Source organism: Paenibacillus sp. SSG-1 (assembly GCF_002224835.1).
Taxonomy (GTDB): domain Bacteria; phylum Bacillota; class Bacilli; order Paenibacillales; family Paenibacillaceae; genus Paenibacillus_AQ; species Paenibacillus_AQ favisporus.
Genome location: NZ_MBRK01000001.1, coordinates 4,124,212 through 4,181,882, shown reverse-complemented (window position 1 = coordinate 4,181,882; position 57,671 = coordinate 4,124,212). Strand labels below are relative to the sequence as shown.

The following is a 57,671-nucleotide window of genomic DNA, read 5'->3' as shown; positions in this document are numbered from 1 at the left end:
AACTGGGACAAGTATAAAGCCCAGGTGAAGAAAATGGGCGGAGACCGCATCGTGGAAATCTATCAGGCAGCCTACGACCGTTGGGACGGTCAGGAATCCAAGTAGATCAGCCAGTGAACTATGCAACGCATAAAAAAGAAAGGTCGCCGATATGGCGGCCTTTCTTTGATAAATGGGGACTGATCTATATTGCACCTGCATCCCTTGCCGAATAGAACGACGGGTAAATTGGTCGATAGTGTAATTCATCTCTTATACGCGTTGTATCGACGACCATGTCCCATGGATCAAAATCCTGCTGCAGCGCTTCGCACGATATATCGCTATGATAAAGCTGAAGCAGCTCCGAAACCGAGATCGGGGCATCGTCGCCAACATTGTAGATTCGGCCATCGATACCTGGTGTGGAAGCTGCGAGCATCAGGGCTTGACTTACATCCGCATGGTGCGCCATAGAGAATCGTTTGGCTGGATTCCAATTACGCAATATCGGCAGAAATTCTGCGATATGGGGATCGCCATCACCATAGACAAATGGAAGCCGTAGAATTCGTACGCCTAATCCCTGTTCGTGATGAAGCCGCAGCAGTGCCGCTTCGGCTTCAACTTTGGATTGAGGATAAGGAAAGGCAGGCCTAGGCTCGTCATCTTCACGGTTGGGTCTCGAATGCTGCCCGGAACCGTACACATGATTGGTGCTGGAAAAAACAAACCTTGGCACTTCCGCCATGAGTGCAGCGCGAGCTAGAGCTATGCTGCCATCGATGTTTGAAATTCTGGTGGTATGTTCGTCTACACCACGGAACTGTGCTGCCAAATGAACCACTGCATCCGTGCCCCGGAGAGCATCAGCATAACTGTCCGGCTGCAAAAGATCGCCTTCTACAACGTCAGCCCCTTGCCGCTGAAGCCAATCCGCCTTGGCAGCGTCCCTAACCAGCAATTTAACGTGATGACCGCGCTGTAACATACGTGGAACAAAACGGCTTCCTACTTTACCTGTGGCTCCTGTTACGAAAAGGTTCATTTTCATATCCTCCTAAGTTTTTTAAACGGTATATCGGCAGTATAATAGAATGAGCCAGCAGCTACCTTCCTGCGTTTATCGTACGATTGAAAGTGTCAGGATAAGGAGGAGTTAATCATGGAAGGGACTTCTTCCGGAATGTCATTAGGTGAATTTTTGCGTTCGCGGCGAGAACGTCTTACACCAGAAGATGTTGGGTTAATATCCTACGGAAGACGACGCACCTCGGGCCTTCGAAGGGAAGAAGTTGCCCAGCTTGCCCATATTGGAACGTCGTGGTATACCTCATTGGAACAAGGCAGAAGTGTCAATCCATCAGAGGAAGTACTTCATAACATCGCCAAAGCGCTGCGTTTAACGGAGGATGAACGCCACCATCTCCATCTTCTTGCAAGACCGGTGCAACAGGAAAAGGTAGAAGACCAGCAATTAAATATTGGTTTGGAACGGGTAATAACGGCTCTTGAACCTAATCCGGCATTCGTAATCGGGAGATGCTGGGATTTATTGCTGTGGAACAAAGCAGCTGAGATCGTTTTTCGAATCCCGCCGCTTTTAAATCATATGCAGCTGAGACCCAATTGGATGAGACATCTCTTAATGGATGCCAAGCTCGGATCGGACATACAGGACTGGGAATCCAGAGTACAGGTCTTGATTGCACACTTTCGTGCAGATTACGCGCATTTTCCTAATGATACGAGGTTTAAAGAGCTTATTGAGGAATTTATGCAGAACAGCCCATTGTTTCGCGAGCTCTGGCCGCTGCATGACGTTCGGGCCGTAACGGATCGCCACAAACAAAGGTACGACCCTCGAATCGGAGAGATGGAGTTTGAACATGTGACCTTGCAATCGTCAGCCAATCCGGACGTGAAGATTATGATTTATACAGCTTCAGCGGATACGGCTGCGCGTCTGCAACGTATAATGAGCAATCTGGAGAATGGATAAGTCTATTGGCGTTTTATTCCCAACATGGCGTACCTGTAAATAAAAAACCTTCCCCATTTACATACCTGCCAAATTCGCGAGAAGCACACTTTTTCGCATGCGTCGGCAATCCCTGCTTCGATTCAGGCATACCAAGAGCGTTCCTCATCCCGATTAGCCCTAGCGAAATAAATAATGCTTCGATTTGGGCCACATACTCATTGGGCAGCGGAAAGTGCTTTCCGTACCAATCGATGTACTGCTGTCTGGCAGTGGGATGAATAAAGGTACAAGTGATGGCCAGGTCAGTGAGAAAAGGACCGATTCCGCACGCTCCAAAGTCAATGGGATGGGCAGCCCTGTCTGCAAACACGATATTGGGAGGAACGATATCGCCGTGCAATACACCCCAAGTCAACTTGTTTTTAGGGAGTGTGTCCAGCAAAGCCATCGCTTTTTCCCCGGCGGTTTCAAGAATCTGAACATCATGTGCCTCTAATAACCCTTCCCGCACCTGCTGCTTGAGCAGATCCAGCGCATGCTGTATGCGTTCACGATGAACCGTTGGCCGGATAAAAGACGAAGGGGGCTGCCACATACTGGCATGCTGATGCAAAGCTGCCGTCATTTCAGCGGTGGACTTCAATTCCTGATCGCTGGTAAAGTATTGTTTTTGCTCGCCTTCCACCCAACTGAGCATCGTGCAACTAATATCGTCCACTTGTGTAACATAAGAACCCAGCCGATTGCGTTTTGGCACAGGGAGGGTGAGATGGGTATCACGGTTAAGCGCATCCAGCCATACCAGCTCAGATTCCAGCACATCCCGGCGCGTCCACATGGTTTCAAGCGTACTGATTTTAGATTTGTGAACACGCAGGCTGTACACCAGCCCACGATGATCTTCAATTTTGAAAACCGCGGCGCCGCTTTGTGCTACGGGAGACACGGATACAGCATTTATATCGTACTGGGCAAGCGCATGCTGCGCGATGATTGCAAGATCCATTCGATTCACACCTTCTAAAGGAAATAGCCTCTAACACCGGAAAATTGATAGGATACTGCGCTCTGGAGCTGAACTACAGCTTAACGACAGGAATCCAAACCTCCATTTCGTACAGGTTGTTACCGCGATCGTAAGTCATTTCAAATTCGGGACCGTTTGCAGCTTCGTAATGAGCGCTTGGAAACCACTCGCCCCAGATCCGCCTCCACAATCCATGAATGTCATTCTGTCCACTCGGATTGATTCCGGTTGAAAAAATCGCATAAGACTGAGGGGGAATTTGCAGCTTTTCAAATCCTTCAGGCAAGCCGCTTTGGGGTAAAAAGTAACCGATCATGTACGAAAGTTGTTCTCCTTGCTTGTTGTATAAAACCGCATGGAGCTGGCCGTGTTCGCCTAAACCTGCGGCAGCGCGGATTCGTTTGACGGTTCCATCGGAAATACACTTTTGCCAAAACGCGGGTATTTCGATAAACGGATTCTCGCCGTCGGCATGGATCACAGTCGAAACACCGAACATTTCAAAGGCAGGTTTTCCTTCCATTCTGTAGTTCATCTCGACATCTCCGCGAATCGAAATGTGAAAGGATACCCGAGGATAAGCCTTAAGGGACACACCGTTGTCGCGCGCAGCCTTCGGCATGACTCCGTGCATTTTTTTGAACGCCCTGGAAAACGCCTCGGGTGATTCGTAACCATACTTCAGTGCAATATCGATCACCTTTACACCTCCGGATTGCAGTTCAAAAGCGGCAAGGGTAAGCCGTCTGCGCCGAATATACTCGGACAGCGAAACGTTTGTGATGAACGAAAACATGCGTTGAAAATGGTAAGCCGAGCAGCAGGCCGTTCCGGCCACTTGGTCATAGTCGATCTCTTCCGACAGATGCGTTTCGATGTATTCCAACGCATGATTCATGCGTTTCGGCCAATCCATACAGATCATCCCTTCAACATTAATTATATGGAGTAACGAAAATAAAGCCTTGCATTCCATGCACAGAAATATCAGGTATTCCGCCTTGCTTTACCCCATACGCTGCACTTCCTAAAAGAAAAAACGAACAGCTGAACAAATCAGCTGTTCGTTGTCAGTCCTGGAGCATTTCGCCGAGCAACACGCCGTCCGGATGGTTCAGCTTGCGGAATTGTCCCGGCGTGTAGCCGGTTTCCTTTTTAAACTTGCGGATAAAATTCGGGGTGTCGGCATACCCGACCCGGCCGATGATTTCCTTGAGCGGTTCCTGGGTCGTCACGAGCAGCCGCTTGACCTCCTCCATCCTTTTCTGCCAGATGTATTGGGTAAAGTTCAGCCCTACATTGTCCTTAAACGTCCGGCTGAAATGCGAAGGAGAAATTTCAAACAGATCCGCAAGGCTCTCCAGGCTCAGGCTGTGATCCATAAAGTGCTGGTCAATATAGCCGAGCATCTGGTCCTTGAGCGAGCTCTCCTTATGCTTCGTCTCCTGCTGCACCTGCGTGCAAATATGGGAGGCCAGCTTCCTGAGCTGCCCCTCGAATTCATCCAGGGACTGAAAGGCGCTGCTGGTCGGAATCTCCTGCGTAATATGGTGAATGCCAAGCTCCGATGCGGTCTTGAGCATCGTATTGAGAATGTCAAAGCAGATGCAGCGGGAGAGCAGCGGTGACGGGCTGCCCTCTTTCAGGCTCGTCATCGCTTCGCCGATCATATGGGCAGAGACGTCATGGTTTCCCTGTTTCAAGCTTTGGGACAGCTTCAGCAGCACGTTTTTCGGAATCCAGAAGGTTTCCTCGCTCGCAGGCGCCAGTTTTTCAAAAAACGTAATACCGCCCTTCTCCGACGGAGTATGGAATTCCAGCGCCGAGCAGGCTTCGATAAACGACTGATTAAGCTGCCCCGCCTGTGAATATCCGGTGCCGACCCCCATGATGGGGTTAAGGTCGAACGCCTCCAGGATATTGCTGCGGACGGCATCGACGATCCGGCTCATATGGATGAAGCTCTCCATCGCCGGGTGCGGGTCAAAGCAGACGATGAGGGCCATCTGGTCCCGGCGCGGGAGCTCCACGCTGTTAGCGGATGCCCGGAGCCCGGGGATGTCCACTTCGGCTAGGAGGGAAGCGAGCGTCTGCCAATCCTGGTAATCCTGGGAAGGGTCAGCAAGCACGCCTCGTTCCATGGCGATGACAAAAAACTGCGAACGGTCAAACCGGATATTAAAGGCTTCCAGCAGATCCGGCTCGAGCTCCCGGTCTTCTCCCTGCTGGAGCAGTCTCAGCAGAAGATGGTTCCGTGCGTACGGTTCCTGCAGATCGGCACGGGAGCTGTATTCCTGCAGCGCGGAGCGGATATGCTCCAGTTCATTGCCCGGAAGGAGCGCATCTCCCGTTCCCCGGTCGTTTCTGGACTTGGAATTGGCGAAATCGACCAGGGCTGAAATCGGGTGATATTGTCTGCGGGCCAGAAGCAGGGCGATGCCGATGCCTGCCAGCACCACGATGCTGAACAGCATAATGATAAAGCTGCGGATGTGCAGCACGCTGCTGAAAAACTGATCGCTTGGCATCAGCGTCACATAGGTCCAGCCGTTCATGTCCGATTTGGTGGACACGACGGAATGCGCTTTTCCGCCCAGCTCCACGCTGTGAATGCCCGGATCGAGGGAAAACAGATGTCCCGTGTCCAGGCCGTTGATCGTTTCACCGTGATTGTTGGCGGCCAGCACCTGTCCGTGATTGTCAAAAATGTACGCCAGCCCCTTGTAGCTGCCAAGAATGGAATCGATCAGACCCGTGAGCTCCGACTCATCGATCAAATACATGACCGTTGCGTGGGGATTCGGGCTGTTCGGCGTAATCGGCACCAGGTAGGCAAGCAGCGATTGCTGCCTGTAAGTGCCCCGGATCACCCGGTCCGACGGACGCATGGTGGGAAAGGACACGTCGTTCAAATCGCCCATAAGGCTGTCTTTGGACCAATTCTGGAATATGTACTTCTCGCTGAACACGTCCAGGCTGCTAAGTCCCTGCGAGGAGTAAATCCGGTCGTCATGATGAAAATATAAAAATACATCTCCAATGATGGAGCTGGTTGACTTATATTGATCCAGAGCGTCGATCGCCTCCCGGGAATAGAACGGATCATGGACCCGGTAAGAGATCAGGCGGTCGTCGTAGGCGATCCTTGAGGCGATGTCGCCGAGCTCCTTCATCCGGCCGTCGACGATGCTTTCCGCCTGCGTCAGCTGGTTCAGATGGCTTTGTTCGATTTCCTCCCGGAGGTTGCCCGCGGCGCTTTGATAGATGAAGACGGTTACAAAAACGAGAGGAAGCAGCAAAATAAACAGATAAGACCATATATATTTTAAAAACAGCTTCGATTTCAAGTACCTTCTGAGGTTACGCTTCAAACTTTCCGCCTCCCTTTGGTTTAATCATAACAAAAAATTCCCTATCGGACATGGAATAATTCCGGCTGGCGGGTTTTTTGGCGGGAAAAGCGGGGCTTGTCCGCCAGGCTGGATACGTTGACTCGATGGATTTTTTTATATATAATATGGTTCAATGTTTCAACCATGAAAAACTGCAAATGAAGCGATGATAAGGGGTATTAGTTCCAGGGATGTCATACAGAGAGCCGGCGGTGGGTGCAAGCCGGTTGACGATTTGGGATGAACTCGCCTTTGAGCTATGATGTGAAGCGCGTGCGAAAGCGCGTCAAGGATCATCGATTCACCCGCGTTAAGGGTGCAAAGGGAGCGGGGATAAAGCATGTCCTCCGCTAACTAGGGTGGTACCACGGGAATCAAACCTCTCGTCCCTAGCGATGATACGCTATGGATGAGAGGTTTTTTTGTTGCAAACATGAAAGACGAGCGCCGTGCCGTCCCGGAATAACGGGCGGGCAGCGGGCGTATTTTAGGAGGCAAATGAGCATGAGTAACCAAGAGCAGGTTCAAGGCCAGGGCTACCAGCACAAGGTGATTGAACCGAAATGGCAGAAGTATTGGGATGAGCATCACACATTCAAGACGACAGAGGATCCTGAAAAGCCGAAATTTTACGCGCTGGATATGTTTCCTTACCCGTCCGGAGCCGGACTTCATGTCGGCCACCCGGAAGGGTACACGGCGACGGACATCGTCTCCCGCTTCAAACGGATGAAGGGCTATAACGTGCTGCATCCGATGGGTTGGGACGCATTCGGCCTGCCGGCGGAGCAGCATGCGATGGATAAGGGCGAGCACCCTCGTGAAATCACGATCAAGAACATTAACACGTTCCGGCGTCAGATCAAGTCGCTCGGCTTCTCTTATGACTGGGACCGCGAGATCAGCACGACCGATCCGGAATATTATAAATGGACGCAGTGGATTTTCATCCAGCTGTACAAACGCGGCCTCGCCTATGTTGCCGAAGTGCCCGTGAACTGGTGTGAAGCCCTCGGGACCGTACTGGCCAACGAGGAAGTCATCGACGGGAAGAGCGAGCGCGGCGGCCATCCGGTCGTCCGCAAGCCGATGCGCCAATGGATTCTGAAGATTACCGAGTATGCCGACCGGCTGCTGGAAGATCTGGATGACCTGGATTGGAGCGAAAGCCTGAAGGATATGCAGCGCAACTGGATCGGAAGATCGAAGGGCGCTGAAGTGCAGTTCGAAATCGAAGGGCATGACGCCAAGCTGACGGTATTTACGACCCGTCCCGACACGCTGTTTGGCGCTACTTATTGCGTGCTCGCTCCGGAACAGGAGCTGGTAGAGCGCATTACGACGCCTGAACAGAAGGATGCGGTGAAGGCCTACCAGGAGCAGGCAGCCCGCAAGAGCGATCTGGAGCGCACCGATTTGGCTAAAGACAAAACCGGTGTGTTTACCGGAGCCTATGCCGTCAATCCGGTGAGCGGCGAGAAGCTGCCGATCTGGATTGCGGATTACGTGCTGGCAGGTTACGGAACCGGAGCCATTATGGCGGTGCCGGGGCATGATTCCCGCGACTGGGAATTCGCCAAGAAATTCGGCCTGAACATCGTGGAAGTGGTCAAAGGCGGAAACGTGCAGGAGGAAGCTTATACCGGGGACGGAGAGCATGTGAACTCAGGCCCGCTGAACGGACTGCACACCGAAGAAGCCATCGCTGCAATGATCGCGTGGCTTGAGGAGAACGGCAAAGGCCAGGGCAAGGTAACCTACCGCCTGCGTGACTGGCTGTTCAGCCGCCAGCGCTATTGGGGCGAGCCGATTCCGATTCTGCATCTGGAGGACGGCACGATGAAGACCGTTCCGGAGGACCAGCTTCCGCTGCTGCTGCCGGATGTGGATCAAATCAAGCCGTCGGGTACAGGGGAGTCGCCGCTGGCCAACGTCACCGACTGGGTGGAGACGATCGATCCCGAGACGGGCATGAAAGCCCGCCGCGAGACCAATACGATGCCGCAATGGGCCGGCAGCTGCTGGTATTACCTGCGCTACATCGATCCGCATAATGCGGATGAGCTGTGCTCGACGGAGAAGCAGGAGGCATGGCTGCCTGTCGATCTGTACATCGGCGGAGCCGAGCATGCGGTGCTTCACCTGCTGTATGCCCGTTTCTGGCATAAATTCCTGTACGACCTCGGTGTCGTCACGACCAAAGAACCGTTCCAGAAGCTGATCAACCAAGGCATGATTCTGGGAACGAACAATGAGAAAATGAGCAAATCGCGCGGCAACGTCATTAATCCGGACGAAATCGTCGAGCAGTTCGGTGCCGACACGCTGCGCGTGTACGAAATGTTTATGGGGCCTCTTGAAGCGACCAAGCCTTGGAACGAGAACGGCGTGGAAGGCGCGCACCGCTTCCTCTCCCGCGTGTGGCGCCTGATCGTCAGCGAGGACGGCAGCCTCAGCAGCAAAATTACGGACGGCGATGGCAGCGATGAATTCAAGCGGACATGGCATAAAACGATTAAGAAAGTGACCGACGACCTGGAGAATCTGCGCTTCAACACCGCGATCAGCCAGCTGATGATTTTTATCAACGAAGCCTACAAAGCGGATGCGCTGCCGCGTCTGGCGATCGAGAACTTCGTGCAGATGCTGTCGCCGCTCGCTCCGCACATCGCGGAAGAGCTTTGGGAGCGTCTGGGCCATCAGGAGAGCATCACTTACGTACCGTGGCCGTCCTATGACGAATCCTGGACTGTGGAATCGGAAGTCGAAATCGTCATTCAGGTCAATGGCAAAATCGTTCAGCGGGCGATGATCGCCAAAGATATGAGCCAGGAAGCCATGCAGGAACACGCCATGTCGCTGCAGAACGTGCAGCAGGCCATTGACGGGAAAACCGTACGTAAGGTCATTGCGGTACCCGGCAAGCTTGTGAACATCGTCGCGAACTAATCGGCACCGGGGCCGCCGAACTGGGCGTCACACTTTTCCAGATCTTCTTTGTATTTGCCGTGGGTTGTGGCGATCAGACGGTGAAAGACGCCGGTTAAGCTGCTGTCCAGCAGGGCAAGCGCCTCGGCGGTAATGCCGCCGGGAACGGTTACCCGCTTCTGCAGCTCAAGGGGCGTAAAGCCTCCCTGCGTCAGCAGTTTACCCGTACCGAGCAGCATTTCCCCGGCGATCCACGTCAGTTCGCCGCGGTCCATGCCGGTCGTTTCTACGGCGGCGTTGATCCACTGATCCAGAAAAAAGCTTAAAAAGGCAGGCCCGCAGCTGGATAAATCCGATGTGATCCTGACAAAGGATTCATCGATGAGGATGGGCTTGCTGATGGGAGACAGGAGATGCTCGATGAGCTGCCTGTCTTCCTCTTTTATCCGGCTGCCATACATACATAGACAGACGCCGCTTTGAACGCGGTGGGCCACGCTCGGAATGATCTTGGCCACCTTACAGCACAAAGCCGACTCCAGGTGATGGATCTGCACCGGACTCGTGATGGATACCACCATTTGATCGGGCCGAAGCGTGCTTCCGATTTCATCCAGAATTGCTTTAAATTGAAGCGGCTTCACGCACAAAAAGATCAGATCGCTGTTGTGCGCAGTTTCCGCGTTGCTGGTGCATACATGCAGTCCGGGGTGTCGCTGCTGGAGCCGGATAACCTTCTCGGTGGTACGGTTGCTGGCATAGACCTGGTTTGGAGCGAGCGAACCCGAATCAATCAGGGCCTCAAGCAGCAGGCTGCCCATGCTGCCGGTTCCGATAAATCCTACCTTCATATAGGTTCCCTCCTTTCGTGCTTCGCAGTAACGACATGATCGTTCCCATTAGTGTATGCGCTATAACTTGGCCACCATGACGGCTAATTCAGCATTATAGAGTTATAAATTTTCAGTGTATGTTATTCTGTACTTCATCTATGGACCGACAGCGAGTCATTTCAAGTCATTTCATAGAATTGGGGTGTCATGTTGTGAAAAGAATATCGGCAGTCGTCAGCATCGTTTGTGCCGTGCTGGGAAGCGGGGCCATTCTGCTGTCAGGAGTTCATACAAGCAGCGGGATGGAGCAGTGGCAGCCGCTCAACGGCAGGGTTGAAAGCGTGCTGAACGAAAAAGCGGGCGGTTCGGCAGGCGATTTGCCTAAAGGCGCCGCGGCAGCGGATGACAAACAAAAGCAGGAGCAAGGTTCTAAGCAGGACGCCAACCCGGCTGTCAAACAGGACGCCGTACCCTCGGGATCCGCGCAGGCGAATGAAAGCCGAAATACGGCAGATAAAGCGCAGAGTTCGGGGGATGAAGCGGCGGCGGGCCAAGCGGCAAACGGAAGCACCCATTCTGATGCTGGACTTGCGGCGAATGCGGCTTCAGGGCCGGCAGGAACTTCGTCCGAGCAGCCACCGGCTGGAGGCTCGGTTGACGCGGTGTCCGGTTCGCAGACAGATGCCGGAGCGCAGGGCAAAAAGGTCAACGTCAATACCGCAGGACTAACGGAGTTGACCGATCTTCCGGGGATCGGTGAGGCCAAGGCCAGAGCCATTCTGGAATACCGCAATCAGCACGGACCGTTCAAATCGCTTGCGGATTTGGACAAGGTCAAAGGCATCGGACCCAAAATGCTGGAAAAAATGAAGCCGTACATACAGCTGTAGGTTATCCGTTAGGCGCTAAATGCGTTGTCTCCCATGCAGGTATATCGGTAAACGTTTTTCTTGTGATACAATATGTACACATTCTACGGAAATCAGGTGATGGATTCATGACGGTTGATACCCGAAAAGACTGGGACACTTACTTTATGGATATAGCATACATGGTATCGACGCGTTCCCGCTGTTCCCGGCGCCATGTCGGAGCCGTGCTCGTTCAGGGGAAGAAGCTGCTGGGCACCGCGTATAACGGAGCGCCGATGGGCGTGCCGGACTGCTCGGAAGCGGGTTGCATGATCGCTGAGGAGTACGAGCTTGTGGACGTGGACGGAAAGCAGGAAATGGTGAAAAAGCAGCGCTGCGTCCGGACGATTCATGCCGAGCAAAACCTGCTGCTGTTCACCGACCGTATCGACCGGGAAGGCAGCTCCGTCTATGTTACGGACGAGCCCTGCTGGACCTGCGCCAACATGCTGGCGAACAGCGGCGTGACCGAGATCGTGTATCACCGCCCGTATCCTAAGGATACGGAGAAGGTGACGGAAATGATGCGGCAGAAGGGCATTACCTTCCGCCGGCTGCCCGTCTATGAGCCGCCACGGGAAACGGTGATGACGGTGGCGGATTAAACATTGGCGGTAAGACTGAAGATACGGTTACACAGGAATATTCGGAAATATGGAATAAATCATCAATAGGGGAAGGACCTCTGTCCGCAGCGTTGCTGCCGGCAGGGGTCCTTTTTTGGTTTTTGTAAAAGAAGGCGCAGGCGAAGCGTGCATAAGAAACCGTCGGAAGCCTATATGTAAAGAAGGGAAGTGTGTGATATGAAACAAAGACCGCTAATCGTATTTACGGTAAGCTGGATCGCCGGCAGCAGCGCAGCGTATGCCTGCTCGGGTTCAAGGCTGCTTCTTCTGATCGCAGGCGCATCGCTGCTGCTGGCAGCGCTTGGTATGTACCGAAGAGATTTCCTACGGACTGTGATCATCATCTGGTGTGCCTTGGCGGCGTCGGGAGCGTATTGGGAGCTGCAGGAAGCCGCAAATGTATCCAAGCTTCCCGAAGCCCTTCAGGCGGCTGATGCTGCCCAAATGGACGGAGCCAGTGTCCGAATGACAGGCATGATCGCCTCCGCCGTCGAAGTCGACGGGGACCGAGCCGATTTTGTGATGAGCGTACGGCAAGCGGTACCCATCGACGGGACCGCAGCCAGCGGTAAACCCAACTCACGGGATGCCGGAACGAGTACGGGCAGCGAGCGTACGGTGTCCGAAAAGGTCATGGTGCAGGTCAAGCTAAAAAGCCAGCAGGAGCAGGAAGCAGCCCGACAATGGCAGCGAGGGGACCGGGTCCGGATTTCCGGCAGCCTCGTGCAGCCGCAGAGCGCACGGAACTTCGGCGGCTTCGATTACCGTCAGTACCTGGTGACCCAGAAAATTCACTGGTTGTTTAAAGCGGCTGGTGCCTCCAATGTTCAGGCTTCAGCTCCGTCCGGCTTTGGCATGACCGTTCTTCTGCGCTGGAACGATCAGGCGAGGAACGGCCTGAGCGGAATGATCGACCGGATTTTCCAGGAACCCCATGCCGGTTATATGAAGGGGCTGATCATCGGGCTTCAAGACGACCTGGATCCCGAAACCTACGCAGAATTCTCCCAACTGGGCCTGACCCATATTTTGGCGATCTCGGGTATGCACGTCGCCGTGTACGTGGGCTGTTTGCTCTATATCTTTTCCATGCTGCGCCTCTCCCGTGAAAAATCGCTGCTGCTTGTCATGCTGCTCGTGCCCCTGTACGTTCTTCTGTCCGGTGTCAGTCCGTCCGTCGTGCGGGCGGGGATTATGAGTATGATCGGGCTGTATGCAGCCAGAAAGGGGATGCTGAAGGACGGATTGAACATCCTCAGCGCGGCGGCGCTGCTCATGCTGCTCTGGAATCCATATTATCTGCTGAGCGTAAGCTTCCAGTTGTCATTTCTCGTGACGGCAGGCCTGATGGTCTATGTTCCCTTGATACATCCGCAGCTGTCCTTTCTGCCGTCCAAAATCGCCGGTGCGGTCGGCGTTACCCTCATTGCCCAACTCGTGTCTTTTCCGCTGACGATCTATTACTTCAATCAGTTCTCTTTACTATCGTTTGCGGCCAATTTTGTGCTCGTTCCCTTCATTACCTTTCTCGTTCTCCCTGTGGGGACGGCAGCGCTGCTCATCGGCTCGCTATGGCTGCCCGGGGGCAAGATGCTGGCGGCGGCAGCCGAGTGGCTGGATGATCTGTCTTTCTGGCTGGTGAAATGGATGAACGGGTATCCGCAATTCGTGACGATCTGGAAGTCACCTTCGCCAGTTTGGATCGCTTCCTATTTTATAGCGCTGTATGGGCTGCTCTATTTCGGAAAAGGGTGGTCGCTGAGCCGGCGGCAGATGGCAGTAGAGCCGGACGCGACCGTGCCGCTGGGTGTGCCCCCTGCAGCCCGCCGCCCGGAAGCGGCTTTGCCGTCCCGGACGAAAACCCGGCTTGCCGCCGGAGCGCTTGGGGGACTATGCATACTCATCGTTCTTCTGTACGCGGGATACCAGCCGGAGCACTTCCGCGGGGCTGGAGCGGTTCAGGTGCTGGACGTGGGGCAGGGTGACAGCATTTTGATCACGACTCCGCAAGGAAAGCACCTTCTGGTCGACGGGGGCGGAACCGTCAGCTTCCGCAAGGCGGAGGACGGGTGGAAGGAGCGGAAGCAGCCGTTTGAGGTCGGCGCCAAGGTTCTCGTTCCATTATTAAAGAAGCGGGGAATCCATAGGCTGGACGCGGTCATCGTAACGCACGGGGACCAGGATCACGCCGGAGGCATGCAGGCGGTGCTGGAACAGATTCCGGTCGGGGCGTTTTTATTCAATGGGACGATGGCCGGTACGGCTGCCTTTGATCGGCTGATGGCTGCCGCCGTAGACAAGGATATTCCGATTTATGCCATTCACCAAGGAATGAACTATGACCCGGACGGCCGGACGCAGCTTGTTTTTCTCGGCCCGGTCCTGTCGCAGACCGATCAGGAGGCGCTGCCGGTCGTCAAGGACCAGAACCACGACTCGGTCGTGTTCTTGCTCGAAATGAACGGGGGACGCTTCCTGTTCACCGGAGATATGGACAAGGCGTCCGAGGAGCAGCTTCTTGAGACACTGGGCTCTGGCCGGTTTGGTGAGGCGGTGGCGGATAATGGGCAAGCCGTCGATGAGCCGGCGCTGCAAACCGCAGGCGAGCTGCTGGATGCACCCGTGGATGTGATCAAAATCGCGCACCACGGCAGCAAGACAGCCAGTTCGGCGGAATGGCTGAGCCGGTGGAAGCCCGCAGCAGCCGTTATTTCGGCCGGCGTGAACAATCTGTACGGGCATCCGCATGCCGATGTGCTGCAGCGGATTTCCGAGGAAGGAGCGGCCGTTTACAGGACCGATCTGCAGGGGGAAATCCAATTTTCGGTAAAATCCGGGAAAATCCGTGTCAGAACCAAGCTGATAACAAAATCGTAATGATTTGTCTATGAAAAACGCTTAGAATGATGAAGTTGGCCGCAGAATCTTCAGGTGACTCCGCCTCTGGAATTTGGTATTCTTAATTGTGGTTTTCATCAGCAGAGATGAAGTAAAACGGTGGTGTCACCCTTGACGTACATACCTTCCGGATTTTTACGGGAAGCAGATTTAACAAAACGATTACGGGTGGATCGAAACAGAAGAAAAAACCGCTTTCGGTTGAAGGTTATATCCGGTTTTATTAGGAATGGCAAGCACTCCCGGGGCCTGCCTTTTCAGCAACTTTAAAAATGTGGTTACAAATTGCAACAATTTGCTGGTCTTACACGTCTGTAAGATTGCAGGGAGAGGGGGATCCTTTGTGGTAGAGCAGGGACTCATCAGAGCCGCTCAATCGGGCGATCGCGACGCTCTAATCACCCTATTAAGAGAAATTGAACAACATGTTTACAGGACAGCTTTTTATATTCTGAATAATGAGCAGGATGCGCTCGACGCTTCCCAGGAAGCATTGATTCGGATTTATACCAAAATCGATTCCTATGAAGAGAAGGCACAGTTTAAAACGTGGATACAGCGGATCGTCACGAACATCTGTATCGACAAGTTCCGGCGGACGAAGCCTACAGTTTCGATCGACGAACATGAGCTCGTTTTTCAGGACAAACAGAATGTTGAGAAAGAGGTTTTATCCTCTTATTTGGCCCAGGACATCCAGGAGGCCATCAATCAACTGCCGGATCATCACCGGACTGTGATCGTCCTTAGATATTTGCAGGATTTCTCCTACAATGAAATCGCTGACTGTCTCAACCTGCCGCTGAATACGGTGAAATCCTATTTATTCAGGGCCAGACAGCAGCTGCAGAACATGCTCCAAGAGCATCAGAAAGGTGGTGTATCAGGATGAAGTGTCCAGAGGTGGTGGAGTGGATGCACCGTTACTTGGATTACGACTTGGACGAAGAGGAAACCGTCAAGCTCTATGAACATTTGAAGACATGTCCTGAGTGTGCGGATACCTTTCGGCTGCTGAAATCGTTGTCCAGAGACCTCGAAGATTTGCCAAAAGTAACGCCTAAGTTCAGTCTCGTCGATGCCATCATGCCTCAGCTGGATGCGATCGATCAGGCGCGCCACGAGAAGAGCGCATCGCTCGAAGAAATGCCGGCACCTGCCGAAATGGTACCTGTTCCGTCCCGTCCGGCCCGCAAGGGCAAGTTCTGGAATACGGTAGCTGGACGTACAGCGCTCGGAGGCGCTGCGGCTGTAGTCATTCTTGGGGTGGCGGTGCTGAATTATAATCCGAAGCAACTATCTACGGCGGAAGAGCCGCCTGTTAATACGGCAGCCTCCAAGGAGGCAAGCGGCATGGACGCGGCGGCGACCTCAGGCGCAGAACAATCCAAGAGCAATGTTGTCGAACAAAATACGGGTTCTTCCGAGCCCGCACAGGATCCTTCAGAAGAGAAAACGCCGGCATCATCGGATCCTTCGCAGCTCAGCGAGAGCCAAGACGCCGGCAGCGACGCAGCGTCTAGCGACAAGGCCACCGGCCAGGAGGCCCAGACCTATGCGCAGCAGCAGGACTCGTCCAACACTCCGGCCCAGGATCCGGAGACCAGCCGGAAAGCGGACACCGGCAGCCAGGACAATGCCGGCAAAGCCGGGTCCACCGAGTCGGCTGACAATAGCACCGGCAACCAGGAAGGGGATGGAGGCCAGGCGACGCTTAGCGCTCCAACCGACACGGAGAGCCCGCCTCCGAAAGGGGATGGGGTTCAGAAGGATATCGTTCCTCCGAATGGAGACGGTGGTCAAGCGGCCGATAGCACCGCCCCTGAGGTTAACGGATCTCAAGAAGGCGACACGTCGGGACAAATGGGCATTATGGCCATCAAACCTAAGGAAGATTCGAACAAGTTCTATTCTCCTGACGGTCAGTATGCGGCCTCTGTCGAAAACAAAAAGCTGGTCATCTACAGCGTAACTTCGGACGGAAGCTCCAAGCAGGTAAGTTCCCTTGATCTGCCGGGAACGTGGGTATCGGGCGTGTGGTCTGCCGACAGCACCGTGTTTACGTACCAGACCACGGATGCCAGCGGCTCGACGGTAAGCCAGACGTATCAGGTGGGCAAACAGGACGGCTCCACACCGTAAGCCGTCTGATGACAAAGCATAAAAAAATGTGCTGCTCATGATGCACACATGATAGAGATATGGAATAGGTTATATTACGCAGGATCCAAAACGTCGTATGACCACCGGCGGTTAAGTTTCTAGAGCTTTTCACGCCGGTGTTTATAATAGATGTGCTGGAACAAAGGGACCTTATGCGAACAGCAGGGGTCCTTTTGTTGTTGCGCGTTCACCGTAATTCGGCCTGCCGGGGGGAGGCCTGTTTTTCTTCCCCGCCGTTTTTGGTAAAATGGATGTATCGCTTTTTTGGCCGGATGGACAGGGTATCGGAATGATGTACCTTGCGGAACGGGATTAGCAGATATCAATGGGCATGGATAGAGAAGGGGGAGCAACAATGGATGTAAAGGCGGCGGTGAAAGCGATCAGACAGGGTGATGTATCGCCGGTCTACCTCCTGTACGGAACTGAGAAATACCAGATGAATGAATTTACCTCACTGATGGAGGACCAGCTGCTGCAGAAGGAGGAGCGGGATTTTGCGATCGTGCACTATGATCTGGCCGACACCGCGATTCAGGAAGTCGTGGAAGAGGCCGAGATGATTCCTTTTATGGTGCAGCGAAAGCTTATTTTCGTTCGGGATGCAGCCGTATTTACCGCAGGGAAGGACTCAGGCAAAGTCGAACACCGCATGGAATCGCTGCTCGAATACATAGGTAATCCGGCGGAATACAGCGTGCTGATCTTCCTGGTGAACAACGAGAAGCTGGACGAGCGCAAAAAGGTCGTTAAGGCCGTTAAAAGCGCCGGCACGGTGCTTTCCTTTATGCCGATGGGCAGCGACGAGCTGCTGCGGTGGATCGAGAAGAAGGCCAAGCAGCGCGAATGCAGCTTCGCCCCGGGGGCGGCGGAGATGCTGGTCCGCAACGCGGGCACACAGCTGCAGACGCTTGCAGCCGAAGTGGACAAGCTGTGCCTGTATGCCGGCAGCGGCGGCACCGTGACGACGGACATCGTGGACCGGCTGGTGGCGCGGAGCACGGAGCAGAACGTATTTGCCCTCGTTGAGGAGATCGCCAATCTGCGGCTGGATCAGGCGCTGGGCATCTTCTATGAGCTGCTGAAGCAGAAGGAGGAGCCGATCAAAATCGCCGCGCTGATCGCCCGCCAATTCCGCATTATTTTGCAGGTGAAGGACCTCGGCGGCCAAAGCTTTTCGCAGCAGCAAATTGCTTCCCAGCTGGGGCTGCATCCTTATGCGGTCAAGATTGCCGGGGAGCAGGCGCGCAAGTTTCAGCCGAACCAGCTGAAGGCGATCCTCAGCAGGCTCGGAGATCTCGATTACCAGATGAAGACCGGGGCTATTGATAAAGTGCTCGGCCTGGAGCTGTTCCTGCTCAGACTGGCGGGGTAGCGGAACAATTGAATCGATGTGAAGGAGGCACCGTTTTTGCGCTTTGGAGCGTAAGGGCGGTGTTTTTTATTCTATCATTGATTCCATCAGGTCAGAGGGCAAGGAGGCATGTTGCTGTGCCTTAACCGGGGTGCGAGGCTATTTCTCTAATTCAGATTGTCCTCCGGCAAGTGTGCAGCATATTCTACCTTATGATTGTTCCAGACCAAAAACTATATAGAAATGGTGGAGTTCGCATGCGCTGGTTAGAAGTGAAGCAGAGAGGCCCGCTCGACGGGAGCGTGATCATTCCAGGGTCCAAGAATAGTTCCCTCGCCCTCATCGCCGCTGCCGTTCTTGGAGACACACCGACAATACTGGAGGGCATACCGGATATTAACGATATCCGCGCCATTGGAGAAATTGGTAGCCGCATCGGCTTGCAGGTGAGCAAAAATGATGACGGCCATTTTGTTGTGGATTCAACCCGGATTCATTCATCCGTCCTCGATCAGGCGCTGACGTCTTCGTTCCGCGCTTCCTATTATCTGATCGGGGGGCTTCTTAGTAAGTACAAGCGGGTGACGCTCGGTTATCCGGGGGGTGATAATTTCGTGGAGCGGCCCATTGACCAGCATATGAAAATATTCAAGGCGTTCGGGGCGGACGTGACCCTGGAAGAGAAACAGTACACGGTATCGGCGGAAAAGCTCACGGGCACCGACTTTTGCTTCGATCTGCTGACATCCGGCGCAACGATCAATGCGGTGCTGCTCGCTTCGCTGGCGGCCGGAATCACCCATCTGCACAACTGCGCGACGGATCCGGAAGTGGTGGACGTCTGCCAGCTGCTGAACCGGATGGGAGCCGACATCACCGGAGCCGGTACGGACACGATCCGTATACGCGGCGTAAAGTCTCTGACAGGATGCCGGTATCGGGTGATCCCCGATCGTCTCATTGCGGGGGCGTTTATGATGACGGTGGGCATTACGGGCGGCACGCTGACCCTGAAGCAGGTCATTCCCGAGCATGTGCGGTCCATCATGGCCAAGCTGAGCGAAATCGGCATTGAATTTGAAAGCGGAGACGATTACATTATCGCCAGCAGCCAGGGGAATATCAAACCGACGCGGGTACGGACGGGCATGTATCCCGTGTTCAACTCCGACATGCAGCAGCCGATTACGAGCCTGCTCCTGAAGGCGCCGGGCTACAGTGCCGTTAGGGAAAAGGTGTACCCGTACCGTTTCAGTCATGTTGCCCAATTAAACCGGCTTGGCGCCGATATCCAGGCGAAGAACGGCTATGCCATCATTAAAGGCGGCAGACCGCTGCACGGCGGCTACGCCCATGCGACCGATGTCCGGGCGGGAACCTGCCTGATCATGGCCGGCCTGCAGTCGGAGCAGGCAACGCGAATCACGGGCATCGAGCATATTGAGCGCGGCTATGAAGACGCGGTGCATTTGTTCGGCCAGGCGGGGATCGGGCTGGTGATCCACGAAGGCGAACCCGCTCCGGACGGCACGGAATATACGACAACGGCGTGAGCGCCGGCCGGCTGCTTAGGGCTGTTTTAGCTTACGTGTTCTTGACGGCAAACAGCCCCCAAACCGGAAGAACGGCAGAGGGGGCTATTTCGATTAGTTTTATGACTCGGATCAATCTTATGCGAGACACAAAACGGTTCTAGCCGTCAATCGCTTTAGTCGAGGCCTGCTGAGCGGACAAGCTCCCGAAACGCTGGGACCAGTAGGCGAGGCCCATCGTCAGCAGCAGGAATAACCCTGTAATGAGGAACACGGTATGAATGCTGAACACGCCGCTGATCGCGCCGCCCGCAAGCGGTCCCAGCATGCCGCCGAGCTGGTTCGCGGTCTGGTTGAGGCTGAAGGCCCTTCCGCGGAAATCGCTCGGCGTAGACCGGACGACAAGCCCGTTCAGCGCCGGGAATACGGCGCAGAAGAAGCAGCCGTACAGGAAGCGGACGACCGAGAACGCCCAAATGTTATGAAACGGGATCTGAAGCAGCGAACCTATGCCCCCGGCGAACAAGCCGATCATCAGTATTTTCTGGAACCCGACCTTGTCGGCCAGCTTGCCCCAGCGCGGGGCGAAGATGATGCTGGCGATTCCGACGAGCGAGAAGATGAAGCCCGCCAGGATGGACGCATCCGATGCCGAGTGGCCGATCTCCACAATATAGAGGGAGAGCACCGGCTCGATGGTCATGACCGAGAACTGTGTCACCATGGTGAGCACCAGGACAATCATCAGCATTTTGTTGACAGCTGCCTGCTTCAGCGTGTTTAACACCGAAAGTTTGCCTTTGCTCGGGACGAATTTTTCCTCTTTGACATAAAAGATAACGAGCAGCGTGGCCAGAAAACACAGCACGCCCGCACTGCCGAAGGCCAGCCGGTTGTCGAACACCTTGGAGAGCACGCCGCCGAGGAGGGGCCCCATGATGCTTCCCGTAGCCGTGGCCGTGGACATGGTGGACAGCGCGTAGCCCACCCTTTTCTCCGGGGTGTTGGTACCGACTATTGCAATGGCTCCCGGAATAAATCCGGAGAGAAGCCCCTGCAAAATACGCAGGATGAGCAGCTGCACCGGATGCGTGACAAACGCCGTCAGCAAATAAATGATGCACAGCACAAAACCTGCGCGGATGATCATCGGCTTGCGGCCGTATTTGTCGCCGACGGATCCCCAGAACGGAGATGAAAGCGCTCCCGCAAAAAACGCTGCGCTGAACAGCAGACCGGACCACATCTCAATGTTTTTGGTGACACCGATTTCAATCAGAAACAAGGGAAGAAAGGGTACCACCATCGAGAAGCTTGAGGACACGATCAGCGAGCCGAACCATAAAACCCATAGATTTTTCTTCCAGCTTTCCATAGACGTCATCTCCTGTTAAACCTAGTATACAGCACATGGGTTGTCCACTTGCTTCATGAGGCTGCTTCGAACATGGCTGTCCGTGCTATATAAAAGAGCAAAAGGCGCGCCGCTATGGCGTTGTCAGCTCTGTACGCGTTTCGAAAGAAAATTTAAAAGTCCTGATCAGCTTGGGAGCTGCTCAGGACTTTTCCATTTCATCGTATGGATAGCGCTCCCTTAGGCTTGTGCACTGAGAGCGTTAAGTTTTTTCGCCAGGCGGGACTTCTTGCGGCTGGCTGCGTTCTTGTGGATCAGGCCTTTAGTTACGGCTTTGTCCAGTTTTTGGGATGCAGCTTGAACAGCAGCTTTAGCAGCTTCGACTTCATTATTCGTCAGCGCAGAATCGGCAGCCTTCACAGCTGTACGAAGCGCGGATTTTTGGGAAGCATTAAGCGCACGGCGTTTGTCGCTTGTTTTCACGCGTTTAACGGCGGATTTAATGTTTGGCATTGCATTCACCTCCTGTAAGGCATTCGAATAGCTCGAAATGATTCACAACTTAAAATAGTTTAGCATGGGGTACTCTAAAAAGCAATACTATCATCGCGTTCCAAAGGTTTGGATTTTAAGAGGCACATGGATCGAGCGTCGTATGAACGGTGTCCGGTGTAAAAAGGTTGTGCATAAACTGGCCGCCGCTCCCGCAAACTATCCATAACAAGCCAAAGGAGGCAGATGTATATGGAGTTGGATTTGCAGCGCTATTCCGTGCGGACCGACCTGGCGGTCGACGCCAGGGAAATGGCGGGCCATGCCGGACCGATCCCGGGGGTCGATGAAGAGATTACGGAGAAGGACGGCATCAAGATTACCCGCCTTAACGTGCTGAATGAGGCCGGTTCCCAGGCCATCGGCCGCGTCAAAGGGCATTATATTACCTTGGAGGTTCCCGGACTCCGCAACGGGGACACGAAGCTGCAGGAGCAGGTAGCTGAGGCCTTCGCGCGCGAGTTTGAGGATTTCCTGGCGCTGATCGGGATTCAGAAGAAACAGACGGTTCTGATCGTCGGGCTTGGCAACTGGAATGTGACGCCCGATTCGCTGGGACCGCTTGTGGTGGAGAACGTTCTCGTCACCCGGCAGTATTTTCAGCTGATGCCGGATCAGGTGGCCCCGGGATACCGGGAAATCAGCGCCATCGCCCCGGGGGTGCTTGGACTGACGGGGATCGAGTCCAGTGAGATCGTGCAGGGGATCGTGGAACGGACGAAGCCGGACCTGATCATCGCGATCGACGCGCTGGCATCCAAATCGCTGGAGCGCGTCAACACGACGATCCAGATCGCCGACATCGGCATCCATCCCGGCTCTGGCATCGGCAACAAGCGCCGCGGCCTCACCAAGGAAGTGCTTGGCGTTCCGGTCGTTGCCATCGGCGTGCCGACCGTATGCTACGCTTCGACGATTGTGAACAATGTCATGGAAATGATGAAGAATCATTTCGGCCAGGAGACGAACCAGACCCGGCAAATTATGGGGATGCTGGACGATATCAACGAGCAGGAGCGCCTCGCTCTGGTCAAGGAAGTGCTCGAACCGCTCGGCCACGATCTGATCGTCACGCCGAAAGAGATTGACGAATTTATCGAAGATATCGCCAATATTGTCGCGAGCGGTTTGAACGCCGCCCTGCATGACGCGGTAGACCCCGGAAACACGGGAGCCTACACGCACTAGGAGGTGCAGCTCCTCCTCTCTCTCTTCTATCATAAATGAGGAAGCCCGAATCTATCGGGCTTTCTTTTTTTGGTTCTATCGAATCTCTCCGGCTCATAGAGTTGAAGTATAAGAGATTTCAGGAGGACAACAGAATGAAGAGGAATGGTTTTCAGCTTTGGAATATCGGCAAATGGAGAGCCAGACTGCTGTATTTTCTGTCTATGGGACGTACCTTTGTGCTGCTGGTGGTCGGATCGCTGCTGTTTTTCTTACTTCTGGGATTGGGAGGGATGGCCGAGCAGAAAATCAACGATTCTCCGGTTTCTTCTATGAAAGGATTCGCCGGCTCCGTATCAAGCAATTTCTTCATTGATATGTTAGGCATGGAACTGCCCCACCTGAATAAAGAAAAAGGGAACTCGACTTTCTCCGGGGAAAACATGACGACATTCGTATTCCAGATGCTGACCAGCGTCAACCCTAAGGATCCGAAAAGCCTGCTGGCCCGGGAAATGCCGGGCATGGGGGCGAACGATCCGGTGCTGCTGAGGCATTCGGCAGGGAATGACAACGTCGTTCCTCCCGAAGATTATAATCCGCCTGCGGAAACGGCGGGACAAACGGATACGGCCGGACAAAGCGATAACGCTTCAGCCGATCCCCAGAAGAACGGTGCGGGTCAAGCCGGAACCGATCCCGGAAAGATCACCGACTCCGGCCAGGGCACAGACAAGCAGCAGGATGCGCCGTCCGGTCAGGTACCGGACGCCGGCGGCAAGAAAGGTGCCGGAGAAGGAACGCCTTCCAAGGACAATGGAGGTACGGGACAATCTTCGGCGGTGAACTCCAAGAACAAATCGATCCTGATCTATCACTCTCATCCGAGAGAAGCGTACAACCCGCTGCTGGGTAAAACCAGCGACAACCCCAGCTCTACGTCTCCGTCGCAAAACGTTATGCTGGTCGGAAGCTATGTGGCGAAGAAGCTGGAGCAGCTCGGCATCGGCACCGCCCATTCGGAGCAGGATTACATGACGACGGTGGCCGACTATAACTATAACTTTTCCTATAAATATTCCCGCGAGACGGTGAAGGCTGCGATGAGCCAGAACAGCGGCATGAAATACCTGATCGATATTCACCGGGATTCTCAAGGGCACAGCCGGACGACGAAAGACATTAACGGCAAAAGCTACGCACAGGTCTTCTTCATCATCGGGCACGGCAACAAAAACTGGCGCAAAAACGAAGCCTTCGCCAATTCCATCCATGAACGGCTGGAAAAAGCCTATCCCGGATTGTCCCGCGGCATTTGGGGGAAAGATTCCTCCATGGGCAACGGGGAATATAACCAGTCGCTGTCGGAGAACAGCATTTTGATCGAGGTCGGCGGGATCGACAGCACCGATGCGGAGCTGAAGCGGACGTCGGAAGTATTGGCACAGACGATCGCGGACGTCTATTACGCGGATCAAAAGGCGGAAAAGGCCAGCACCGATCAAACGGTTCCCGCCAAGAAAGATAATAAAAGCTGAGAAAGCAGTGAGCCAAGGGAGGTATGATCATGTCAAAATGGGCTAAAAAAGTGTGCGTGCTTGGAATTTGGGCAGGCATCGGCGTACTGGTCGGCATGCAGCTGGCCAGTCCGGATGCTCCGGCGCCCGCGCCGCAGGCGCAGACGGCGGCTGCCGCCGTGCAGGCCGGGCCGCAGCAGGGAGCTTCTACGCAGCAGCGGCAACAGCCGTCCCAGCCGCGCCAAAGCTCGAGCCGGTTCAAGGCGGCGGACGAGCAGCCGCAGCAGGAACAGGTCGAAGTCCAGGACTGGCATGAGAAGACCCCCGAGCAGCTGCTGGTGGACCAGGGCGGCACGCCGACGGTCGACGTGCTGGCGGATAAGACGGCAGGCCTGCTGCAGGAACTGTCCCAAAAGGGAATCCGCCTCGTCGTCTCCCTCTTCAGCAACGTGACGGAATAATGCGGCAGGTGGGATTGCTGGCCTTTCCTCCAACTGTTATAATGAATTGATTACACATCAGGCTGTTTTTGGGGGTAAGGCATGACAGACGTACAAGCAAGGCAAAAGAACATTCGAAATTTCTCCATTATCGCCCATATAGACCATGGCAAGTCGACGCTTGCGGACCGTATTCTTGAATATACGGGCGCCCTCACCTCGCGCGAGATGCAGGATCAGGTGCTGGACCAGATGGATCTCGAACGCGAGCGCGGGATTACCATCAAGCTTCAGGCCGTTCACCTGACTTATCGCGCCGATGACGGCGAGGAATATTTGCTGAACCTGATTGATACTCCCGGACACGTCGACTTTACGTATGAAGTTTCCCGAAGCCTGGCCGCCTGCGAAGGCGCGCTGCTGGTGGTGGACGCCGCCCAGGGAATCGAAGCGCAGACGCTGGCCAACGTCTATTTGGCACTGGATAACAACCTGGAGATTCTTCCGGTCATTAACAAAATCGACCTGCCGAGCGCCGATCCGGACCGCGTGAAGCAGGAAATTGAAGATGTTATCGGTCTGGACGCAAGCGATGCCGTTCTCGCCTCGGCGAAGGCCGGCATCGGTATCAAGGAAATTTTGGAGCAGATCGTCCAGCAGGTACCGCCGCCAAACGGTGATCCGGATCAGCCGCTGAAGGCGCTCATTTTTGACTCGCATTATGATCCTTACAAAGGCGTTATCGTGTATGTGCGCGTCATTGACGGCAGCATCAAAGCGGGCTCGAAAATCAAGATGATGGCTACGAACAAGACGTTCGAGGTCATCGAAGTCGGCGCGTTTAAACCGCGGATGACGATCGTGGACGAGCTTAGGGTCGGCGATGTCGGCTTTATCGTAGCGGGCATTAAGCATGTGGGTGATACCCGGGTCGGCGATACGGTCACTGATGCCAAAAATCCGACACCCGAGGCGCTGCCCGGCTACCGCAAAATCAACCCGATGGTATACTGCGGTTTGTACCCGATCGAGACGTCCGATTACAATGACCTGCGCGAGGCGCTGGAGAAGCTGCAGCTGAACGACGCTTCGCTGAGCTTCGAGCCGGAGACGTCGAGCGCGCTCGGCTTCGGCTTCCGCTGCGGCTTCCTCGGGCTGCTTCATATGGAGATTATCCAGGAGCGGATCGAACGCGAATTTAACATCCCGCTCATTACGACGGCGCCGAGCGTTATTTACCGCATTACGCTGACGAACGGCGACACGATCGAAATCGACAACCCGTCCAACTATCCGGAAATCGGGAAAATCGAATACGTCGAGGAGCCGTACGTCAAGGCGGCGATCATCGTGCCTAACGATTATGTGGGCACCATCATGGAGCTGTGCCAGAGCAAACGCGGCGAATTCGTCAATATGGAATACCTGGATACGACCCGGGTTACGATCACGTACGAAATCCCGCTGTCCGAAATCGTGTACGACTTCTTCGATCAGCTGAAGTCCGGCACGAAGGGCTATGCTTCCTTTGATTACGAGCTGTCCGGCTACCGCCGCTCCAACCTCGTGAAGATGGACATCCTGCTGAACGGGGAGCAGGTCGACGCACTCTCCTTCATCGTGCACCGCGACCGCGCATACCACCGCGGACGCGGCATCTGCGAGAAGCTGCGCGAGCTCATTCCGCGGCAAATGTTCGAGGTGCCGATCCAGGCTTCGGTCGGGACGAAGGTCGTCGCCCGCGAGACGGTCAAGGCGATGCGCAAGAACGTCCTCGCCAAGTGTTACGGCGGCGATATTTCGCGGAAGCGGAAGCTTCTCGAGAAGCAGAAGGAAGGCAAGAAGCGCATGAAGCAGGTCGGCAGCGTCGAAGTGCCGCAGGAAGCCTTTATGGCTGTCCTGAAAATCGACGACAACTAGTCAGTTTTTACCAAGCTTATAGAGTACATTGGACCATTCCACGGGAGAGCCGCTGCGGCTTTCCCTTTCTAAATATAAGGAGGGAATTTGCGATGGCGATGTTGAATCCGCAAGGGACGCCAAGAGTTAAGTATCAGGGGAACCGTAAACCCCAAGCGGTTTATCTGCACATTCCCTTTTGCACGAATAAATGCTTTTACTGCGATTTCAATTCCTATGTGCTGAAGAACCAGCCGGTGATGGAATATTTGCAGGGGCTGGAGCGGGAAATGGAACGAACCGTCAAAGAGGTTCCTCCCGGTAAAATAACGAGCATTTTCGTCGGCGGGGGAACCCCGACCGTGCTGAAGCCGGACGAAATGGAGTATTTCCTGAAGACGGTCAAGACGTATTTTCCGGACTGGTCGGAAGATATTGAATTTTCGATGGAGGCCAACCCGGGGACAACCGACCTCGAGAAGCTGGCTGTGATGAGAGCGGGCGGCGTTAACCGCGTAAGCTTTGGCGTACAGGCGTTTCAGAACGAGCTGCTGAGCGGCATCGGGCGTATCCATGATACGGATGATGTGTACCAGAGCCTGGAGAACGCGCGCAAAGCCGGCTTTGACAACATGTCGATCGACCTGATGTTCGGCCTGCCGAACCAGACGGTGGACATGCTTGCAGAGAGCGTGAGCAAGGCGCTTGCGCTGAATCTGCCGCACTATTCGATCTACAGCCTGAAGGTTGAGGAGAACACGCTTTTCCATACGATGTACCAGAAGAATCAACTGCCGCTGCCCAATGAGGACGACGAGCTGAAGATGTATTTGCTGCTGATGGAGAAAATGAAGGAAGCGGGTTACGAGCAGTACGAAATCAGCAACTTTGCAAAGCCCGGATTCCACAGCCGCCACAATATGGCCTATTGGCTGAACGAAGATTATTATGGCCTCGGCGCGGGTGCCCACGGGTATGTCGGCGGCATGCGGCATATGAATATCAAAGGGGTTAATCCGTATACGGAAGCGACCAAAGAGGGACTGCCGAGAATGGAGAGCTTTGAGGTTCCCCGGGAAGAGGCGATGGAGGATTTCCTCATGGTCGGCCTGCGTGTCTTGAAGGGAGTGTCCCGGACGCATTTCGAAGAGCAGTTCGGCGTATCGATGGAAGACATGTTTGCCAAACCGCTGCATAAAATGCTGAATGCGGGGCTGCTCGAGGAGACGGGCGACGGGTACCGCCTCAGCGAACGGGGAATCCTGTTCGGCAACGACGTTTTCGGCGAATTTATAGGCTCGCTCACCGTAAAATAACCGCTTGAACTTCTATGCGTGTTGTTGTATATTTATTCATATCATTGACAGCACGTGTGAGGGGGAATGGCGATGCCGGCGGTAGTTATTTGCCGTAAAGCGGTGCCAGAGGACGTAGAACCGCTTTTCGAAATGATCGATGGTTATGCACAGAAGGGGATCATGCTGCCGCGCTCTCGCAAAGTGCTTGAGAAGCAGCTGGACCAGTTTGTCGTGGCCGAGGCGGACGGGAAAGTGATCGGCTGCGGCTCGCTCTGCCAGCTGGGCGCAGACCTGGTGGAGATCCGCTCCCTGGGAATTGCGGAAGGGCACAAGGGGATGGGAATCGGCTCCAAACTGGTGAGCAAGCTCACGGAAGAGGCGAGAAGACAAGGCATTCCCAAAATTATGGCCCTGACGTACGAAGTATCGTTTTTTCTGAAAAACGGATTTTCGGTTGTGGAAAAAGAGATTTTTCCCGAGAAGGTTTGGACCGATTGCGTGAACTGCGCCAAGCAGCATGCATGCGATGAAATAGCTGTTCTTAAGATGCTGAACTGACTTGACAATGCTCATGTCAGTTTGGTATTTTTGTATTAACGGTTAGCACTCATCTCTTTAGAGTGCTAACGATGCTCGAAATAAAGGTCACCAAGGGGGGAATGGTATGCTTACCGAACGTCAAAGAATGATACTGAATGCCATTGTGGACGACTATATTCGCTCCGCTGAACCCGTAGGCTCCCGCAGCATTTCGAAACGAGGCGATGTCGGCTACAGTCCGGCGACAATCCGCAACGAAATGGCTGATCTGGAAGAGCTGGGCTTTTTGGAACAGCCCCATACTTCGGCCGGCCGCATTCCATCTCATAAAGGTTACCGGTATTATGTCGATCATCTGGATCCGGCCTATTCGGCGCCTCCGGGGGAAATCCGGCTGCTCCGCAAGTTTTTTGCCGAGAAGCTCAGCGCGATGGAGCAGGTGATCCAGCATGCAGCCATGATACTATCCCATATGACGAATTACACTTCCATCCTGCTTGGACCGGAAGTTTTTCATACTTCACTGCGGCATTTTCAGCTGCTTCCGCTTAACGAGGAAACCGCCGTCGCGATTATCGTGACGAGCACGGGACAGGTGGAGAACAAGACGGTTCAGCTTCCGCCGGATGTGCCGGTCTCCGAGATCGAGAAAGTCGTCAACCTGCTGAACAGCAAGCTGATGAATGTACCTATATATAAGCTGAAGACAAGATTATATACAGAACTCGGCCAGGAGATGGAGCGCCATATTTCCAACTATGAAGAAATCATGAAGGTGCTGGACAACATATTCCTGGACGGTGAGGCCGACCATCAGCGGCTGTATTTGAGCGGAACGACCAACATGCTGACCCAGCCGGAGTTCAAGGATGTCGATAAAGTGAAGACGATCCTGGACCTGCTCGAAGAGACGCCGACGCTTACGAAGATGATGGCGCCCCAGGATGGGGGCGGCATTCAGGTACGGATCGGCACGGAGAACGACCATGAGGCGTTTGCCAACTGCAGCCTGATCACGGCGACTTACTCGCTTGAAGGGGAAGCGCTCGGCACCATCGGCATTTTGGGCCCGACGCGGATGGAATACGCAAGGGTCATGAGCATTTTGAACATATTGTCCAAGGATCTGACGGCCATGCTGTCACACTGGTATAAATAAGGGGGAGAGGACGGATGAGTCAAGGCCAGCAGCCGGTTCGCGAGGGTGAAGAACGCTACGCAGCCCTGCTTAACAACAGCAATGCGGTCCGTGCCATCACCTCTGCGGTGGAAGGGACGCTCGGCCCCAAGGGGCTGGACGTCATGCTGGTCGGCTCCCGCGGGGAAGTCATTATTACCAATGACGGCGTGACGATCCTCGACAAAATGGACGTAACGCATCCCGCCGCCAGATTGCTGATCCAGGTGGCCCGCAGCCAGCAGAAGCAGGTCGGCGACGGAACGACGACGGCAACGGTGCTCGCGGGAGCGCTGGTGCAGGAAGGCGTTGCGCAAATCGTCAGAGGTGTCCCTGCTTCCAAAGTGGTCGCCGGGATGCAGCAGGGCATTCGCATGGCGGTGGAAGCGCTGCGGCGCCGGACCCGGGTTATTGAAGGGCTGGACGATCCGCTGCTTGCCAAGGCGGCTTATGTTGCCGGACGCGAGCGCGAGGATATCGTCCGCCTTGTCATGGAAGCCGCTTCGAAGGTGGGGACCCGGAAGCTGAGGGAACCTGGCTATTTGCTAGCCGATGCGGTTACCGCCCACGAGAAAGGCGATAATGAAGTATATGAAGGCATTCTTTTGAAGCAGAAGCCGCTTCATTCGCATGATAGACCCGTGCTGAAGAGCACGAAGATTCTCGTCCTGCACGACGCGCTCGAGCCGGAGACGCTGGATGAAGAGGTTTTGACGACGGAAGCCGGCTTTGCCCGGTACATGGAGCTGCGCGACCGCTTCAGCAGCGAGCTTCACGTGCTGGCCGACCTCGGGGTGGGGCTTGTTCTGCTGGAACGGGGAATCCATCCCGATGCCGAGCAGTTCTGCATGGACCACGGCATCATGGTGGTGCCGCGCGTGAGCCGCAGCGACCTGCTGCGCGTCAGCGAGATGACAGGGGCGGTGCCCATGCGGCGCACCGCCTTACATAAGGAGCGCGATTCGCTTGCCAAGCTTCTGGGGAATTCCCCCTATGTGGCTTATGACGAAAGGCTGGAACGCGTGCGGGTCAGCAGCGGGGGGCAGGAGCGCGAGCCGTTTGTCACGCTGATCGTCGGGGCGAGCACCGCGGAAGTCGTCGGGGAATCCGCCCGGATTGCCGCGGATGCGGCCTCGGCTGTACAAGCCGCCGTTTCCGGCGGGGTGCTTCCGGGCGGAGGTACGGCCGAGCTGGCCGTCTCCTACGAGCTGGAGCATCAGCGGGAGGCGGTGAAGGGCATGGAAGCCTTCGGCATTGCCGCCGTGGCAGCGGCACTGCGCAAGCCCATGGCACAGATTTTGCTGAACGCCGGCTACAACCCGCTGGAGAAGATGGAAGAGGCGCGTGCCGCCCAGCTTGCGGAAGACTCCGACTCCATGGGCATCGACTGCGATACCGGGCTCGTCATTCGCTATGAGGAGCGGGGGATCGTCGATCCGGCCCTGGTGAAGATTCATGGGCTGGAGGCCGCGGGTGAGGTGGCGGCTGCCGTGCTCCGCATTCATAATGTCATCAAAATGAGAGGCTATGGCGGTCAGGATGAAGAATGAGTTCTTCGGGACCGCATGAACCGATGAACAAAAGCATGATCAGTTTACCAAGGAGGTGAAGACATCTTGAACGAAAACCAACCATTTCAAGACAGTGAAAACGAATTGAACCAACAAACAAATGAAGAAGTGAATGAACATACAGCCGAGGCTGAGGCTAGCCAAGCTGGTGAGACAGCTTCGGAGGATGCTTCTGAAGGGACGGCTGCGGAGAATGAAGCATTGGACGCTGCTGCTCTGAAGAGCGAAGTGGAGCGTCTGCAGGGGCTGGCTGACGACTATCAGCAGCGTGCCATCCGTACGCAGGCCGACTTCGACAATTTCCGCAAACGGACCCAGAAGGAAAAAGAGGACCTGGCCAAGTATGCATCCACTAAACTCGTGACCGAGCTGCTGCCTGTCGTGGATAATTTCGAACGGGCTCTCGCCGCTGCCGGCGAAGGCAGCGAAATAGAGTCCTTTACGAAAGGCGTAAGCATGATTTTCCGCCAATTGGAAGGCGTGCTTCAAGCGGAAGGGCTGCAGGCTATGGTTACCGTCGGCGAGCCGTTTAATCCGGAATATCATCAAGCCATCATGCAGGTGGAAAACGATGAATACGAGGAAGGCATCGTCGTTGAGGAAGTGCAAAAAGGCTATATGCTGAAAGACAAAGTGCTTCGTCCAGCCATGGTTAAAGTCAGCATGTAAATCCCTGCTGTTTAACATATAAGTATTGATCCACCATTTCTTATATCCCAGAGGAGGAAACCATACATGAGTAAAGTTATCGGTATTGACCTTGGTACGACTAACTCCTGCGTAGCCGTCATGGAAGGCGGCGAGGCTGTCGTTATCCCGAATCCGGAAGGCGCGCGTACGACCCCTTCGGTTGTCGGCTTCAAGAAAGACGGCGAGCGCATCGTCGGCGAAACGGCAAAGCGCCAGTCCATTACGAACCCTGACCGTACAATTATTTCGATCAAACGCCACATGGGTACAAACCATAAGGAAACGATTGACGGCAAAGAGTTTACGCCTCAAGAAATTTCCGCAATGATTCTGCAAAAGCTGAAATCCGATGCCGAGGCTTATTTGGGCCAACCGGTAACCCAAGCGGTTATTACGGTTCCGGCATACTTTAATGACAGCCAGCGCCAAGCGACCAAGGACGCCGGTAAAATCGCCGGTCTGGAAGTGCTGCGGATCGTCAACGAGCCGACAGCTGCGGCTCTCGCTTACGGTCTGGAAAAAGCGGAAGATCAAACGATCCTCGTATACGACCTTGGCGGCGGTACGTTTGACGTTTCGATCCTGGAGCTGGGCGACGGCTTCTTCGAAGTTAAAGCGACGAGCGGGGACAACCACCTCGGCGGCGACGACTTCGACCAAGTGATCATCGATTACCTCGTAAGCGAATTTAAGAAAGACCAAGGCATCGACCTGAGCAAGGACAAAGCGGCAGTTCAACGTCTGAAAGACGCGGCGGAAAAAGCGAAAAAGGAATTGTCCGGCGTTCTGACGACGACGATTTCCCTGCCGTTTATTACGGTGGCGGACGGCGTACCTCAGCACTTGGAGGTTAACCTGACCCGTGCCAAGTTTGAAGAGCTGTCTGCCGACTTGGTGGAACGTACTCTTGGACCAACCCGTCAAGCGCTCAGCGATGCGGGCATGAGCTCCAGTGACATCGACAAGATCGTCCTTGTCGGCGGTTCCACGCGGATTCCGGCCGTACAGGAAGCGATCAAGCGTCTGACCGGCAAAGAGCCTCATAAAGGCGTTAACCCGGACGAAGTGGTGGCCCTCGGTGCTGCGGTGCAAGCCGGCGTGCTGACAGGCGACGTGAAAGACGTCGTGCTTCTCGACGTCACTCCGCTCTCCCTCGGTATCGAAACCGCAGGCGGCGTATTTACGAAAATGATCGAGCGCAACACGACGATCCCAACCAGCAAATCGCAAATTTTCTCGACGTATGCGGATAACCAGCCAAGCGTTGAAATCCACGTACTGCAGGGCGAACGCCAAATGGCGGCGGGCAACAAAACGCTCGGACGCTTTATCCTGGGCGACATTCCGCCAGCACCTCGCGGCGTACCGCAAATCGAAGTTACATTCGACATCGACGCCAACGGTATCGTGAACGTATCGGCTACCGATAAAGGAACGAACAAAACGCAGAAGATTACGATTACGTCTTCGAGCGGTCTCAGCGACGACGAAGTGGAACGCATGATGAAGGACGCCGAGGCGCATGCCGAGGAAGACCGTCAGCGTAAAGAACTGATCGAAGCGAAGAACAACGCCGACCAGCTCGTGTACTCCACAGAAAAGACAATTAAGGACCTTGGCGACAAAGTCGACGCTTCCGAAGTCGAAAAAGCCAATGCTGCGAAGGACAAAGTCAAAGCGGCCATCGACTCCGACGACCTGGAGCAGATCAAATCCGCTACCGAAGAGCTGACCGAAATCGTGCAGCAGCTGTCCGTGAAGCTGTATGAGCAGGCTGCTCAAGCACAGCAGGCTCAAGGCGGCGAAGGCAATGCCGACGGCGCAGCAGGCTCCGCGAAGAAGGACAATGTCGTTGACGCGGACTACGAGGTTGTTGACGAGGACAAAAATCAAGGTTAACCTATAGAAAGTTATGTTCAGGAATAGGGAAGTCAAAGCCGGGGCATCCCGCTGCTTTGGCTTTCCTTTTGTCCATGAACCGGAGCATGACTGAAATATTGGGGGTGGAAGAGTGGCTGAAAAGCGTGACTATTATGAAGTCCTGGGCGTCGGCAAGGACGCTTCGGATGATGATATCAAAAAAGCTTACCGGAAGCTGGCCAGGCAGTATCACCCGGACGTGAACAAGGCGGATGACGCCGAGGCCAAGTTCAAAGAGGTCAAGGAAGCCTATGATGTGCTCAGTGATGGGCAGAAGCGTGCGACCTACGACCAGTACGGCCATATCGATCCGAACCAGGGCATGGGCGGAGGATTCTCCGGTGCGGACTTCGGCGGCATCGGCGATATTTTCGACATGTTCTTCGGGGGCGGAGGACGCCGTGACCCGAACGCGCCGCAGCGGGGGAACGACCTGCAGTATACGATGACGATCGAGTTCAAGGAAGCGGTATTCGGCAAGGAATCGGATATTACCATTCCTAGAACCGAAAACTGTGACACTTGCCACGGCTCTGGAGCCAAACCGGGAACGAAACCGCAAACCTGTTCCGTCTGCCACGGCAGCGGGCAGCAGGAAGTCGTCCAGAACACGCCGTTCGGACGGATGGTCAACCGTCGTACCTGCTCCAACTGTAACGGTACGGGTCAAATCATCAAGGACAAATGTACGACCTGCCACGGCAGCGGCAAAGTGAAAAAGCAGCGCAAAATTCACGTGCGCATTCCTGCGGGCGTGGACGACGGCGCCCAGCTGCGCATGACCGGCGAAGGGGAAGGCGGTCTGCGGGGCGGCCCGTCGGGCGACTTGTACATCGTCATCCGCGTGAAGCCTCACGACTTCTTCGAGCGTGAAGGCGACGATATTTACTGCGAGGTTCCGCTCACGTTTGCCCAGGCGGCGCTTGGCGACGAGATCGAGATCCCGACGCTGACCGAGAAGGTCAAGCTGAAAATTCCGGCCGGTACACAAACGGGTACGTTCTTCCGGCTCAAAGGCAAAGGCGTTCCGCGTTTGCGCGGCATCGGACAGGGCGACCAGCACGTGAAGGTCGTCGTCGTTACGCCTAGCAAGCTCAGCGACGAGCAGAAGGACCTGCTGCGCCAGTTTGCCTCCCTGGACGGCGAGCAGACGCATGAGCAGGAGCAGTCTTTTTTTGACCGCATGAAAAAAGCGTTCCGCGGGGAGTAACCGCGCAATGCAGTATATAGGTAATTCGTCTTCCGACAACCTTCAGGAAGATGGACCGTATTTAGAAAGTCCGGCCGTGGCGGCCGGGCTTTTTTTGCATGCAAACCCATAGACGTTTCCAGTTCCCGGCCCGGTTGTTTCCTGCGCATAAAAGGGACCGCGCTTGCACAGCCTAAAACCGCACGTGAGAAGCCGTAAACGCTTAATCCATATAAAAAGCAGGTGAAGCAAGTGTCTGAAAAGAGCATTCTGGCCTATTTTAAAAGTCCGGAAGAAGCCGAGGGCGTAGCAAAAAAGCTGCGTGCCCTGCGGGTGGTGGACCTGTCCATCGACCGCTTCAGCCGGTTTCCGGGGGCTTCGATGTACAGCACCGGCCCATTTACGGGTGGGATGCCCAGCCTGACGTCTGTGACCTATGGCACAACATACAGCGATAAGGATGTCTCCATTCTGGCTGCAGCCGATCCGTCCGCAAGCGGGATGAGCGACGGCGGACAGGGAGGGCCAACCGGCCGGGATATCATTCTGAGCGTTGTGGTCGAGGAAGAGTCGTTCGAGAAGGCAAGGAGAATCGTCGAGGAAGCCGGCGGCTTCGTCTAGGCGTGAAAGTGGGACCGTAACATTTTCTGAAAGTGAATAGTTCGTTCAAGGAAAGGATGGGAGCTTGATGGCTAGCCGCGATAAAAAAGGCAAAATCATGACCAAGACGGAAAAAATCAAGGAACTGATGTCGATGAAAAACGAGGATGTCGAGTTCTCAGGCGTTCTGGCCGATGCGGACGATGTGGAAGCGCTCCGCCGCAGCGAGGAGGCTGACGAGCGTCAGCTCCGCAAAATGGATACCGGCTGGACGGATGAAGATTAAGAATGCCTAAAACCGTGGGGAAGCGCGATGCGGACCTGCGGTTTTTTTGTTAGCGGGGAGCCCTAAATTTTGTACTCGGCCGCCGATGTATAGTACAATGGTACTTATGCATAGGTCGAGGAGGAATTTAACGAATTATGTTATGGCATGAATTTACAATACATACCACGGAAGAAGCCGTGGAAATGATTTCAAATTTTTTGCATGAGGCCGGCGCCGGCGGTGTATCCATCGAAGAGTCGGGAACCCTGAACAAGAAACGGGATACGTCGTTCGGGCAATGGTACGAGATGCCTCTCAACGATATTCCGGAAGGACAGGCGGAAATCAAAGGGTATTTTTCGGAGGAGTCCCCTGTGGAGCAGATCATTGCCGAGGTTAAGGAACGGATCGGGCAGCTGCATGAGTACGGAATCGACACGGGAGAGCTGCGTTATGAGCTCAAGACAGTGAATGAGGACGACTGGGCTACCGCCTGGAAAGCTTACTTTAAACCGCTGAAGGTATCGGAGCGGCTGACGATCAAGCCGACCTGGGAGGACTACACGCCGGCGAACGAGGCGGAGAAAATCATCGAGCTCGATCCCGGAATGGCGTTCGGCACAGGAACCCATCCGACGACGGCGCTCTGCCTGCGCACGCTGGAGAAGGTCATCCGGGGCGGGGAGGAAGTCATCGACGTCGGAACGGGCTCCGGCATTTTGGCCATTGGGGCCGTCCTGCTCGGCGCGAAGCATGTGCTTGCACTGGACCTGGATCCGGTGGCGGTGTCGAGCGCCAAGGAAAACAGCCAATTAAACGGCATGCTGGATCATCAGATTACGGTCAAGGAAAGCGATCTGCTGTCCCTGTTAAGCGGTGACCAGCGCGAAGATCTGGGCGTTACCCTGCCGGTCCAAGTGATCGTCGCCAACATTTTGGCCGAAATCATTCTGCTCTTTATCGACGACGTGTACCGTGCACTCGAGCCGGGAGGCGTCTACATCGCCTCAGGCATTTACAAAAATAAGGAAGACGTCGTTCAGCAGGCGCTGAAGGACTCCGGGTTTGAGATCGAGGACGTTTGCCGTGACGAAGACTGGGTAGCCTTTGTCGCGAGAAAGAGGTCGTAATGGATTTTCTGAACAATATTCTCAGGTTTCCGCTGGAAGAGCTTCCGTTCGTCCTGATCGTGCTGGTGATTGCCTTTACGGTGCATGAATTTTCGCATGCGTATTTTGCCTATAAATTTGGAGATCCTACAGCCAAACTGCTGGGCAGGGTAACGCTGAATCCGGCGGTTCACTTCGATTTTCTCGGCGTCCTGCTGCTGGTGATCGCAGGGTTTGGCTGGGCCAGACCGGTCCCGGTCAACCGCGACAACTTCAAAAACCCCCGCCTCATGGGCGTGGTCGTGTCGGCGGCGGGGCCGCTGAGCAACTTCGTTCTGGGTATCATCGGGGCATTCATTTACGCCCTCCTGATCGCCACGGGGGTGCTGGACGGGATTACGAACGAAAGGCTGCTGTTCGCGATCACGACGTTTTTGCGCTATTTCTGCTTCATGAACTTTTTCCTGTTCTTATTCAACCTTATCCCGCTTCCGCCGCTGGACGGATACCGCATCGTCGAAGATATCGTTCCGCCGCGGGTACGGATGAAGCTGCAGCAGTTTGAGCAGTGGTCCATCTTTATTTTCCTGCTGATTCTGTTCATTCCGGTGCTGCAGATGTATACAATCAGTCCGCTGTATATGTGGGCTAACAGCATCAACTACCAGTTCGTGTTCTCCTTCCTGAAATTGTTCGGCGTGTCGATATAATCGGAGCGGGAACGCGAACGTTCGAGGCCGTATTCGCTTGTTGAATAGGGTCTGGTCATGCGAACCTAAAAGTTGTATGATGAAGTTTGTGATTTTGGAAATAGGATGTTGATAAAGGTGCAGAGATATTTTGTATCACAGGAGCAGTTTAAAGGCGATACCGTCGAGATTACCGGTGAGGATGCACGGCATATCGCCAAGGTTATGCGCAGCAAAGAAGGGGACACCTTTATCGTCAGCGATGGACGCGAGCGGGAAGCGCTGGTGGAAATCCGGTCGATCGACCAGGGGGTTGTCACCACCGCTGTCGTCGAGATGCTGGCGATGACCCAGGAGCCGCGGGTTAAAGTCACTATTGCCCAGAGCCTCCCTAAAGGAGACAAGATGGAGACGGTGATCCAGAAATGCACCGAGATCGGTGCGGCGGCATTTGTTCCTTTTTTGTCGGAGCGAACCATCGTGCAGTACGATGCCAAGAAGGAAGAGAAGCGCATCGTCCGCTGGAGTAAAATCGCCAAAGAGGCGGCTGAACAGAGCCACCGCAACCGGGTGCCCGAGGTCGGTTATCCGATCCATTGGAAAAACCTGCTGGCTTCGTTTTCGGCGTATGATGCGGTATATTTCTGCTATGAGAAAGAACACGGTCTTCAGCTGCGGGATGCAGTGAAGCCTTGGATAGAGAAGACCGGCGCTGCCGCAGGCCTGCAGGTGCTTCTGATCGTGGGGCCGGAAGGCGGCTTCAGCGAAGAGGAGTGCCGGGCGGCGGAGGAAGCCGGCGCGGTCAGCATCGGCCTGGGACGGAGAATCCTGCGCTGCGAGACGGCGGGTATGGTTGCCCTGGCCTGCATACTTTATGAATCCGGAGAAATGGGGGGAGCTTGAACATGCCATCCGTTGCATTTTATACGTTGGGCTGTAAAGTGAATTTTTACGATACAGAGGCCATTTGGCAGCTGTTTAAAAATGAAGGCTACGAGCAGGTGGATTTCGAACAAAACGCAGACGTTTATTTAATTAATACCTGTACCGTAACCAATACAGGCGATAAGAAGAGCCGGCAGATCATCCGCCGCGCCGTGCGCCAAAATCCGGAAGCGATCGTCGCCGTGACGGGCTGTTATGCGCAGACCTCACCGGCCGAAATTTTGGACATTCCCGGGGTTGACCTCGTCATCGGGAACCAGGATCGGGATAAAATCATTCCGTACGTGAATCAAATCCGCCAGTCCCGCGAGCCGATCAATGCGGTACGCAACATTATGAAGACGCGCGTATTTGAAGAAATGGACGTTCCTGATTTTGCTGACAGAACCCGGGCGTTTCTGAAAATCCAGGACGGCTGCAACAACTTCTGCACGTTCTGCATCATTCCATGGTCGCGGGGGCTTTCACGCAGCCGGGATCCGAAGAGCATCGTGACTCAGGCGCATCAGCTGGTGGAAGCGGGATACAAGGAAATCGTCCTGACCGGCATCCATACCGGCGGCTACGGCGACGACCTGGACAGTTACCGCCTGTCGGACCTGCTGTGGGATCTCGACAAGGTGGACGGGCTGGAACGCGTACGCATCAGCTCCATCGAGGCTAGCCAAATCGACGAGCGGATGCTCGACGTGCTGAACCGTTCCTCGAAAATGTGCCGCCACCTGCACATTCCGCTGCAAGCGGGGGATGACACGGTGCTCAAGCGGATGCGCCGCAAGTATACGACAGAAGAGTTTTACAACAAAATGCAGCTGATCCGCCAGGCGATGCCGGATGTCGGCATTACGACGGACGTTATCGTCGGGTTCCCGGGCGAAACGGACGAAATGTACCGGAACGGCTATGAGCTGATGAAGGCGATCGGGTTCTCGGAAATGCACGTCTTCCCGTATTCCCAGCGGAACGGCACGCCGGCCGCGCGGATGACCGACCAGGTGAGCGAAGAAGTGAAGCATGCGCGGGTGCGCGAATTAATCGCGCTGTCCGAGCAGATGCAGCTGGCGTATGCCCAAAAATTCGTCGGCCAGGTGCTGGACGTCATTCCGGAAGGCACTTCCAAAGGAACCCATGGTCCGGGCAAAATGCATGGCTTCAGCGATAACTATCTGCAGCTGATCTTTGACGGTCCGGAAGACCTGCAAGGCAAGCTGTGCCGAGTTAAGCTGACCAAAGCCGGCGTTCACGAGTGCGAAGGCCAGCTGGTGCGTGTGCTGGACGAAAGACCGGGACAAGCGGTTTAATTTGTATATAGCAAGGTCCCTATGCATTGCGGGATCTTGGGCGAATGGCAAGGATTTCATTTCCGGCAGCACCGGAGGTGAAATCCTTGTTTGTACTAGGGCATGAGGAGGAGGAGCGGGTGATGAGGAAGGAAATATCGGCAGGAGGTGTCGTGTTCCGCCGCATCGGCGGCCAGCTGGAGATTCAGCTGATTCTGGACCGCTACGGCAAAATTTCGATGGCCAAAGGCAAAATGGAGCCGGGCGAAACCGTTGAGCAGACCGCGCTGCGCGAAATCGAGGAAGAGACGGGCATTATCGGCAGTATCATTTCCCCCGTGGACATCATTAAATATATGTACAACCATCCGATTCATGGCCAGGTTCAAAAAGAAGTTCATTATTACCTGGTGGAGGCGGTCGGCGGATCGCATCGGCCTCAGGTGGAGGAGATCAGCGGTGTGGCCTGGTATGAGCCGCTGGAGGCATGGCTCCGGCAGGATCAGAACGGGTATGATAATAATGACCGGATCGTGCGGAAAGGGCTGTCCCTGCTCGGCATCGAGGTTTAAGACTTATCTTAGGTCGGCCTGAGGAACTGTCCTCCTACCAAGCGCTTAAAGGTGAGCTGTACACTCAGGCGTGTGCGGCTTTTTTCCAGATCGGCAGGTAGCATAGAGGCAGAGCGGCCAGGGAGCTGATCACATTAAACAGCGTCTGCGCGTGGGCGATTTGCGCGCCTTCACTGCCGGTGATGGCCGCTACAGCCCAGTGCAGCTGCGGAATCAAGGGCATGAAGACGAGGGCTCCGCCGACGTTCAGAACCACATGGGTCCAGGCGACGAATCGGCCAGAGGCAGAGCTGCCGATGGAGGCGAGAACCGCGGTCACGCAGGTGCCGACGTTCGCGCCGAGCACGATGGCGATGCCGACGTCGACCGGCAGCGTTCCCGAGGAGGCCAGCGCGATCGCCAGGCCGATGACGGCGGCGCTGCTGTGCATCAGGGCGGTTAGTACCGCGCCGGCGGCAATGCCCCACCATACGCTGTCGGCTGCGCGGTCCAGGAACCAGCTGAACAGACCGGACTGCTCCAGGGCCGGACCAATCTTCTGCATGACGCGGATGCCCAGCATGACCAGGGCAAAGCCGGCGATCGCCAGCGACAGAAACTGGACGGGCATCATCAGGTGCTGAATGCGGCGGATTCCCGGCGGGGAGCTCTCGCTGAAAATGACGGCGGCCGCCCACACGACCAGGGAGACGGTCAAGAGCGGCAGGGCGATCCGTCCGATCTGCAGGCCGATCAGCTCGGTGGTCAGGCAGGTGCCGATGTTGCTGCCGAGTATAATGCCGAGGGTGCGTTCGTACGTCAGCAGCCCGGCGTTGACCAGGCCCATCGTAATGACGGTGACGGCCGTGCTGCTCTGCAAGACGGCCGTGATGCCGGTGCTGAAGAGGAGCCCCTTCAGCGGCGAAGCGGTAGCCTTTTGCAGGAAGGCGGACAGGAGGGGCCCTGCCCATTTGCCGAGGGCCGCCTCCATCACCTTCATGCCGGCCATAAAAATAACAAACCCGTACACGACGGGAAACACAACAGTTTGAAACACGCGGCAAGTCCTCCTTGGGGTTGTTTATGGAGTCAACCATAGTTACGTATATGTCCAGCCCTGGACAACCATGACTCCAAGAGGGGCTTCAGCCGGGGACTTGCCGGAATCCATATATCATTTTTGAAACGTTGAAGGAGTGAATCGATTGGCATCCGTCGTATTGGAGCGCAGCCGGAAGAAGCGGCTGGAACAGGGGCATCCCTGGATTTACAACAATGAAATTGCCTCGGTGGAGGGCAGCCCGGAGCCGGGCGACCTCGTGAATGTGGTCAATCATCAAGGGCGGTACCTGGCCACAGGCTATTACAATCCGGCCTCGCAAATTACGGTCCGGGTCATCTCGTACCATCCCGTCGAGACGATGGATCGTGCCTTCTTTGCCGAACGCTTCCGCGGCTGCCTTGAGCACCGTGAGCGATTTCTGAAAGGAGACAATGCTTACCGCCTCGTGTATGGGGAAGCGGATTTTCTTCCCGGGCTGATCGTGGACCGCTTCGGCGATGTGCTGGTCGTACAGCTGCTGACGCTGGGCATGGACGTGCATCGTACGGACATCGTCGACGCGCTGGTCGAGGTGCTGAACCCGCAGGGAATCTATGAACGCAGCGACGTTCCCGTGCGCGAGCTGGAAGGGCTTGAGCAGACCAAGGGACCGCTGTACGGGGAATGCCCGCGCCACGTGACCGTGACGGAGAACGGTCTGTTCGTGAAGGTCGACATTGAAGAAGGCCAGAAAACGGGCTATTTCTTCGACCAGCGGGAAAACCGGGCTTCGATCGCTCCGCTGATGACCGGCTGGGGAGGCCGCAGCGGGATTACGCTGCAGGAAGTAGAACAGGACGGAGAGCGCGTCAGCCTTCCGGTGAACAAAAGCGGCAAAGTCGTTACCTTCCCTTATTGGGACGGGGCCACAGTGCTGGAATGCTTTTCGCATACGGGCAGCTTCACGCTGAATGCCTGCAAGTACGGAGCCAAGAAGGTCACCTGCCTCGATATTTCCCAGCACGCGATTGAGAGCGCCAGGGAAAACGTCGTGCTGAACGGCTTTGAGGACCGGGTGGAATTTGTTGTCGCCGACGCCTTCCAATATTTGCGTGATCAGGTCAAAGGAGTGGAGGAACGGCGGCAGCGGGCCGCAGGGAACGAGGAGAAGGTCGATACCTCGAAGAAAATGACCGCAGGGGGCGGCCGGACGTGGGACGTCGTTATTTTGGACCCACCGGCATTTGCCAAGACGAAAAGCGCCGTGAAGGGCGCCTGCCGCGGCTATAAGGATATCAACCTGCACGGCATGAAGCTGGTGAACGAGGGAGGATACCTCGTCACGGCCAGCTGCTCGTACCATATGCGCCCGGACCTGTTCCTGGCCACGATCCAGGAAGCGGCGGCCGATGCCGGCAAAATTTTGCGCCTGATCGAATGGCGTGCGGCCGGCAAGGACCACCCGCAAATTCTCGGCGTCGATGAAGGCCATTACCTCAAGTTTGCTGTATTTGAAGTTCGCAGCAGGGCTTAACTTTGATCTTGAAAAACCAAACCTTTCCGTGATGGACGGAAAGGTTTTTTTGTTTTCGCAGCGGCAAGCTCGTCTGAAAGAGAAGCAAGCGTAACCTTCGGGGGATTGTTAGCGTCTAGGAAGTAAGACGTTCCAAAAAAAGGGATTCAGCATACGACGGGGTGACGCAATGAAAAAAGCAATCATCGCATTAACCTTACTGATGATGTTAACAATAACAGCCTCAGGCTGCACCTCACCAGCTGCCAACCATTCGGAAGGGTGCTGTACAAACCCGGTTAGCCAAACGGCGCCGGGGCAATATCGGGACGCTGCAGGCTTTTCGAATTTAGAACAGAAAGCCATCGGTCCGATCGGGGTGCGGGAGCCGTTCTATGGCGTGCGCCTTCTGAACCGGGACGGAACGACCGTTCAGGAGTGGCCGCTAGATTCCTTAACATCGTATCAACCCGTTTGGGACGATGAGGAGGAACATGGGCCCGGGATGCTGGTGTACAGCTTGAATGGCAGGCTGCCTTCGATTTTGCAGCAGAACGGTTCGATAAGCGTGCTATCCCAGCCGAAATGGGCGCCGCCTCAGGTGGAGTTTACGAACGATTTTGGGCTGAATGTTCAATATGCGGACCGGCTTGTCCAGAACGAGATCTATGCCGTCAACGGCCATTTGAAGCTGTACCGGGTAAATACCCGATCCGGAGTGTCCCTGGAGCTGTACGAGTCCGCCCGCCCGATCTACGGTATAGCCGCATCACCTGACAACGATCGTGTGGCGCTGCTGGTTGCTTCGGACGACACGTTTGGCCCGGATGCCGACTTGATTGTGCTGGACCGGGACGGGAACAAGCTGCTCCACCGGCCGAGAGTGAGCTATTTGTCACACAGCGACGGATTCCTGTTTATTTATCCTTTAGCCTGGAACGATAACGAGACCGTTACGGTCCCTGTTGACGGATCAAGGAGGGCCGAACCCGTGGCGTTCTACATATCCGTCTGAACCGGGAGGGGGCGTCCTACGAAACCGATCCTAAGCTGCCGGCCGCGGCCAGGCGAATATTAGCACAGCACGCAAGGGTTGCAAAGGAAACGGACATCACCAGCTTTACCGCCGCATCCGGGAATCCCTCCGGTTTGTATGCGGTCCAACTGGCCAATCGTGACGTATGGATTGTCGATATTCTGAAAGGGAAGGCGCTCGAAGCCGGCGTCGGCTATCCGCTGAGCTGGACGAGGGAGAACCGGCTGTGGCTGGCGGCCAACCGCTCGGAGCTGCCGGTCTATTACAGCGGTATGTAATATGCCATGCGAGGCAAAATGATGATGCATTCGATGATCCGCGTATCATTTATCCAAACCCCGAACGCCAAAATGTTAAAAATCCCTTCTCGCCGGATGCGAAAAGGGATTTTTGAATTTTTTACCCAGGCTAGTGTGCTTTTTCAATTCCAGGGCTAGCGCTATTGCTTTGTCCGGGTTACCATCATTCCTGCTCATAGCGATGGACCAGCTTGTCCCGGTGGGAAGCAAAAATGTCCTCCAGTCCGATGTCGTATTTGTTCGCGATCACAATCAGATTCCCCAGCACGTCGCCAAGTTCTTCCACAAGCTCCTGCTTATGCTCGTCATACGTACCCACGGCCTCATCCGGCCGGTCCCGGCCGATTTCAAGCGCCCGAATCGCCCGGGCTACTTCGCCGGTCTCCTCCGCCAAAAAGCCGATCCGGATAAAGATATCGAGCTCCGACCAGCCTCGCTGTTCGTAATACTCCTTGACCCACTGCTGAAATGCGTTCACATCCACAGTTTCCGCCTCCTCCTGCAATTCGTGTTCTAGTGATAGGCATTTCTATAAGTATAAGGGATGGAGGCAAGAGGTTGGTGAGTTATTCAAAGGCTGGATTGAGGGCAAAAACCATTATTTACATTTTGGTACACATTAAATAGACTGAAAAATCATTGAAAGGAAGGGAAGTCCGAACAGGCTGCTAGGAGATCACGTGGAACGGCCGGTAATTTCAGGGTTGGACGCCATGATGGTTTCCGCCGCGCGCCATACCTCCGGCAAAAAGTCGATGACCGCAGCGGCACGCGTGCTGAAGTCCTGGACGGTGTGAAAGCCGAGATCGGCCAGAAATGCTTCCAGACCGGGGGCAAGCTCCTTTTGCACTTTCGGATCGCTGTCTGCGGCGAGAATTTTGTGGCAGCGCGCGAAGGTGGCGCCCATCCAAAACACCGCCTCGCGGTGGAGTCCTTGTTCAATTAACGTTATGCTCCCGTCGATGGCGATCGGGCGGGAAACCGGGGAAATATCGCTGCTGAAGAAAAAGGGCGTTTTGGCGACCGCAGCCGCGGTGTCGAAGGTCCGCTCGAGCGACCTGACATGCTGCATCGCCCGCTCCGGCTCCAAATCGGCACAGCCGAGATGGCGAAGCAGCTCGAGGTACAGCGAGCTTAGGCTATAATCTTTCAATACGCCGCGGACGGCTGCATAACGGAGCCGCACCGTCGGGTTTTTCAGGGCGGCGAGCAGCAGCACATGCGTGGTGATGCCCGTAGGGAAGAGCCAGGATGTGAACAAGTCATGCAGGGGCAGGGACAAGTCGAGGCCGAGCAGAGAACGCTTGATTTGCTGCAGGACGTTTTCGCACCGCTGCCGCACCCAGACCTCATCGGCAAAATGCCGGGATACTTCTGAATACAGGCGATGCAAATGGCCATGGGGATCGGAGATGATCGTATTCACCCGGAACGGGCCTGCCAGATGGTGTGAGACGAGCACCTTTTGCACCGAGGACAGCTCGGATAGGGAGATGTAAGAGCCTTCGATCAGGGTATTCCGATATATGAACTTACCCGGTTTTAACGGCGGCTCCGCCAGTTCGGACACGACCATCACGTCGATATCGGAGCTTGGAGACATCGGGGCATCTTCCGGCATTCCGATCGTGGAACCCGTAAAATAAGCGCCCATAAATCCTTTTTCCTTTGAGGCTTGGTGCATCACCCAGTCCGCTGCAGCGGCTCTTGCTGAACCGACCGTTCCGGGCTGATTTTCAGACGAGCTTGAAAAATCCTTGATATCCACCGTATTTCCTCCCTTTGCCTTAAAGTGGGAACGTCCTCATTATAGAATGTCAGGTGAAAAATGGTAGACTGTTTGTTTTTGGAAATATGAGCTATAATAGCAATATAAGGAGCCGAAAGGCTCCTTTTTTCGTTGGATTCCGGCATACGGCCCGCAGAAGGACAAGGGGTTGACATGAAACCAAAAGGTTTCGTATAATTCATGTGAAACCAAATGGTTTCGCATTCGAATGTAAACCGGGTTGATTGACTGCATATGGAGGTACTTATACATGGAAAACTCAACAAACAATGCTTTGCCTGATATTCGCCACACCGGCGTATTCCAGGCTCCGATCCAGAAAGTGTGGGAGGCGGTGGCGACTCCCGAAGGGCTGTCCGCCTGGTTCATGCCCAATGACATGCAGCCCGTCGTAGGCCACGAATTTCACATTAATGCCGGTCCGTACGGCATGTCGCCGTGCAAGGTGACCGAAGTGGATCCGCCGCACCGGCTGGCGTTCCGCTGGGGCAAGGACTGGACGCTTGCTTTCGAGCTGAAGGAGCTGGACGGCAAAACGGAAGTGACGCTCATCCACTCCGGCTGGAGCGCGGACCAAGTGACCGAGTTCAACCAGCCGCACACGATTGTGCGCGAGACGATGGACCAAGGCTGGGCCGGACTCCACCAGAAGCTGGGCAGATACGTCGAGGCGTAAGCATGACGGCGACTGCGTCCAAGCACGACGTGTTTCAGGCCGTGGCCGATCCTACCCGGCGCCAGCTGCTGAAGCTGCTGTCCGTTCAGGAGATGCCCGTAACGGTTCTCAGCAGCCATTTTCCGATGAGCCGGACGGCGGTTTCCAAGCATCTGCGGATTCTGTCGGAGGCAGGGCTGGTGAAGGAAAGGAAGGTCGGCCGCGAGACGAGGTACCGGCTGGACCCGGGGCCTTTGCAGGAGCTCAAGGATTGGTACTCCTATTTTGAACGCTTCTGGGAGAACAAGATGGCAGCCCTGCAGCACTTCGTGGAGTCGGATGGTTCCGAACGCTTCCCTGCTCCGCTGACCCTTGTGGATAAGGAGAAGGAACAAGATTAGCCGGTGATTCAATCGCTCTATACTGAACCATGATCCCTGCATGATGGCCGGGAGGCTGGAAACTAGCATTCGTAAAAATCAAGCGAAACAAGAGACAGCGGTACAAGAGGATCACATCCTTCTGTACCGCTGTTTGGCATGCCGGGAAACGGCGTCCTTTCGGGTTGAGCGTATCGGATAATTGCAAAAAACGGCAAGTGCCTCCTTTTTACAGTTCCGCAAACATACGTTCTTTTCAAAAAAGGTTGTGTTATACTTATATTTAATAGTTTTCGAGGTTTACATACGAAGGAGGCAACACCATGTCGGTTCATTTTCTGATCGGACGATCCGGTAGCGGCAAGACGACGGCGATCCTAAGCGAGATTACGTCCCGGCTGCAAACAGAGCCTAAGGGCAGCCCGCTGATCCTGCTCGTTCCCGAGCAGGGCTCATTCCAGGCGGAGCACAGCCTGGTATCGTCGGGCGCTGTCAAAGGCAGCGTCCGTGCGCAGGTTCTCAGCTTCCGGCGCCTGGCGTACCGGGTGATGCAGGAGACCGGCGGGTCGGCGAGAGTCGGCATCAGCGAAGAAGGCAAAAAAATGCTGCTGTACAAAATCATTCAGCGCCGCAAAGAGGAGCTGAAGCTGTTCGGTGCCTCCGGTGACCAGCTGGGTTTCATAGGCAAGCTGAACGAGCTGTATACCGAGCTCAAGCGGTACTGCGTAGATTCCGCCGTGCTGGAAGAGCATTTGACCCAGCTGACGGAGCAGAAGGCGGCCGCGCCGATCCTGCGCTATAAGCTGGAGGATTTATGGACGGTGTACCGCGACTTTGAACAGGAAATATCACCGCTTTATATAGATGATGAAGATACGCTCGTCACTTTGGCTGAAGGGATTCGCAGCTCGTCGTATGTCAAAGGTGCGGACGTATGGATCGACGGCTTCCACGGGATGACTCCGCAGGAATACGGGGTTGTTCGCGAGCTGATGGCCCATGCGTCATCGGTCACCATTGCGCTCACGCTGGACAAGCCGTACCACGGCAGCATGCAGCCGCATGAGCTGGACCTGTTTCACCCGACCGCCACGACTTACATCAAGCTGAGAGGAATGGCCGATGAGCTGGGCATCGAAACGAACGATTCGATACTGCCGGCATCGGACCTGCCCAAATTCCGCCTCAGCCCGCGGCTTGCTCATTTAGAGCGCGGTTATGACCGGCGGATTCCCTGGAAGGGGCAGGAGAAAGAGCAGGTTCAGGAAATCGAAGGGATTTCCCTCTATGCCGCCGAGAATCGGCGCACCGAAGTGGAAGGGGCTTTGAGGGAGATGCTGCGCCTGGCCAGGGAGGAAGGGGCGAGATACCGCGAAATGGCCGTGTTCGTCCGTAATTTGGGCGATTACGAGCATTTGGTGGAGCCCCTGTTCCGGGACTACGGCATTCCGTTCTTTCTCGACCAGAAGCGAAGCGAGCTGCACCATCCGCTGGTGGAGTTTATTCGTTCCGCACTGGATGTCGTGCGCCGGAACTGGCGGCATGAGGACGTATTCCGCTGCATCAAGAGCGACCTGCTGCTTCCGCTGGACGGGTCGCTGGGGCGGGAGGAGATGGACGTGCTCGAGAACTACGCCCTCGCCTGCGGAATTCAGGGATACCGCTGGACGGACGGCCGCCCGTGGAAAGCCGTTCCGAGCCTGTCCCTGGAGGAAAACGGCGGAGAGCGACGCAGATCCGGAGAGCAGCTTCTCAGCCTGATGGAGCACTGTCGGAGGGTGGTCAGCGAGCCGCTATTGGCATTTGGCAAGCGGGTGAAGAAGGCGGGCAGCGCCGAGGAGCTCAGTACAGCGGTCTTCCGTCTGCTTGAGGAAGCCGACATTCCCGAGAAGCTGGACCTGTGGAGCCGCGAAGCGCTGGAGTCCGGGCGTCCGGAGGCGGCGAGGGAACACCGCCAGCTGTGGGATGCGGTCCTGGAGCTGCTGGATCAGATTGTGGAAATGATGGGTACGGAGAAGATGGCCTTCGAGCTGTTTGCCGGCATTCTGGAAACGGGGCTGAGCGAACTGAAGCTGGGCCTCGTTCCGCCTGCGCTCGATCAGGTGCTGGTCGGCAATATGGACCGGACGCGGACGGGCGGCGTAAAGTACGCGTTTCTGCTTGGCGTCAACGATGGAGTCATCCCGGCTGTGTTTCAGGATGACGGGGTGCTGACCGAACAGGAGCGCTCCCTGCTGTCGCAAACCGGAATGGAGCTGGCGCCTGGCATTTCGCGCAAGCTGCTCGACGAACGGTTCCTGATTTACAACGCCTTGACCTCGGCCAGCAGGCATGTATGGGTCAGCTATCCGGCCGCAGACGATGAGGGCAAGGAGCTGCTGCCGTCTGAAGTAGTGAGGCATGTCCGTAAAATGTTCCCGGGTCTGCCGGTTCGCCGCCTGTCGGCGCAGCCATCGGCAGAGCAGCGGGAAGAAGAGCTGCTTGCGTATTTGTCCCACCCCCGCCAGAGCCTCAGCCATTTGATCATTCAGCTGCGCAAATGGAAGCAGGGCGCGGAAATTCCGCAGCTGTGGTGGGATGTGTACAACTGGTATATCCGGGAACGGGAATGGAAGGGACCGCTGGATATGCTGCTGCGGTCGCTGTTTTACCGCAACGATACCCGCCAGCTGGAGCCGCAGACCAGCCGCAGGCTGTACGGTGCCAAAATCCGGACGAGCGTATCCCGCATGGAGCGGTTCGTGGCCTGCCCGTTTTCGCACTTTGCTTCACACGGGCTGAAGCTGCGCGAACGGCAGCTGTACCGCCTGCAGGCGCCGGATATCGGCCAGCTGTTCCACGCGGCGCTGACCCAAATGGCGCTGCGGCTGCAGGAACAGAAACGGAGCTGGGGAAGCCTGACGGCCGAAGAGTGCCGGCGCGAAGCGGAAACAACGGTAGAGCGCCTCGCTCCGATGCTGCAGGGAGAAATTTTGATGAGCAGCAAGCGCTACGGCTACATTTCGCGCAAGCTCAAAAATATCGTCAGCCGCGCCTCCGTCATTCTGGGCGAGCAGGCACGGCGGGGTAGCTTTGAGCCGGTCGGCCTGGAGCTGGATTTTGGCCCCGGTAAACCGCTGCCTCCGCTGACCTTCTCCCTTGAGAACGGAACGGTGATGGAGGTCATCGGGCGAATCGACCGGGTGGATATGGCCCAAGGCGAAAACGGACTGCTGCTGCGCGTAATCGATTATAAGTCCGGACAGAAGGACCTGCGGCTTCATGAGGTGTACTACGGCTTGTCCCTGCAGATGCTGACCTATCTGGACGTGCTGTTGACCTATGCGGAGCACTGGCTGGGCAGCAAGGCGCTGCCGGCGGGAACGCTGTATTTTCACGTGCATGATCCGATCCTGCAGTCGAGCAACGGGCTGACGATGGAGCAGGCGGCGGAAGAGCTGCTCAAACGGTTTAAAATGAAGGGGCTGCTGCTGGCCGACCGCGACGTCATATCCAAAATGGACGCATCTCTGGACAAAGGCCATTCATCCATCCTTCCGGTTGCCGTCAAATCGGACGGAAGCTTCTACAGCTCCGCATCGGTCGCTACGCCGGATCAGTGGGATACGCTGCTGTCTTCCGTTAGGGACAATATCACCCGGATCGGAACGAGAATTACTGAAGGGGACGTGGACATCGAGCCTTACCGCATCCAGCAGGAGACGGCATGCACGTTCTGTCCGTTTAAGCCGGTGTGCCAGTTTGACGAAAATGTCGAGGGCAACCATTACCATTTGCTCGGCAAGCCAAATAAATCGCAGGTATGGGAAATGATGTCCAGCCGCCAAGGAGGAGATGCGCATGATCGAAATTGAAAAGCCGGCAGGCAGCATGTGGAGCGACGATCAGTGGAAGGCGATTTCGCTTCACGGCGATCACATTCTGGTCGCGGCGGCGGCAGGCTCAGGGAAAACGGCCGTACTGGTCGAACGGATCATCCGGAAAATTTTGAATGAGGAGCAGGGCTTCAGCGTGGACCGGCTGCTTGTCGCCACGTTCACTAAGGCGGCTGCGGCCGAGATGCGTGAGCGCATCCGCGACGCGCTGGATCGGCAGCTGGAGAAGGATCCGGAGAATACCCATCTCCGGCGGCAGCTGTCCCTGCTCGGGCGTGCTTCCATCACGACGCTTCACTCCTTCTGTCTTGAAGTGATCCGCAGGTACTATCAGATGATTCCGATTGATCCGGGGTTCCGGATCCTGAACGAGAATGAAGCCGAGCTTATGCGCCAGGAAATCCTGGAGGAGTTGTTCGAGGAGAAATACGGGGAGCAGCCGGAGGACAGCGATTTTATCGCGCTGGTGGATTGGTTCAGCGGTGAGCGTACGGACGATGCCGTCCACCATTTGGTACAGAGGCTTTATGATTTCTCACGCAGCCACTCCTGGCCCGATCAGTGGCTGCGGGATATGGCCGAGTCCTTTTTGCTGCCGGATACGGCAAGTCTGGGCGAAAGCCAGTGGGTCAAAAGCATCCTTCAGGATGCGAGGCTGGCGCTTGCCGGGGCCGAAGGACTGCTGGAGCAGGCCCGGCGTCTGACACTGCTGCCCGGAGGACCGGGGCCCTATCTGGATAACCTGAACGCCGATCTGGAGGTAGTCCAGTCGCTCAGGGATGCGCTGGACAACCGTCCGTGGGACGAGCTGTTCGAACGCTTTCAGACAGTTTCGTTCAGCAAGCTGAAGAGCTGCCGCAAGGAGGAGACCGACCCGGCACTGCAGGAGAGGGTCAAGGAGCTGCGGGAAGCGGTCAAGAAAACGGTGCAGGATCTGAAAGGGGCGTTGTTTGGCCGGCCGGCCGATGCCTTTCTGGCCGAGCTGCACCGGGCGGCGCCGCTCATGAAGGAGCTGGCGGAGCTCGTCATTGAGTTCGGCGACCGCTATCTTCATGAAAAGCAGAGAAGAAACGCGGTGGATTTCAGCGATCTGGAGCACTACTGCCTGCAAATTTTGCGCCACCCGGATTCGGTGCCGGGTCAGCCGCTCCCTTCGGACGCAGCCATGGAATATCAGGAACAGTTCGACGAGGTGCTGCTGGACGAGTATCAGGACACCAACAGCGTGCAGGAAGATATCGTCAAGCTGATTTCGCGCGAGCTGCCGGGGAACCGGTTCATGGTCGGCGACGTCAAGCAGAGCATCTACCGCTTCCGTCTGGCGGAGCCTAGCCTGTTCTTGGACAAGTACCGCAGGTATGCTTCCGCCGAGGGCGGCGGCATCCGTATCGACCTTGCCCGTAACTTCCGCAGCCGGCTGGAAGTGGTGCATGCCGTGAACATGGTGTTCCGCCAGCTGATGAATGAGACGGTGGCGGAGATCAGCTACGATGAGCGGGCGGAGCTCGTTTACGGAGCTTCTTATCCGGAAGCCCAGCCTGAAGGGGCTTCAGGGCCGTCTCCGTACGTGCCGGAGCTGGTGCTGATTGACAAGGCCAGAGGCGGGGAGGCGTCTGAGGAAGAGCCTCAGGACAGCGACAACGGAGGTCTGATCCAGGAGAGCGAGGCCGCCGAAATGGAGACGGCTCAGCTTGAGGCCAGAGCGATTGCCAAAAAAATACGCGCTATCTTGGGTGACACATCGCCTAGGCCGATGCAGGTGTTCGACAAGGAGACCAAAGCGATGCGGCCTGTCCGTTACGGCGACATGGTCATCCTGCTTCGGTCCGCCTATATTTGGGGGCCGCTGATCATGGAGGAGCTGCGCCAGCTCGGCATCCCTGCCGACGGGGAGCAGAATCAGGGGTATTTCCAGGCGACCGAAGTGGAAATTATGCTGTCCCTGCTCCAGATTATCGATAACCCCCGGCAGGACATTCCGCTTGCAGGCGTGCTGCGCTCGCCGATCGTCGGCCTGACCGAAGAAGATCTGGCACAGGTCCGGTTATGCGGGAAGGGGACGTTCTATGAGGCCGTCATGGCGGCTGCAGGAGGGACGGTTCCCGCGTCTGCGGAGCCTGGAGATTCAATTTCGATTCCGGACGAGGAAGGGATGCTCCCTGCATACGCTGAAAGTGCCGCCGCCCTGGAGTGGGCGGAACAAACGGAAGCAGTGGATGAGGAATTCAGCCTCTCTCCAGAACTGCAGCGGAAGCTGGCAGGGTTCCTGGCTTCGCTGGAACGCTGGCGAAATATTGCCCGTCAAGGCGGCCTGGGGGATCTGATCTGGCTGCTGTACCGGGAAACGGGATATTTGGATTGGGTAGGCGGCCTTCCCGGAGGAATGCAGCGGCAGGACAATCTGAAGGCGCTGCACGACCGGGCGGTCCAGTTTGAACAGACGACATCTTCCCGCGGACTGTTCCGCTTTTTGACGTTTATTTCCAGACTGCGTGACAACGGATCAGATTTGGGCGGACCAGGCACGGCTGAAAGCCGGGACAACGCAGTGCGGATTATGACAATCCATAAGAGTAAGGGCCTCGAATTTCCGGTCGTGTTTTTGGCAGGCATGTCCAAAATGTTCAACCAGCAGGATTTGAACGCATCGTTCCTGATGCATAAAGAGCTTGGCTTCGGACCGAAATTTGTGGATACCGAGAAGAGGGTCAGCTATCCGACGCTCCCGAACCTGGCCATCCGCCGCCGATCCCAGCTTGAGCTGCTTGCCGAGGAAATGCGTGTGCTCTACGTCGGCCTGACCCGGCCGAAAGAAAAGATGATCTTGATCGGGACGGTGAAGGATCTGGAGAAAAAGGTGTCCTCCTGGGCCCAGGTGCAGAGCCGGCCGGAGCTGATGCTCCCCGATTACCTCTTGGCAAGGGGCAGAAGCTACCTCGACTGGGTCGGGCCTGCGCTGATCCGCCACCCGGCGGCCGCCAAGCTGCGCGAGCTCGGCGGTTTGGAAGGCGAGACAGCCTCCGCGCTGGAGAGCGATCCGGCGGATTGGCGCATTTCGATCCTCTCCCCAGAGGATCTCACGCTGGCGGCGCTTGGGGGCTGGGAGATAGCGGAAGAATCGACGCCGGAGCGCCGGCGCAAGCTGAATTCGCTTCTTCGCAGAGAGACGATATTCCCGGGCAGCGATGTGCCGGATGGAGGTTCTTTCTTGTCACCTGACCAAATATCCGCCCGGCTGAACTGGCAGTATCCGCATGCTGCCGCCAGCCGGCTCTCGGCCAAAACGTCCGTGACCGAAATGAAAAGGCTGCTTGCCCTGCAGGACGGGCCCACGCTGGACTGGGTCGAGGAGACCCGGGTTCGGCGGGAGCACAGTTTGCCTGCCTCCCAGCAGACAGGTACGCTTGCCCTGCGCCGGCCCAAATTTATGGAGCAGAGCCGGATGAGTCCTACGGAACGGGGAACGGTGTACCATACCGTCATGCAGCACATCCCTCTGGATGCGGGATTGGTAGATTTGCGGGTCGTTGAAGCCACGCTGCAGCGATTGGTCGACCTGTCGATCCTTACAAGCTCGCAGGCGGAGATCGTGGAGCCGGAGCAAATCGCCTCCTTTTTTGACAGCGACATCGGCAAGAGACTGCAGTCGGCGGAGTGGGTGTCGAGGGAAATGCCTTTCAGCTACGGTCTTCCGGCTCATGAGGCGCACCAAGCGCTGCTTGCGACCGAGCGTTTTAACGAGGGGAACATCATACCGATGAAGGCAACGGATGCAGAAACCCAGGCTTCGGACGAAGTGGTGCTCATTCAGGGGATCGTCGACTGTCTGTTCCGTCAGGACGGTAAATATGTCATCGTCGACTATAAAACCGACCGGGTGCTGGAACACCGCGGCGGAATAGCCGCTCTGGCGGAGAGCTATCGGTTCCAGCTGGAACTGTATGCCCGGGCGCTGGAAGATATATTAGGTGAGGCGGTCCAGGAGAAATGGCTGTACTTTGTGGATGCTAAGCAGTCCGTGTTGCTGTAGTGGAGTGTTCAAAGCTCATATATTTAAATTAAATAAGACATGTGCTTTTTGATTTGGTAGTATTTTCGATTGGACAGGTTTCTTCGGTTGATAGATTTCTTGATCTGATCGTTTTTTAAAATGGCAGTTTGATCGTTTTTTAGAATCGATATTTAATAGAGTCGATAGTAGTCGATAGTTTAATGGAATCAATAGTTTAATAGAATTCGATTGTATTCTTAGACGCGATCGGGTTTAGGAATGGATCGTTGGCTGAGTGTTTTCATTTTTAGGTGTGACCCATACACGGCATGAATCCGTCTGGGTTCACGGCTTGCGCGAAAGCAAGTTCAGGAGGGAGAAGCAGGATGCGCATACTTCACACGGGTGACTGGCACTTTGGACGGACGCTCGAGGGCCGGAGCCGGATGAAAGAGCAGGAAGATTTCGTTGAGGAACTGGTCCGGATCGTACACGATCAGAAGATTGATGTGGTCATGATGGCCGGGGATGTCTATGATTCGGTCAATCCGCCGGCGGCAGCGGAACAGCTGTTTTATGAGGCGGCGGCCCGGCTGACGGAAGGAGGGACGCCGCTCGTGGTCATTGCGGGCAATCATGATCAGCCCGAGCGGGTTTCGTCGGTAACGCCGCTGGTCGCCCGGCAAGGGATCACGCTGGTCGGGCTTCCCGTGGCCGAAGCCGTCACGGTTCAAGCGGTCCGGACCGGGGAGATCGCCAAGATTGCGGCGCTCCCTTATCCGTCCGAAGCCCGCTTAAATGAGCTGCTCGCCGCCGAAGGCGACGAAGAGGAGCTCCGCCGCGCATACAGCGCCCGCGTAGGCATGCTGATGCGGAAATTGGCGTCAAGCTTTACGCCCGAGACCGTCAATTTGGCCATGAGCCACATTTACGTGCTTGGCGGCGTGGAAAGCGACTCGGAACGGCCGATACAGGTCGGAGGCGCGTATACGGTGGACCCATCGGCGCTTGCGGTTGGAGCCCAGTATACGGCGCTTGGCCACCTGCACCGGCCTCAGGCGGTCAAGGGTGATGGAATGATCCGCTACAGCGGGTCCCCGCTCGCCTACAGCTTTTCCGAGGCCGGTCAAGCGAAGTCCGTTTCCATCATCGATGTGGCCCCGGGGCAGCAGCCCGTAATGGAGGAGGTTTATTTGTCCTGCGGCCGGCCGTTAATCCGGTGGAAAGCAAAGGGTGGACTGGAGGAAGTTCATCGCTGGCTGGATGAAGGCAGGGATGCGAACGGTTTTATCGATCTGGAGATTTCGCTGACCGAAGCAATGTCTCTTGGGGATATTCACAGGCTGCGCAAAAGTCACGAAGGGTTCGTACATATCCGTCCCGTGTATCCTGAGATGGAACAGGTCGAGGTGGAGTACAGCCGGTCGAGCCTGCCGGTGCCTGAGCTGTTCCGGAAGTTCTACCAGCGCCAGACCGGAGGAGCCGAGCCGGATGATGCGCTCGTTGAATTGTTCCTTGCGCTCACTTCGGAAGACGCAGAGGTAAAGGAGGAAGTGTAACATGAAGCCGATCACACTGAAGTTGTCGGGTCTGCAGAGCTATCGCGAAATGCAGCAGATCGATTTTGACGAGCTGTGCCAGATGGGGCTGTTCGGTATTTTTGGACCGACGGGCAGCGGCAAATCGACGCTTCTGGACGCGATGACCCTGGCTCTGTACGGCAAAGTCGAACGTGCGGTGAACGGCACGCAGGGCATCATGAACCATTCGGAAGATGCACTGTACGTCTCCTTTACCTTTGAACTCAGTTCCGCGGACGGACCGAAGCGGTACAGAGTGGAGCGCCGTTTTAAAAGAACCAACGAGCTCTCAGTCAGCAATACGGTTAGCCGGTTTATCGAGGTCACCGCGGAAGGTGAAACGGTTATGGCAGACAAGCTGGCTGAAGTCACCCGCTGCGTGGAAGACAAAATCGGTCTGAAAATGGAAGACTTTACGCGGGCCGTCGTCCTTCCCCAGGGGAAGTTCGCCGAGTTTCTGTCGCTGAAGGGCAGTGAGCGCAGGCAGATGCTGCAGCGCCTGTTCCATTTGGAAAAATACGGCGACCTGCTCGCGCAGAAGCTCAGCCGGCGGGTGAAGGACAACGATGCTGCGCTGAAGGAAGTGGAGGCGGAGCAGCAAGGCCTCGGCAGCGCAGGCGCGGAAGCGGTGGACGAAGCGAGGAACAGACTCAAGGAAGCCGCCTTGGAGGCAGAGGCCTCGCGGCTGAAGCTGCGGCAAATGACCGAGGAGGCCGAGAAGACCGGCAAATTCAGGGAGATGCAGCTGGAGAAGGAGCGGCGTGAACAGGAGCTCCAACGGCTGTCCGCCGAAGAAGAAGCGATTGTCCGGCTGGAGCGCCGGCTGGGACAGTCTGCTGCGGCCCGGGCAATCATGCCTTTGTATACGCAGTGGACGGACAGCAGGCAGGAATGGGACAACCGCACCCGGGAGGCGGAGCAGCTTCAGACGAAGGCTGCGGCCGCGGATACGGCGGCCCGGGAGGCCGCTGCCGCCGATGATGCGTCGCACCGGGAGCTTGCCGCTGAGGAGCCGAAGCTGCTGCAGCGCCAGGAGCAGCTGGAGCAGGCGGTACTGCTGCAGCGGGAGCGGGACGAGCTGAAGACTGTGCTGCAGCAGCTGGCTGAGCAGCGGTCAAAGACGGCCCA

The 57,671-nt window shown here is 55.7% G+C and carries 47 protein-coding genes and 1 other annotated feature (2 of these 48 only partly in view); of the genes, 37 read left to right on the top strand and 10 right to left on the bottom strand.

Translation table 11 applies throughout. From position 1 onward, the window contains the following. On the top strand, positions 1-105 hold the 3' end of the coding sequence (locus BCV73_RS19400; RefSeq protein ID WP_089548243.1) for a type 2 periplasmic-binding domain-containing protein. It extends 1,509 nt beyond the left edge of the window; the window shows 105 of its 1,614 coding nt (coding positions 1,510-1,614); the start codon falls outside the window, past its left edge; it ends in the stop codon at positions 103-105. A gap of 79 nt (positions 106-184) precedes the next feature. Here the strand turns inward: BCV73_RS19400 and BCV73_RS19395 are convergent, their stop codons facing one another. Beyond that, positions 185-1,027, bottom strand: a complete 843-nt coding sequence (locus BCV73_RS19395) for an NAD-dependent epimerase/dehydratase family protein (protein ID WP_089548242.1) — start codon at positions 1,025-1,027, stop codon at positions 185-187. Positions 1,028-1,144: 117 nt separating this feature from the next. Here BCV73_RS19395 and BCV73_RS19390 point away from each other — a divergent pair, with 117 nt between their 5' ends. Further along, on the top strand, positions 1,145-1,981 hold the full coding sequence (locus tag BCV73_RS19390) for a helix-turn-helix transcriptional regulator (protein ID WP_089548241.1): 837 nt from the start codon (positions 1,145-1,147) through the stop codon (positions 1,979-1,981). A 13-nt stretch (positions 1,982-1,994) separates the two neighbouring features. Here the strand turns inward: BCV73_RS19390 and BCV73_RS19385 are convergent, their stop codons facing one another. From BCV73_RS19385 to BCV73_RS19375, 3 genes are all read right to left on the bottom strand, one after another. After that, complete coding sequence (locus tag BCV73_RS19385; RefSeq protein ID WP_089548240.1) at positions 1,995-2,969, bottom strand: phosphotransferase enzyme family protein; 975 nt, start codon at positions 2,967-2,969, stop codon at positions 1,995-1,997. 73 nt (positions 2,970-3,042) lie between these two features. Continuing rightward, entirely contained in the window at positions 3,043-3,906 is an 864-nt protein-coding gene (locus tag BCV73_RS19380; RefSeq protein ID WP_089548239.1) for an AraC family transcriptional regulator, read from the bottom strand. Between the two features lie 154 nt (positions 3,907-4,060). Continuing rightward, entirely contained in the window at positions 4,061-6,361 is a 2,301-nt protein-coding gene (locus tag BCV73_RS19375) for a helix-turn-helix domain-containing protein (protein ID WP_089548238.1), read from the bottom strand. A 178-nt stretch (positions 6,362-6,539) separates the two neighbouring features. After that, positions 6,540-6,776 (top strand) — a binding site (T-box leader). Positions 6,777-6,886: 110 nt separating this feature from the next. Between BCV73_RS19375 and leuS the strand changes: the two genes are divergently transcribed. Beyond that, positions 6,887-9,331 carry a leucine--tRNA ligase gene (gene leuS / locus BCV73_RS19370; protein ID WP_089548237.1) on the top strand — a complete coding sequence of 815 codons (2,445 nt, stop codon included), beginning with the start codon at positions 6,887-6,889 and terminating at the stop codon, positions 9,329-9,331. Here the strand turns inward: leuS and comER are convergent. Next, positions 9,328-10,161: a late competence protein ComER gene (gene comER / locus BCV73_RS19365; protein ID WP_089548236.1), complete on the bottom strand. Its 834-nt coding sequence runs from the start codon at positions 10,159-10,161 to the stop codon at positions 9,328-9,330. The two genes, leuS and comER, sit on opposite strands and share 4 nt — an antisense overlap. A gap of 194 nt (positions 10,162-10,355) precedes the next feature. Here comER and BCV73_RS19360 point away from each other — a divergent pair, with 194 nt between their 5' ends. From BCV73_RS19360 to murA, 7 genes are all read left to right on the top strand, one after another. Further along, on the top strand, positions 10,356-11,033 hold the full coding sequence (locus tag BCV73_RS19360) for a ComEA family DNA-binding protein (RefSeq protein ID WP_256992907.1): 678 nt from the start codon (positions 10,356-10,358) through the stop codon (positions 11,031-11,033). Between the two features lie 107 nt (positions 11,034-11,140). Beyond that, complete coding sequence (locus BCV73_RS19355) at positions 11,141-11,659, top strand: deoxycytidylate deaminase (protein ID WP_076169763.1); 519 nt, start codon at positions 11,141-11,143, stop codon at positions 11,657-11,659. A 198-nt stretch (positions 11,660-11,857) separates the two neighbouring features. Next, entirely contained in the window at positions 11,858-14,557 is a 2,700-nt protein-coding gene (locus BCV73_RS19350) for a ComEC/Rec2 family competence protein (RefSeq protein WP_089548235.1), read from the top strand. A gap of 364 nt (positions 14,558-14,921) precedes the next feature. After that, positions 14,922-15,470: an RNA polymerase sigma factor gene (locus BCV73_RS19345; RefSeq protein WP_076169765.1), complete on the top strand. Its 549-nt coding sequence runs from the start codon at positions 14,922-14,924 to the stop codon at positions 15,468-15,470. Further along, positions 15,467-16,720, top strand: a complete 1,254-nt coding sequence (locus BCV73_RS19340; RefSeq protein ID WP_076169766.1) for a zf-HC2 domain-containing protein — start codon at positions 15,467-15,469, stop codon at positions 16,718-16,720. The genes BCV73_RS19345 and BCV73_RS19340 overlap by 4 nt, the downstream gene beginning before the upstream one ends. Positions 16,721-17,096: 376 nt before the next feature. Further along, positions 17,097-18,116 (top strand): DNA polymerase III subunit delta, encoded by a 1,020-nt coding sequence (gene holA, locus BCV73_RS19335; RefSeq protein ID WP_089548234.1) that lies wholly within the window; start codon positions 17,097-17,099, stop codon positions 18,114-18,116. Positions 18,117-18,352: 236 nt separating this feature from the next. Next, positions 18,353-19,648 carry a UDP-N-acetylglucosamine 1-carboxyvinyltransferase gene (murA, locus tag BCV73_RS19330; RefSeq protein ID WP_179232032.1) on the top strand — a complete coding sequence of 432 codons (1,296 nt, stop codon included), beginning with the start codon at positions 18,353-18,355 and terminating at the stop codon, positions 19,646-19,648. Between the two features lie 139 nt (positions 19,649-19,787). Here murA and BCV73_RS19325 read toward each other — a convergent pair whose 3' ends face one another. Together BCV73_RS19325 and rpsT are read right to left on the bottom strand one after the other, a co-directional pair. Continuing rightward, positions 19,788-21,002, bottom strand: coding sequence for an MFS transporter (locus BCV73_RS19325; RefSeq protein ID WP_089548232.1), 1,215 nt, complete (start codon positions 21,000-21,002; stop codon positions 19,788-19,790). 219 nt (positions 21,003-21,221) lie between these two features. Continuing rightward, positions 21,222-21,494: a 30S ribosomal protein S20 gene (gene rpsT, locus BCV73_RS19320; protein WP_076169770.1), complete on the bottom strand. Its 273-nt coding sequence runs from the start codon at positions 21,492-21,494 to the stop codon at positions 21,222-21,224. A gap of 231 nt (positions 21,495-21,725) precedes the next feature. Between rpsT and gpr the strand changes: the two genes are divergently transcribed. From gpr to BCV73_RS19230, 18 genes are all read left to right on the top strand, one after another. Continuing rightward, a complete protein-coding gene (gene gpr, locus BCV73_RS19315; RefSeq protein ID WP_076169771.1) occupies positions 21,726-22,721 on the top strand; it encodes a GPR endopeptidase in 996 nt (331 codons plus the stop codon). Between the two features lie 134 nt (positions 22,722-22,855). Beyond that, positions 22,856-24,238 carry a stage II sporulation protein P gene (locus BCV73_RS19310; RefSeq protein WP_089548231.1) on the top strand — a complete coding sequence of 461 codons (1,383 nt, stop codon included), beginning with the start codon at positions 22,856-22,858 and terminating at the stop codon, positions 24,236-24,238. A gap of 29 nt (positions 24,239-24,267) precedes the next feature. Next, positions 24,268-24,678, top strand: a complete 411-nt coding sequence (locus BCV73_RS19305) for a hypothetical protein (protein ID WP_089548230.1) — start codon at positions 24,268-24,270, stop codon at positions 24,676-24,678. Positions 24,679-24,759: 81 nt separating this feature from the next. Beyond that, positions 24,760-26,577: a translation elongation factor 4 gene (lepA, locus tag BCV73_RS19300; protein ID WP_076169773.1), complete on the top strand. Its 1,818-nt coding sequence runs from the start codon at positions 24,760-24,762 to the stop codon at positions 26,575-26,577. Between the two features lie 98 nt (positions 26,578-26,675). Continuing rightward, positions 26,676-27,872 carry a radical SAM family heme chaperone HemW gene (gene hemW, locus BCV73_RS19295; RefSeq protein ID WP_089550320.1) on the top strand — a complete coding sequence of 399 codons (1,197 nt, stop codon included), beginning with the start codon at positions 26,676-26,678 and terminating at the stop codon, positions 27,870-27,872. Between the two features lie 72 nt (positions 27,873-27,944). Beyond that, positions 27,945-28,412 (top strand): N-acetyltransferase, encoded by a 468-nt coding sequence (locus BCV73_RS19290; protein ID WP_089548229.1) that lies wholly within the window; start codon positions 27,945-27,947, stop codon positions 28,410-28,412. Positions 28,413-28,518: 106 nt separating this feature from the next. After that, on the top strand, positions 28,519-29,553 hold the full coding sequence (hrcA, locus tag BCV73_RS19285) for a heat-inducible transcriptional repressor HrcA (RefSeq protein ID WP_076169775.1): 1,035 nt from the start codon (positions 28,519-28,521) through the stop codon (positions 29,551-29,553). Between the two features lie 14 nt (positions 29,554-29,567). Beyond that, a complete protein-coding gene (locus BCV73_RS19280; protein ID WP_089548228.1) occupies positions 29,568-31,121 on the top strand; it encodes a TCP-1/cpn60 chaperonin family protein in 1,554 nt (517 codons plus the stop codon). Between the two features lie 66 nt (positions 31,122-31,187). Then, a complete protein-coding gene (gene grpE, locus BCV73_RS19275) occupies positions 31,188-31,811 on the top strand; it encodes a nucleotide exchange factor GrpE (RefSeq protein ID WP_089548227.1) in 624 nt (207 codons plus the stop codon). Between the two features lie 66 nt (positions 31,812-31,877). Then, positions 31,878-33,731 carry a molecular chaperone DnaK gene (gene dnaK / locus BCV73_RS19270; protein ID WP_076169778.1) on the top strand — a complete coding sequence of 618 codons (1,854 nt, stop codon included), beginning with the start codon at positions 31,878-31,880 and terminating at the stop codon, positions 33,729-33,731. Between the two features lie 112 nt (positions 33,732-33,843). Beyond that, entirely contained in the window at positions 33,844-34,962 is a 1,119-nt protein-coding gene (gene dnaJ / locus BCV73_RS19265; protein ID WP_076169779.1) for a molecular chaperone DnaJ, read from the top strand. 231 nt (positions 34,963-35,193) lie between these two features. Then, entirely contained in the window at positions 35,194-35,562 is a 369-nt protein-coding gene (locus tag BCV73_RS19260; protein ID WP_089548226.1) for a hypothetical protein, read from the top strand. 67 nt (positions 35,563-35,629) lie between these two features. Continuing rightward, positions 35,630-35,827 (top strand): YfhD family protein, encoded by a 198-nt coding sequence (locus tag BCV73_RS19255; protein WP_076169781.1) that lies wholly within the window; start codon positions 35,630-35,632, stop codon positions 35,825-35,827. 137 nt (positions 35,828-35,964) lie between these two features. Next, positions 35,965-36,939, top strand: a complete 975-nt coding sequence (gene prmA / locus BCV73_RS19250; RefSeq protein WP_076169782.1) for a 50S ribosomal protein L11 methyltransferase — start codon at positions 35,965-35,967, stop codon at positions 36,937-36,939. Then, positions 36,939-37,628, top strand: coding sequence for a site-2 protease family protein (locus BCV73_RS19245; RefSeq protein WP_076169783.1), 690 nt, complete (start codon positions 36,939-36,941; stop codon positions 37,626-37,628). The genes prmA and BCV73_RS19245 overlap by 1 nt, the downstream gene beginning before the upstream one ends. 117 nt (positions 37,629-37,745) lie before the next feature. Next, positions 37,746-38,510 carry a 16S rRNA (uracil(1498)-N(3))-methyltransferase gene (locus BCV73_RS19240; RefSeq protein ID WP_089548225.1) on the top strand — a complete coding sequence of 255 codons (765 nt, stop codon included), beginning with the start codon at positions 37,746-37,748 and terminating at the stop codon, positions 38,508-38,510. A gap of 2 nt (positions 38,511-38,512) precedes the next feature. Then, complete coding sequence (gene mtaB, locus BCV73_RS19235) at positions 38,513-39,853, top strand: tRNA (N(6)-L-threonylcarbamoyladenosine(37)-C(2))-methylthiotransferase MtaB (protein ID WP_076169785.1); 1,341 nt, start codon at positions 38,513-38,515, stop codon at positions 39,851-39,853. A gap of 122 nt (positions 39,854-39,975) precedes the next feature. Next, positions 39,976-40,404 carry an NUDIX hydrolase gene (locus BCV73_RS19230; protein ID WP_076169786.1) on the top strand — a complete coding sequence of 143 codons (429 nt, stop codon included), beginning with the start codon at positions 39,976-39,978 and terminating at the stop codon, positions 40,402-40,404. A gap of 64 nt (positions 40,405-40,468) precedes the next feature. Here BCV73_RS19230 and BCV73_RS19225 read toward each other — a convergent pair whose 3' ends face one another. Further along, positions 40,469-41,440 (bottom strand): Na/Pi cotransporter family protein, encoded by a 972-nt coding sequence (locus BCV73_RS19225; protein WP_089548224.1) that lies wholly within the window; start codon positions 41,438-41,440, stop codon positions 40,469-40,471. A 148-nt stretch (positions 41,441-41,588) separates the two neighbouring features. Here BCV73_RS19225 and BCV73_RS19220 point away from each other — a divergent pair, with 148 nt between their 5' ends. The 3 genes from BCV73_RS19220 to BCV73_RS35110 all read left to right on the top strand — a co-directional run bounded on the left by BCV73_RS19220 (position 41,589) and on the right by BCV73_RS35110 (position 44,252). Then, a complete protein-coding gene (locus tag BCV73_RS19220; protein ID WP_089548223.1) occupies positions 41,589-42,959 on the top strand; it encodes a class I SAM-dependent rRNA methyltransferase in 1,371 nt (456 codons plus the stop codon). A gap of 205 nt (positions 42,960-43,164) precedes the next feature. Further along, entirely contained in the window at positions 43,165-43,953 is a 789-nt protein-coding gene (locus BCV73_RS19215; protein ID WP_218828159.1) for a hypothetical protein, read from the top strand. Between the two features lie 134 nt (positions 43,954-44,087). Continuing rightward, positions 44,088-44,252 carry a hypothetical protein gene (locus BCV73_RS35110; protein WP_179232031.1) on the top strand — a complete coding sequence of 55 codons (165 nt, stop codon included), beginning with the start codon at positions 44,088-44,090 and terminating at the stop codon, positions 44,250-44,252. A gap of 184 nt (positions 44,253-44,436) precedes the next feature. Here BCV73_RS35110 and BCV73_RS19210 read toward each other — a convergent pair whose 3' ends face one another. Next, a complete protein-coding gene (locus tag BCV73_RS19210; RefSeq protein ID WP_089548221.1) occupies positions 44,437-44,757 on the bottom strand; it encodes a MazG nucleotide pyrophosphohydrolase domain-containing protein in 321 nt (106 codons plus the stop codon). Between the two features lie 192 nt (positions 44,758-44,949). Beyond that, positions 44,950-46,041, bottom strand: coding sequence for a hypothetical protein (locus tag BCV73_RS19205; protein WP_256992906.1), 1,092 nt, complete (start codon positions 46,039-46,041; stop codon positions 44,950-44,952). Positions 46,042-46,312: 271 nt separating this feature from the next. Between BCV73_RS19205 and BCV73_RS19200 the strand changes: the two genes are divergently transcribed. From BCV73_RS19200 to BCV73_RS19175, 6 genes are all read left to right on the top strand, one after another. Next, positions 46,313-46,738 (top strand): SRPBCC family protein, encoded by a 426-nt coding sequence (locus BCV73_RS19200; protein WP_089548220.1) that lies wholly within the window; start codon positions 46,313-46,315, stop codon positions 46,736-46,738. 2 nt (positions 46,739-46,740) lie between these two features. Further along, entirely contained in the window at positions 46,741-47,118 is a 378-nt protein-coding gene (locus BCV73_RS19195) for an ArsR/SmtB family transcription factor (RefSeq protein WP_089548219.1), read from the top strand. A gap of 302 nt (positions 47,119-47,420) precedes the next feature. After that, positions 47,421-50,951 (top strand): helicase-exonuclease AddAB subunit AddB, encoded by a 3,531-nt coding sequence (gene addB / locus BCV73_RS19190; RefSeq protein ID WP_089548218.1) that lies wholly within the window; start codon positions 47,421-47,423, stop codon positions 50,949-50,951. After that, positions 50,932-55,002, top strand: a complete 4,071-nt coding sequence (addA, locus tag BCV73_RS19185; RefSeq protein WP_089548217.1) for a helicase-exonuclease AddAB subunit AddA — start codon at positions 50,932-50,934, stop codon at positions 55,000-55,002. The genes addB and addA overlap by 20 nt, the downstream gene beginning before the upstream one ends. Before the next feature lie 347 nt (positions 55,003-55,349). Beyond that, positions 55,350-56,522 carry an exonuclease SbcCD subunit D gene (locus BCV73_RS19180; RefSeq protein ID WP_089548216.1) on the top strand — a complete coding sequence of 391 codons (1,173 nt, stop codon included), beginning with the start codon at positions 55,350-55,352 and terminating at the stop codon, positions 56,520-56,522. Between the two features lies 1 nt (position 56,523). Further along, positions 56,524-57,671: the beginning of an AAA family ATPase gene (locus tag BCV73_RS19175; RefSeq protein ID WP_089548215.1), read on the top strand. The gene runs 2,305 nt beyond the window's last position; the window shows 1,148 of its 3,453 coding nt (coding positions 1-1,148); its start codon is at positions 56,524-56,526; its stop codon lies off the right edge, out of view.

Bases quoted from the DNA above. Each gene is read 5' to 3' on its own strand.
- BCV73_RS19395 (WP_089548242.1), bottom strand. From the start codon at position 1,027: ATGAACCTTTTCGTAACAGGAGCCACAGGTAAAGTAGGAAGCCGTTTT.
- BCV73_RS19390 (WP_089548241.1), top strand. From the start codon at position 1,145: ATGGAAGGGACTTCTTCCGGAATGTCATTAGGTGAATTTTTGCGTTCG.
- BCV73_RS19385 (WP_089548240.1), bottom strand. From the start codon at position 2,969: ATGGATCTTGCAATCATCGCGCAGCATGCGCTTGCCCAGTACGATATA.
- BCV73_RS19380 (WP_089548239.1), bottom strand. From the start codon at position 3,906: ATGGATTGGCCGAAACGCATGAATCATGCGTTGGAATACATCGAAACG.
- leuS (WP_089548237.1), top strand. From the start codon at position 6,887: ATGAGTAACCAAGAGCAGGTTCAAGGCCAGGGCTACCAGCACAAGGTG.
- comER (WP_089548236.1), bottom strand. From the start codon at position 10,161: ATGAAGGTAGGATTTATCGGAACCGGCAGCATGGGCAGCCTGCTGCTT.
- BCV73_RS19355 (WP_076169763.1), top strand. From the start codon at position 11,141: ATGACGGTTGATACCCGAAAAGACTGGGACACTTACTTTATGGATATA.
- BCV73_RS19350 (WP_089548235.1), top strand. From the start codon at position 11,858: ATGAAACAAAGACCGCTAATCGTATTTACGGTAAGCTGGATCGCCGGC.
- BCV73_RS19340 (WP_076169766.1), top strand. From the start codon at position 15,467: ATGAAGTGTCCAGAGGTGGTGGAGTGGATGCACCGTTACTTGGATTAC.
- holA (WP_089548234.1), top strand. From the start codon at position 17,097: ATGGATGTAAAGGCGGCGGTGAAAGCGATCAGACAGGGTGATGTATCG.
- murA (WP_179232032.1), top strand. From the start codon at position 18,353: ATGCGCTGGTTAGAAGTGAAGCAGAGAGGCCCGCTCGACGGGAGCGTG.
- BCV73_RS19325 (WP_089548232.1), bottom strand. From the start codon at position 21,002: ATGGAAAGCTGGAAGAAAAATCTATGGGTTTTATGGTTCGGCTCGCTG.
- rpsT (WP_076169770.1), bottom strand. From the start codon at position 21,494: ATGCCAAACATTAAATCCGCCGTTAAACGCGTGAAAACAAGCGACAAA.
- gpr (WP_076169771.1), top strand. From the start codon at position 21,726: ATGGAGTTGGATTTGCAGCGCTATTCCGTGCGGACCGACCTGGCGGTC.
- BCV73_RS19310 (WP_089548231.1), top strand. From the start codon at position 22,856: ATGAAGAGGAATGGTTTTCAGCTTTGGAATATCGGCAAATGGAGAGCC.
- BCV73_RS19305 (WP_089548230.1), top strand. From the start codon at position 24,268: ATGTCAAAATGGGCTAAAAAAGTGTGCGTGCTTGGAATTTGGGCAGGC.
- lepA (WP_076169773.1), top strand. From the start codon at position 24,760: ATGACAGACGTACAAGCAAGGCAAAAGAACATTCGAAATTTCTCCATT.
- hemW (WP_089550320.1), top strand. From the start codon at position 26,676: ATGTTGAATCCGCAAGGGACGCCAAGAGTTAAGTATCAGGGGAACCGT.
- BCV73_RS19290 (WP_089548229.1), top strand. From the start codon at position 27,945: ATGCCGGCGGTAGTTATTTGCCGTAAAGCGGTGCCAGAGGACGTAGAA.
- hrcA (WP_076169775.1), top strand. From the start codon at position 28,519: ATGCTTACCGAACGTCAAAGAATGATACTGAATGCCATTGTGGACGAC.
- BCV73_RS19280 (WP_089548228.1), top strand. From the start codon at position 29,568: ATGAGTCAAGGCCAGCAGCCGGTTCGCGAGGGTGAAGAACGCTACGCA.
- dnaK (WP_076169778.1), top strand. From the start codon at position 31,878: ATGAGTAAAGTTATCGGTATTGACCTTGGTACGACTAACTCCTGCGTA.
- BCV73_RS19255 (WP_076169781.1), top strand. From the start codon at position 35,630: ATGGCTAGCCGCGATAAAAAAGGCAAAATCATGACCAAGACGGAAAAA.
- prmA (WP_076169782.1), top strand. From the start codon at position 35,965: ATGTTATGGCATGAATTTACAATACATACCACGGAAGAAGCCGTGGAA.
- BCV73_RS19245 (WP_076169783.1), top strand. From the start codon at position 36,939: ATGGATTTTCTGAACAATATTCTCAGGTTTCCGCTGGAAGAGCTTCCG.
- mtaB (WP_076169785.1), top strand. From the start codon at position 38,513: ATGCCATCCGTTGCATTTTATACGTTGGGCTGTAAAGTGAATTTTTAC.
- BCV73_RS19230 (WP_076169786.1), top strand. From the start codon at position 39,976: ATGAGGAAGGAAATATCGGCAGGAGGTGTCGTGTTCCGCCGCATCGGC.
- BCV73_RS19215 (WP_218828159.1), top strand. From the start codon at position 43,165: ATGTTAACAATAACAGCCTCAGGCTGCACCTCACCAGCTGCCAACCAT.
- BCV73_RS19200 (WP_089548220.1), top strand. From the start codon at position 46,313: ATGGAAAACTCAACAAACAATGCTTTGCCTGATATTCGCCACACCGGC.
- BCV73_RS19195 (WP_089548219.1), top strand. From the start codon at position 46,741: ATGACGGCGACTGCGTCCAAGCACGACGTGTTTCAGGCCGTGGCCGAT.
- addB (WP_089548218.1), top strand. From the start codon at position 47,421: ATGTCGGTTCATTTTCTGATCGGACGATCCGGTAGCGGCAAGACGACG.
- addA (WP_089548217.1), top strand. From the start codon at position 50,932: ATGCGCATGATCGAAATTGAAAAGCCGGCAGGCAGCATGTGGAGCGAC.
- BCV73_RS19180 (WP_089548216.1), top strand. From the start codon at position 55,350: ATGCGCATACTTCACACGGGTGACTGGCACTTTGGACGGACGCTCGAG.